42 protein-coding genes and 1 other RNA gene (1 of these 43 running past the window's edge) are annotated in these 46,842 nt (G+C 66.6%); 26 read left to right on the forward strand and 17 right to left on the reverse strand.

What is annotated here, in order from left to right; all coding sequences use genetic code 11:
* The 6 genes from U5809_RS24085 to U5809_RS24110 all read left to right on the forward strand — a co-directional run.
* A protein-coding gene (locus tag U5809_RS24085) for a biopolymer transporter ExbD (RefSeq protein ID WP_322088360.1) crosses the window boundary here: on the forward strand, positions 1–246 show its 3' portion. 213 nt of this gene lie to the left of the window's left edge; the window shows 246 of its 459 coding nt (coding positions 214–459); the start codon falls outside the window, past its left edge; the stop codon is at positions 244–246.
* A gap of 181 nt (positions 247–427) precedes the next feature.
* Positions 428–3,022 (forward strand): leucine--tRNA ligase, encoded by a 2,595-nt coding sequence (leuS, locus tag U5809_RS24090; protein WP_322088361.1) that lies wholly within the window; start codon positions 428–430, stop codon positions 3,020–3,022.
* A 38-nt stretch (positions 3,023–3,060) separates the two neighbouring features.
* Complete coding sequence (gene lptE / locus U5809_RS24095; protein WP_322088362.1) at positions 3,061–3,615, forward strand: LPS assembly lipoprotein LptE; 555 nt, start codon at positions 3,061–3,063, stop codon at positions 3,613–3,615.
* A gap of 18 nt (positions 3,616–3,633) precedes the next feature.
* The gene (holA, locus tag U5809_RS24100) at positions 3,634–4,728 is read left to right on the forward strand and encodes a DNA polymerase III subunit delta (protein ID WP_322088363.1); all 1,095 of its coding nucleotides are present in this window, start codon (positions 3,634–3,636) and stop codon (positions 4,726–4,728) included.
* Between the two features lie 136 nt (positions 4,729–4,864).
* Complete coding sequence (locus tag U5809_RS24105) at positions 4,865–6,136, forward strand: glutamate-5-semialdehyde dehydrogenase (RefSeq protein ID WP_322088364.1); 1,272 nt, start codon at positions 4,865–4,867, stop codon at positions 6,134–6,136.
* Between the two features lie 19 nt (positions 6,137–6,155).
* Positions 6,156–6,578 carry a CopD family protein gene (locus U5809_RS24110; protein ID WP_282506681.1) on the forward strand — a complete coding sequence of 141 codons (423 nt, stop codon included), beginning with the start codon at positions 6,156–6,158 and terminating at the stop codon, positions 6,576–6,578.
* 111 nt (positions 6,579–6,689) lie between these two features.
* On the opposite strand, the gene U5809_RS24115 is transcribed toward U5809_RS24110, so the two are convergent.
* A complete protein-coding gene (locus U5809_RS24115) occupies positions 6,690–7,538 on the reverse strand; it encodes a MurR/RpiR family transcriptional regulator (protein ID WP_059236154.1) in 849 nt (282 codons plus the stop codon).
* Positions 7,539–7,831: 293 nt separating this feature from the next.
* Here U5809_RS24115 and edd point away from each other — a divergent pair, with 293 nt between their 5' ends.
* The 4 genes from edd to U5809_RS24135 all read left to right on the forward strand — a co-directional run bounded on the left by edd (position 7,832) and on the right by U5809_RS24135 (position 12,432).
* Positions 7,832–9,688, forward strand: a complete 1,857-nt coding sequence (gene edd / locus U5809_RS24120; RefSeq protein ID WP_322088365.1) for a phosphogluconate dehydratase — start codon at positions 7,832–7,834, stop codon at positions 9,686–9,688.
* Positions 9,689–9,707: 19 nt separating this feature from the next.
* Complete coding sequence (gene eda / locus U5809_RS24125; protein WP_069232184.1) at positions 9,708–10,334, forward strand: bifunctional 4-hydroxy-2-oxoglutarate aldolase/2-dehydro-3-deoxy-phosphogluconate aldolase; 627 nt, start codon at positions 9,708–9,710, stop codon at positions 10,332–10,334.
* 219 nt (positions 10,335–10,553) lie between these two features.
* Positions 10,554–11,915, forward strand: coding sequence for a GntP family permease (locus U5809_RS24130; RefSeq protein ID WP_322088366.1), 1,362 nt, complete (start codon positions 10,554–10,556; stop codon positions 11,913–11,915).
* Positions 11,916–11,928: 13 nt separating this feature from the next.
* Positions 11,929–12,432 carry a gluconokinase gene (locus U5809_RS24135; RefSeq protein ID WP_282506685.1) on the forward strand — a complete coding sequence of 168 codons (504 nt, stop codon included), beginning with the start codon at positions 11,929–11,931 and terminating at the stop codon, positions 12,430–12,432.
* Positions 12,433–12,505: 73 nt separating this feature from the next.
* Here U5809_RS24135 and U5809_RS24140 read toward each other — a convergent pair whose 3' ends face one another.
* The gene (locus U5809_RS24140; RefSeq protein WP_322088367.1) at positions 12,506–13,153 is read right to left on the reverse strand and encodes a TetR/AcrR family transcriptional regulator; all 648 of its coding nucleotides are present in this window, start codon (positions 13,151–13,153) and stop codon (positions 12,506–12,508) included.
* A gap of 589 nt (positions 13,154–13,742) precedes the next feature.
* On the opposite strand from U5809_RS24140, the gene U5809_RS24145 reads away from it, so the two are divergent.
* On the forward strand, positions 13,743–15,164 hold the full coding sequence (locus U5809_RS24145; RefSeq protein ID WP_322088368.1) for an FAD-dependent oxidoreductase: 1,422 nt from the start codon (positions 13,743–13,745) through the stop codon (positions 15,162–15,164).
* Between the two features lie 85 nt (positions 15,165–15,249).
* On the opposite strand, the gene purB is transcribed toward U5809_RS24145, so the two are convergent.
* Complete coding sequence (purB, locus tag U5809_RS24150) at positions 15,250–16,638, reverse strand: adenylosuccinate lyase (protein WP_322088369.1); 1,389 nt, start codon at positions 16,636–16,638, stop codon at positions 15,250–15,252.
* A gap of 230 nt (positions 16,639–16,868) precedes the next feature.
* Here purB and U5809_RS24155 point away from each other — a divergent pair, with 230 nt between their 5' ends.
* From U5809_RS24155 to U5809_RS24180, 6 genes are all read left to right on the forward strand, one after another.
* The gene (locus U5809_RS24155) at positions 16,869–17,822 is read left to right on the forward strand and encodes a LysR substrate-binding domain-containing protein (RefSeq protein WP_322088370.1); all 954 of its coding nucleotides are present in this window, start codon (positions 16,869–16,871) and stop codon (positions 17,820–17,822) included.
* A 281-nt stretch (positions 17,823–18,103) separates the two neighbouring features.
* Entirely contained in the window at positions 18,104–19,390 is a 1,287-nt protein-coding gene (locus tag U5809_RS24160; RefSeq protein ID WP_176050856.1) for a Glu/Leu/Phe/Val family dehydrogenase, read from the forward strand.
* Between the two features lie 219 nt (positions 19,391–19,609).
* On the forward strand, positions 19,610–20,503 hold the full coding sequence (locus U5809_RS24165; protein ID WP_322088371.1) for a glutamate/aspartate ABC transporter substrate-binding protein: 894 nt from the start codon (positions 19,610–19,612) through the stop codon (positions 20,501–20,503).
* Positions 20,504–20,587: 84 nt separating this feature from the next.
* Positions 20,588–21,328 carry an amino acid ABC transporter permease gene (locus U5809_RS24170; RefSeq protein ID WP_059236131.1) on the forward strand — a complete coding sequence of 247 codons (741 nt, stop codon included), beginning with the start codon at positions 20,588–20,590 and terminating at the stop codon, positions 21,326–21,328.
* Positions 21,328–22,005, forward strand: a complete 678-nt coding sequence (gene gltK / locus U5809_RS24175; RefSeq protein WP_176050854.1) for a glutamate/aspartate ABC transporter permease GltK — start codon at positions 21,328–21,330, stop codon at positions 22,003–22,005. The genes U5809_RS24170 and gltK overlap by 1 nt, the downstream gene beginning before the upstream one ends.
* Positions 22,002–22,727 carry an amino acid ABC transporter ATP-binding protein gene (locus U5809_RS24180; protein ID WP_011350949.1) on the forward strand — a complete coding sequence of 242 codons (726 nt, stop codon included), beginning with the start codon at positions 22,002–22,004 and terminating at the stop codon, positions 22,725–22,727. The genes gltK and U5809_RS24180 overlap by 4 nt, the downstream gene beginning before the upstream one ends.
* An 84-nt stretch (positions 22,728–22,811) precedes the next feature.
* Here the strand turns inward: U5809_RS24180 and U5809_RS24185 are convergent, their stop codons facing one another.
* Together U5809_RS24185 and U5809_RS24190 are read right to left on the reverse strand one after the other, a co-directional pair.
* Entirely contained in the window at positions 22,812–28,070 is a 5,259-nt protein-coding gene (locus U5809_RS24185) for an autotransporter outer membrane beta-barrel domain-containing protein (RefSeq protein ID WP_322088372.1), read from the reverse strand.
* A gap of 611 nt (positions 28,071–28,681) precedes the next feature.
* Positions 28,682–29,593, reverse strand: coding sequence for a class II glutamine amidotransferase (locus U5809_RS24190; RefSeq protein WP_176050491.1), 912 nt, complete (start codon positions 29,591–29,593; stop codon positions 28,682–28,684).
* A gap of 204 nt (positions 29,594–29,797) precedes the next feature.
* Here U5809_RS24190 and pyrC point away from each other — a divergent pair, with 204 nt between their 5' ends.
* The 3 genes from pyrC to rnpB all read left to right on the forward strand — a co-directional run bounded on the left by pyrC (position 29,798) and on the right by rnpB (position 31,648).
* Positions 29,798–30,862 (forward strand): dihydroorotase, encoded by a 1,065-nt coding sequence (pyrC, locus tag U5809_RS24195; RefSeq protein ID WP_322088373.1) that lies wholly within the window; start codon positions 29,798–29,800, stop codon positions 30,860–30,862.
* A complete protein-coding gene (locus U5809_RS24200; protein ID WP_322088374.1) occupies positions 30,859–31,224 on the forward strand; it encodes a DUF3025 domain-containing protein in 366 nt (121 codons plus the stop codon). Before pyrC ends, U5809_RS24200 begins: the two co-directional genes overlap by 4 nt.
* A 12-nt stretch (positions 31,225–31,236) precedes the next feature.
* Positions 31,237–31,648, forward strand: an RNA gene (rnpB, locus tag U5809_RS24205) — RNase P RNA component class A.
* 69 nt (positions 31,649–31,717) lie between these two features.
* Here the strand turns inward: rnpB and U5809_RS24210 are convergent.
* Both U5809_RS24210 and U5809_RS24215 read right to left on the reverse strand, forming a co-directional pair.
* Positions 31,718–32,182 (reverse strand): OsmC family protein, encoded by a 465-nt coding sequence (locus U5809_RS24210; RefSeq protein ID WP_322088375.1) that lies wholly within the window; start codon positions 32,180–32,182, stop codon positions 31,718–31,720.
* A gap of 410 nt (positions 32,183–32,592) precedes the next feature.
* Complete coding sequence (locus tag U5809_RS24215) at positions 32,593–32,898, reverse strand: DUF1090 family protein (RefSeq protein ID WP_322088376.1); 306 nt, start codon at positions 32,896–32,898, stop codon at positions 32,593–32,595.
* Positions 32,899–33,209: 311 nt separating this feature from the next.
* On the opposite strand from U5809_RS24215, the gene rplM reads away from it, so the two are divergent.
* The 3 genes from rplM (at position 33,210) to erpA (ending at position 34,642) form a co-directional block, all read left to right on the forward strand.
* Positions 33,210–33,638 (forward strand): 50S ribosomal protein L13, encoded by a 429-nt coding sequence (gene rplM / locus U5809_RS24220; protein WP_041490553.1) that lies wholly within the window; start codon positions 33,210–33,212, stop codon positions 33,636–33,638.
* A gap of 10 nt (positions 33,639–33,648) precedes the next feature.
* Positions 33,649–34,041 carry a 30S ribosomal protein S9 gene (gene rpsI, locus U5809_RS24225; RefSeq protein ID WP_048251223.1) on the forward strand — a complete coding sequence of 131 codons (393 nt, stop codon included), beginning with the start codon at positions 33,649–33,651 and terminating at the stop codon, positions 34,039–34,041.
* A gap of 229 nt (positions 34,042–34,270) precedes the next feature.
* Positions 34,271–34,642 (forward strand): iron-sulfur cluster insertion protein ErpA, encoded by a 372-nt coding sequence (gene erpA, locus U5809_RS24230; protein ID WP_006759918.1) that lies wholly within the window; start codon positions 34,271–34,273, stop codon positions 34,640–34,642.
* A 109-nt stretch (positions 34,643–34,751) separates the two neighbouring features.
* Here erpA and U5809_RS24235 read toward each other — a convergent pair whose 3' ends face one another.
* Entirely contained in the window at positions 34,752–35,900 is a 1,149-nt protein-coding gene (locus U5809_RS24235; RefSeq protein ID WP_322088377.1) for an anhydro-N-acetylmuramic acid kinase, read from the reverse strand.
* A gap of 142 nt (positions 35,901–36,042) precedes the next feature.
* Here U5809_RS24235 and tyrS point away from each other — a divergent pair, with 142 nt between their 5' ends.
* The 3 genes from tyrS to U5809_RS24250 are packed head-to-tail and all read left to right on the forward strand — an operon-like array spanning position 36,043 to position 38,428.
* The gene (gene tyrS, locus U5809_RS24240) at positions 36,043–37,284 is read left to right on the forward strand and encodes a tyrosine--tRNA ligase (protein WP_176050495.1); all 1,242 of its coding nucleotides are present in this window, start codon (positions 36,043–36,045) and stop codon (positions 37,282–37,284) included.
* A complete protein-coding gene (dtd, locus tag U5809_RS24245; RefSeq protein WP_011350959.1) occupies positions 37,281–37,739 on the forward strand; it encodes a D-aminoacyl-tRNA deacylase in 459 nt (152 codons plus the stop codon). Before tyrS ends, dtd begins: the two co-directional genes overlap by 4 nt.
* A 23-nt stretch (positions 37,740–37,762) precedes the next feature.
* Positions 37,763–38,428, forward strand: a complete 666-nt coding sequence (locus U5809_RS24250; protein ID WP_322088378.1) for a histidine phosphatase family protein — start codon at positions 37,763–37,765, stop codon at positions 38,426–38,428.
* 54 nt (positions 38,429–38,482) lie between these two features.
* Here U5809_RS24250 and U5809_RS24255 read toward each other — a convergent pair whose 3' ends face one another.
* The 9 genes from U5809_RS24255 to U5809_RS24295 form a co-directional block, all read right to left on the reverse strand.
* Positions 38,483–39,595 (reverse strand): ParB/Srx family N-terminal domain-containing protein, encoded by a 1,113-nt coding sequence (locus U5809_RS24255; protein ID WP_322088383.1) that lies wholly within the window; start codon positions 39,593–39,595, stop codon positions 38,483–38,485.
* A gap of 152 nt (positions 39,596–39,747) precedes the next feature.
* Positions 39,748–40,701 carry an oxygenase MpaB family protein gene (locus U5809_RS24260; RefSeq protein ID WP_322088379.1) on the reverse strand — a complete coding sequence of 318 codons (954 nt, stop codon included), beginning with the start codon at positions 40,699–40,701 and terminating at the stop codon, positions 39,748–39,750.
* A 24-nt stretch (positions 40,702–40,725) separates the two neighbouring features.
* On the reverse strand, positions 40,726–41,796 hold the full coding sequence (gene ruvB / locus U5809_RS24265; protein WP_176050498.1) for a Holliday junction branch migration DNA helicase RuvB: 1,071 nt from the start codon (positions 41,794–41,796) through the stop codon (positions 40,726–40,728).
* A 108-nt stretch (positions 41,797–41,904) separates the two neighbouring features.
* Positions 41,905–42,486: a Holliday junction branch migration protein RuvA gene (gene ruvA, locus U5809_RS24270; protein WP_014898064.1), complete on the reverse strand. Its 582-nt coding sequence runs from the start codon at positions 42,484–42,486 to the stop codon at positions 41,905–41,907.
* 162 nt (positions 42,487–42,648) lie between these two features.
* Positions 42,649–43,191 (reverse strand): crossover junction endodeoxyribonuclease RuvC, encoded by a 543-nt coding sequence (gene ruvC, locus U5809_RS24275; RefSeq protein WP_096506379.1) that lies wholly within the window; start codon positions 43,189–43,191, stop codon positions 42,649–42,651.
* 151 nt (positions 43,192–43,342) lie between these two features.
* Positions 43,343–44,908 (reverse strand): bifunctional phosphoribosylaminoimidazolecarboxamide formyltransferase/IMP cyclohydrolase, encoded by a 1,566-nt coding sequence (gene purH, locus U5809_RS24280; protein WP_282506702.1) that lies wholly within the window; start codon positions 44,906–44,908, stop codon positions 43,343–43,345.
* Positions 44,909–44,952: 44 nt separating this feature from the next.
* Positions 44,953–45,186 carry a Fis family transcriptional regulator gene (locus U5809_RS24285; protein WP_006476892.1) on the reverse strand — a complete coding sequence of 78 codons (234 nt, stop codon included), beginning with the start codon at positions 45,184–45,186 and terminating at the stop codon, positions 44,953–44,955.
* Entirely contained in the window at positions 45,183–46,250 is a 1,068-nt protein-coding gene (dusB, locus tag U5809_RS24290) for a tRNA dihydrouridine synthase DusB (RefSeq protein WP_011350967.1), read from the reverse strand. Before dusB ends, U5809_RS24285 begins: the two co-directional genes overlap by 4 nt.
* Before the next feature lie 125 nt (positions 46,251–46,375).
* The coding region (locus tag U5809_RS24295; protein WP_322088380.1) for an FAD-dependent monooxygenase at positions 46,376–46,842 on the reverse strand (467 nt) is incomplete at its 5' end.

The raw sequence follows: 46,842 nt of genomic DNA on the forward strand, positions 1-46,842 counted from the left end.
GGCAAGCTGTACTGGGACGACGCGCCCGTCGCGCTCGATGCGCTGCCCGCGCGCTTCCGGGCCGCCGCCGAGGGCGGCGCGCCGCCTGAACTGCGGCTGCGCGCCTCGCGCGCGACGCGCTACGACGTGATCGCGCAGGTGATGGGCGCCGCGCAGGCCGCGGGCCTCACGCGCATCGGCTTCGTGACCGACATGCCGCCGCAGGCGGGTGCCGTCGCGCCGGCCGCGGCCGTGGCGAAACCCTGACACGCCGTTGTTGCGGGCGCCGGCCCGCGAGACCGGCCGTGCGGGCCGGCGCGGGCGGTATAATCGACGTTTTTCCCGGCGCGGCAACAGCCAGCCTGTTCCTGCGCCGGGCAAGCACGCCTTTCGATCCACTTCTGCGCGCGAGCCGTCGCGCCGCTTAAAGCCTAGTCCGAACCACACCATGCACGAAAGATACGTACCCGCCGACGTCGAAGCCGCCGCCCAGGGCGACTGGCGCGCAGCCGATGCCTACAAGACGCAGGAAGATTCGCAGAAGCCGAAGTTCTACTGCGTGTCGATGCTGCCGTACCCGTCCGGCAAGCTGCACATGGGTCACGTGCGGAACTACACGATCAACGACGTGATGTACCGCTATCTGCGGATGAACGGCTACAACACGCTGATGCCGATGGGCTGGGACGCGTTCGGGATGCCGGCCGAAAACGCCGCGATGGCGAACGGCGTGCCGCCCGCGAAGTGGACCTACGACAACATCGACTACATGAAGGGCCAGATGCAGTCGATGGGCCTCGCGATCGACTGGTCGCGCGAGATCGCGACGTGCAAGCCCGACTACTACAAGTGGAACCAGTGGCTGTTCCTGAAGATGCTCGAGAAAGGCATCGCGTACAAGAAGACGGGTACCGTGAACTGGGATCCGGTCGACCAGACCGTCCTCGCGAACGAGCAGGTGATCGACGGCCGCGGCTGGCGCTCGGGCGCGCTCGTCGAGAAGCGCGAGATCCCGATGTACTACCTGCGCATCACGCAGTACGCGGATGAGCTGCTGAACGACCTCGACGGCCTCGGCTGGCCCGAGCGCGTGAAGATCATGCAGCAGAACTGGATCGGCAAGAGCTTCGGCGTGAACTTCGGCTTCCCGTACGAACTCGACGGCGAGAAGAAGCTGCTGCGCGTGTTCACGACGCGCGCCGACACGATCATGGGCGTCACGTTCTGCGCGATCGCGGCCGAGCACCCGCTCGCCACGCGTCTCGCACAGGACAAGCCCGAGCTGCTCGCGTTCATCGACGAATGCAAGCGCGGCGGCGTCGCCGAAGCCGACGTCGCGACGATGGAGAAGAAGGGCGTCGCGACGGGCTTCTCGGTCAAGCACCCGCTGACCGGCGAGCCGGTCGAGGTGTGGATCGGCAACTACGTGCTGATGAGCTACGGCGAAGGCGCGGTGATGGGCGTGCCGGGCCACGACGAGCGCGATTTCGCGTTCGCGAAGAAGTACGACCTGCCGATCAAGCAGGTGATCTCGGCCGAAGGTCAGGCGTACTCGCTCGACGCATGGCAGGAGTGGTACGGCGACAAGGAAACCGCGGTCTGCGTGAACAGCGGCAAGTACGACGGCCTGCGCTATGCGGAAGCGGTCGACGCGGTTGCGGCCGACCTGAACGCCGGCGGCTTCGGCGACAAGCAGGTCACGTGGCGCCTGCGCGACTGGGGCGTATCGCGCCAGCGCTACTGGGGCACGCCGATCCCGATCATCCACTGCCCGTCGTGCGGCGACGTGCCGGTGCCCGAGCAGGACCTCCCGGTCGTGCTGCCGGAGGATCTCGTGCCGGACGGCTCGGGCAACCCGCTCGCGAAGTCGGAAGCGTTCCTGAACTGTTCGTGCCCGAAGTGCGGCGCGGCCGCGAAGCGTGAAACCGACACGATGGACACGTTCGTCGATTCGTCGTGGTACTTCTCGCGCTACACGGCGCCGGACGCCGAGACCATGGTCGACGCGCGCACCGATTACTGGATGCCGATGGACCAATACATCGGCGGCATCGAGCACGCGATCCTGCACCTGCTGTATTCGCGCTTCTGGACCAAGGTGATGCGCGACCTCGGCCTCGTGAAGTTCGGCGAGCCGGCGAAGAACCTGCTCACGCAGGGCATGGTGCTGAACGAGACGTTCTACCGTGAAGACGCTGCCGGCAAGAAGACGTGGTACAACCCGCTCGACGTGACGGTCACGCATGATGACAAGGGCCGCCCGGTCGGCGCGACGCTGAACACGGACGGCCAGCCGGTCGTGCTCGGCGGCATCGAGAAAATGTCGAAGTCGAAGAACAACGGCGTCGATCCGCAGTTGCTGATCGACCAGTACGGTGCCGATACCGCGCGCCTGTTCACGATGTTCGCGGCGCCGCCCGAGCAGCAGCTCGAGTGGTCGGGTGCGGGCGTCGAGGGCGCGAGCCGCTTCCTGCGTCGCGTGTGGAGCTTCGGCGCGACGAACCGCGAAGCGCTCGCCGCGCGCGCGGGCTTCGACGCGGCCGCGCTCGGCGAAGCCGACAAGGCGCTGCGCCGCGAGATCTACAGCGTGCTGAAGCAGGCCGATTTCGACTACCAGCGCCTGCAGTACAACACGGTCGTGTCGGCCGCGATGAAGATGCTGAACGCGATCGACGGTGCGAAGGGCGCGACGCCGGGCGTGCTGCGCGAGACGTACGGCGTGCTGCTGCGCGTGCTGTACCCGGTCGTGCCGCACGTCACGTTCGAGCTGTGGAAGACGCTCGGTTATACGGACGAATTCGGCACGCTGCTCGATGCGCCGTGGCCGAAGGTCGACGAGGCCGCGCTCGAGCAGGCCGAGATCGAACTCGTGCTGCAGGTGAACGGCAAGGTGCGCGGCGCGCTGAAGGTTGCGAAGGATGCGAGCCGCGAGGCGATCGAAGCCGCGGCGGTGGCCGACGAAGCATTCGCGAAGTTCAGCGACGGCAAGCCGGCGAAGAAGATCGTCGTCGTGCCGGGCCGCCTCGTGAACATCGTCGTCTGACGGCCGCTGGCCGTCGGGCGTACCCAGAAGGAGCGAAGGTGATCCGCAGATCGTTTTTGATGCTCGTCGTCGGCAGCGCGGTCGCGCTGTCGGCATGCGGCTTCCAGTTGCGCGGCCAGCAGAACTACGCGTTCAAGCACCTGCTGGTGGCCGGCGCGCCGGCGCCCGTCGAGGCGCGCCTCGTGCGCCTCGTCGAGGCCGGCAGCGACACGAAGATCGTCAAGTCGGCGGACGACGCCGACGCCGTGCTGCGCATGTGGGAGTCGCGTGGCCAGAACACGCTGACGCTCAACAAGTACGGCTCGGCGCAGGAATATGCGCTGTTCTATACGCTGAACTACACGCTGACGAGCAAGGACGGCACCGTGCTGATCCCGCCGAGCGCGATCGCGCTGAACCGCGCGATGACGTACAGCGACCAGTACACGAACGCGAAGGCGCAGGAAGCCGACATCCTGTACGGCGACATGCAGAACGACGCGGTCGACCAGCTGATGCGGCGTCTCGCGATCGTCCACTCGCTGACGCCGGCGCCGGAGGACGTGGTGCCGGGCGTGGCGCCGCGCGCGCCGCTGCCGCCGCCGCCGCTCTGATCGACGGCGCACGTAGCGATGCAATTGCGACTTGATGCGCTGGAGCCGCACCTCGCGAAGGGGTTGGCCGGGCTCTATACCGTCTACGGCGACGAGCCGCTGCTCGCGCAGGAAGCGTGCGACCGCATTCGTGCGGCCGCGCGCGCGGCCGGCTTCACCGAGCGTTCGGTGCATACGGTCGAGCGCGGCTTCGACTGGAGCGTGCTGCTCGGCGCGACCCAGGCGATGTCGTTGTTCGGCGATCGCCAGCTGATCGAGCTGCGCATTCCGTCGGGCAAGCCCGGCAAGGAAGGCGCCGATGCGCTGAAGACGCTCGCGGCCACGCCCAATCCCGACGCGCTGATGCTCGTCACGTTGCCGCGCCTCGATGCGGCCACGCAGAAATCCGCGTGGTTTACCGCGCTGCAGAACGGCGGTGTCGCGCTGAAGATCGATCCGGTCGACCGCGCGCAACTGCCGAACTGGATCGGCCAGCGTCTCGCGATGCAGGGCCAGCGCGCCGCGCCCGGCGACGACGGGCGGCGCGCGCTGCAGTTCATCGCCGAGCGCGTCGAGGGCAACCTGCTTGCCGCACACCAGGAAATCCAGAAGCTCGGGCTGTTGTATCCGCAAGGCGCGCTGTCGTTCGAGCAGGTGCACGACGCGGTGCTGAACGTCGCGCGCTACGACGTCTTCAAGCTGAACGAGGCGATGCTTGCCGGCGATACCGCGCGGCTCGCACGGATGATCGACGGGCTGAAGGGCGAGGGTGAGGCGATCGTGCTCGTGATGTGGGCCGTCGTCGAGGAACTGCGCACGCTGCTGCGGATCAAGCGCGGGGCGACGGCCGGCAAGCCGCTGGCGACGCTGCTGCGCGAGAACCGCGTGTGGGGGCCGCGCGAGCGGCTGATCGGCCCCGCGCTGAATCGCGTGTCGGAAGGCGTGCTCGAGAAGGCGCTCGCGTTCGCCGCGAAGCTCGACCGGCAGGTCAAGGGGCTCACGGCCGTCGTGCCGGGCCGCCGCACGCAGGACGAACCGCCGCCCGATCCGTGGGACGGGCTGTTTCAGCTCGCGATGACGGTTGCGGGGGCGCGCGGCGAGCGACCGCCGACCGCGGGTCGCGTGCGACGCTAAGTCCCGTCCGGGTCTTCAGCGCGCGCTGCGCAACCCGCTTACAATATTTCGATCGCTGGCGCGGCGCTTCGTCCGCCGCCCACGCTTCCCCCACGAATTCAAGCCGCTCCGCGCGGCGCGCATCTCGAGTCACACGATGGATATCGATCAGTACATGACCGACCTGGGCCGCCGCGCCCGGCACGCTTCCCGCGCGATGGCGCGCGCCAGCACGGCCGCGAAGAACGCGGCGCTCGACGCGGTGGCTCGCGCGATCGAACGCGACGCGCAGGTGCTGAAGGACGCGAATGCGCGCGACGTCGCCCGCGCCCGTGAAAAGGGGCTCGATGCAGCGTTCGTCGATCGCCTGACGCTGTCGGACAAGGCGCTGAAGACGATGGTCGAAGGGCTGCGCCAGGTCGCGTCGCTGGCCGATCCGATCGGCGAGATCGGCAACCTCAAGTACCGCCCGAGCGGCATCCAGGTCGGCCAGATGCGTGTGCCGCTCGGCGTGATCGGCATCATCTACGAGTCGCGCCCGAACGTGACGATCGACGCGGCTGCGCTGTGCCTGAAGTCGGGTAACGCGACGATCCTGCGCGGCGGCTCGGAAGCACTCGAATCGAATGCGGCGCTCGCGAAGCTGATCGGCGAAGGGCTCGAGGCGGCCGGCCTGCCGCAGGATGCGGTGCAGGTCGTCGCGACGGCCGATCGCGCGGCGGTCGGCAAGCTGATCACGATGACCGAATACGTCGACGTGATCGTGCCGCGCGGCGGCAAGAGCCTGATCGAGCGCCTGATCAACGAGGCACGCGTGCCGATGATCAAGCACCTCGACGGCATCTGCCACGTGTACGTCGACGATCGCGCCGATCTCGCCAAGGCGCTGACCGTCTGCGACAACGCGAAGACGCATCGCTACGGCACCTGCAACACGATGGAGACGCTGCTCGTCTCGAGCGGCATCGCGGCCGCGCTGCTGCCGCCGCTCGGCAAGCTGTATCGCGACAAGCAGGTCGAACTGCGCGTCGATGCTGCGGCGCGCGCGGTGCTCGCCGAGGCGGGCGTCGGCCCGCTCGTCGATGCGACCGAGGAAGACTGGCACACCGAATATCTCGCGCCGGTGCTCGCGATCAAGGTCGTCGACGGCCTCGACGCCGCGATCGAGCACATCAACCATTACGGCTCGCATCACACCGATGCGATCGTCACCGAGGATCACGACCGCGCGATGCGTTTCCTGCGCGAAATCGATTCGGCGAGCGTGATGGTCAACGCGTCGACGCGCTTCGCGGACGGCTTCGAATTCGGCCTCGGCGCGGAAATCGGCATCTCGAACGACAAGCTGCACGCACGCGGCCCCGTCGGCCTGGAAGGGCTGACGTCGCTGAAGTACGTCGTGCTCGGACACGGCGAAGGCCGCCAGTAACCCGCGAGGCGCAACACCAATGGCAATGCTCTGGGTCAAGACGTTCCATATCGTTCTGATCGCCGCGTGGTTCGCGGGGCTCTTCTACCTGCCGCGCATCTACGTGAACCTGGCCATGGAGACCGATCCGGCCGCGGTACGCCGCCTGCTGCTGATGGCGCGCAAGCTGTTCCGCTTCATGACGATGATCGCGGTGCCGGCGCTGGCCTGCGGGCTGTGGCTCTGGCTCGTGATCGGCATCGGCCAGGGGCAGGGCTGGATCCATGCGAAGGTGACGGTCGTGCTGCTGCTCATCGTCTATCACGCCTATTGCGGGCACCTGCTGCGGGTGTTCGAGCGTGGCGAGAACAAGCGCACCGACAAGTGGTATCGCGTGTTCAACGAGCTGCCGGTGCTCGGCATGCTCGCGGCGGTTGCGCTGGTCGTGATCAAGCCGTTTTGAGCGGCGCGGCCGGCTAGGTTGCCGGCGTCTCTTGATGCGCAACGGCGCCCCGTGGGGCGCCGTTCGTCGTTTACGTGCCGCGTTTTGCGTCGAACCGCACGCCGCGCGTCGTCAATCCTTCGTGCCGTCGTCGATCCGGCGGCGCGTGATCGCTTCCTTCGCGCGCCCGACCCGTTCCATCAGTGCGGGGCCGCGCGACAGCGCGACGCCGACTGCAAGGATGTCGCCGATCGCGAGATGCGACATCCGCGACGTCATCGGCGAGAACACGTCCGTTTCCTCGGCAACGTTCGACGCGAGGCTCACGGTTGCGAGCTTCGCGAGCGGCGAATGGCTCTGCGTGATCGCAACGACTTTCGCGCCGCACGCGAGCGCGGAGCGCGCGGCGTCGACGATGTCGCGCGTGCGGCCGGTGTTCGAGATCGCGACGACGACGTCGTGGGGCCCAAGCAGCGCCGACGACATCGAGAACGTGTGCGGGTCCGAATACGCGACACTCGGCACGCCGAGCCGGAAGAACTTGTGCTGGATGTCCTGCGCGGCGATGCCCGAGCCGCCGGCGCCGTAGAACTCGATCCGCGACGCGTTCGAGAGCAGCGCGATCGCATCGGCGACGCTGCCCGCGGACAGGCTGTTGCGCACCTCGATCAGTGCGCCGATCGTGCGGTCGAACACCTTGCCGATGATGCCGGGCGCCGGTTCGTCGGGCTCGACGTCGCGGTAGACCGACGACACGCCCGGCGCGACGCTCTGCGCGAGCCGGATCTTGAATTCGCGAAAGCCGCTGCAACCGAGCGCCTGGCAGAAGCGCGCGATCGTCGGCTGGCTGACGCCCGCGCGCGTCGACAGCTCGGTCATCGCGAGGTCGAGCACCTCGCGCGGCGCGGCGAGGATGTAGTCGGCGAGCTTGCGCTCGGAAGGGCGCAAGTCGGCGCGGATCGCTTCAATGCGAGGCAGCATGGGACGGCACGTGAAAATCGGGTTCGGATGAGCGAGTGTATCGCAATCGAATTGTAGAAAATCTACATGAAAATACTAGCGTCATCATCACGCTTTTGATGCAACTACAGCAAGCGTGATTAGGGTTTTTACTAGGTAATGCCTTGCTGGTAGCGGGAATAAGGGTTGCGCGTTGCTCGATCCGCATTGCGTGCTTGTAGTTTTTCTACTAGACTGACTTCGTTCTGTCGACGCACTCGACCGTCCCCACGATTCCAACCGCCGGTGTCGGCCGGCATACAGGAGCGCCCAGCATGACGTCGCTGCACCCCACTCTGGCGAAGGTCACCGAACGCGTGATCGCCCGCAGCCAATCGACCCGTTCCGCCTATCTGCAGCGCATCGACGGCGCGCAGGGCAAGTTCCCGGCGCGCGGCGCGCTGTCGTGCGCGAACCTCGCGCACGGTTTCGCGGGCCTCGAGGGCAACGACAAGTTCTCGATCAAGGCGATCCGCGAGCCGAATATCGGCATCGTGTCCTCGTACAACGAGATGCTGTCCGCGCATGCGCCGTACAAGGATTTCCCCGAGATCATCAAGGCGGCCGCGCGCGAGAACGGCGGGGTCGCGCAGTTCGCGGGCGGCGTGCCGGCGATGTGCGACGGCGTCACGCAGGGCAACCCGGGGATGGAGCTGTCGCTGTTCTCGCGCGAGGCGATCGCGATGGGCACGGCGATCGCGCTCACGCACAACATGTTCGACGCGGCGCTCTGCCTCGGCATTTGCGACAAGATCGTGCCGGGCCTGCTGATCGGCGCGCTGCAGTTCGGCCACCTGCCGACGATCTTCGTGCCGGCCGGCCCGATGACGAGCGGCCTGTCGAACGACGACAAGGCGAAGATCCGCCAGCAGTTCGCGACCGGCCAGGTCGGCCGCGACGCGCTGCTCGAAGCCGAATCGGCCGCGTATCACGGCCACGGCACCTGCACGTTCTACGGCACCGCGAACAGCAACCAGATGCTGATGGAGCTGATGGGGCTGCACCTGCCGGGCTCGGCGTTCGTTCATCCGCACACGCCGTTGCGCACCGCGCTCACGGCCGAGGCCGCGCGCCGCGTGCTCGACCTGACCGTCGAGCGCGGCCACTACACGCCGATCGGCCATGTGATCGACGAGAAGGCGATCGTCAACGGGATCGTCGCGCTGCTCGCGACGGGCGGCTCGACCAACCACACGCTGCACCTCGTCGCGATCGCGCGCGCGGCCGGCATCCTGATCGACTGGAACGACTTCGACGAGCTGTCGGCCGTCGTGCCGCTGCTCGCGAAGATCTACCCGAACGGCAAGGCCGACGTGAACCACTTCCACGCGGCCGGCGGCGTCGCGTTCCTGGTGCGCAACCTGCTCGAAGGCGGGCTGCTGCACGAGGACGTGACGACGGTCGCCGGCAAGGGCCTGTCGCACTACACGAAGGAGCCGAAGCTGATCGACGGCAAGCTGACGTGGGTCGACGGCACGGCCGAGAGCCACGACACGAAGGTGCTGCGCGGCATTCGCGACCCGTTCCAGCCGGACGGCGGCCTGCGCCTGATGCAGGGCCGGCTCGGCCGCGGCGTGATCAAGATTTCGGCGGTCGCGCCCGAGCACCGCAAGGTGACGGCGCCCGCGATCGTGTTCGATTCGCAGGAAGCCGTGCAGGAAGCGTTCGATCGCGGCGAGCTGAAGCGCGATTTCGTCGCGGTCGTGCGCTTCCAGGGCGCGCGCGCGAACGGGATGCCCGAACTGCACCGTTTGACGCCGCTGCTCGGCGTGCTGCAGGATCAGGGCTTCCACGTCGCGCTGGTCACCGACGGCCGCATGTCGGGTGCGTCGGGCAAGGTGCCGGCCGTGATCCACGTATCGCCGGAAGCATTGCTGGCCGGCCCGCTCGGCAAGGTGAAGACGGGCGATATGCTCGTGATCGACGCGGAAGCCGGCGTGCTCGACATCGAGGTCGACGACGCCGAGTGGCACGCGCGCCCGGTCGCGCAGCCGCTGCATCAGGCCGAAAACGAGGTCGGTTTCGGGCGCGAACTGTTCGGCGTGTTCCGCACGGCCGCGGCACCGGCCGAGCAGGGCGCATCGGTTTTTGGCGCGCTGGTCGGCGAAACGGCCGTCCACGCCGCCGCATGAATTTCAAGGAGCCAATTCAATGAAGACGATTGCTGAAATCGTGAAGCTGGGCCCGGTCATTCCGGTGCTCGCATTCGACTCGGTCGAACAGGGCGAAAACGTGTCGCGTGCGTTGCACGCGGGCGGCGTGAAGGTGCTCGAGATCACGCTGCGCACGCCGGCCGGCCTGGAGGCGATCCAGCGCGCGAGCCAGCTCGCGGACGACATCGTCGTCGGCGTCGGCACGATCACGAAGCCCGAGCACTGCGCGCAGGCGAAGCGCGCGGGCGCGAAGTTCGGCGTGTCGCCGGGCCTGACGAAGGAACTGCACCTCGCGTCGCTCGACGCGGGCCTGCCGCTGCTGCCGGGCGTGATGACGCCGAGCGACATCATCCAGGCGCTCGAATTCGGCTACGAGATCGTGAAGTTCTTCCCCGCGCAGCAGGCGGGCGGCGTGCCGATGCTGCAGGCGTTCCACGGCCCGTTCCCGGCGCTGAAGTTCTGCCCGACCGGCGGCATCACGGTCGACACCGCGCCGAATTTCCTGAAACTGCCGAACGTCGTGTGCGTCGGCGGCTCGTGGCTCACGCCGAAGGCAGCGCTCGCCGCGCAGGACTGGGCCGAAGTCACGCGCCTCGCGCAAGCCGCGAGCCAGCTTCCCCGCTAATACTTGTATGAAATGAAGAATCGACCCTCGGGAGCAAGCGCTTAGTGCTTGTTTTACCGAGGGTTTTTGCTGATGGAACCGGTTCTATCCGCAGGCCGTAAAGATAAGTAAAATTCAGCGTCCTGACGGGGTGGGTACCCCCCGTGTTTCGGAGACCTGCATAGCCGGGCATACTCGCAACAACTCGCCCGGTTCGAACAATTCTAGGAGGAGTGCCACATGGGGGCTGTTCAAGGCAGCATGCTGCTCGTATTCACGCTGATCGCGATTGCCGCGCTGATCCTGATGATCGCGCGCTTCAAGATCTACCCGTTCCTGGTGCTGATCATCGTTTCGCTCGGCCTCGGTCTCGTCGTCGGCATGCCGATGGACAAGATCGTCAAGTCGTTCGAGGCGGGCACCGGCGGCACGCTCGGCCACATTGCGATCGTCGTCGGCCTCGGCACGATGCTCGGCAAGATGATGGCCGAATCGGGCGGCGCCGAACGGATCGCGACCACGCTGATCGACTGGTTCGGTGAAAAGAACATCCACTGGGCGATGATGTTCGTCGCGATCATCGTCGGCCTGCCGGTGTTCTTCGAAGTCGGCTTCGTGCTGCTGATCCCGATCGCGTTCAACGTTGCGAAGCGCACCGGCAAGTCGCTGCTCGTCGTCGGCCTGCCGATGGTGGCCGGCCTGTCCGTCGTGCACGGGCTGATCCCGCCGCACCCGGCCGCGCTGCTGGCCGTCCAGCAATACGGCGCCGATATCGGCAAGACGATCGCGTTCGGCCTGCTCGTCGGCGTGCCGACCGCGATCATCGCGGGCCCGCTGTTCGCGCTGACGATCTCGAAGTTCGTGAAGCTGCCGGAAAACAACCCGCTTGCCGCGCAATTCGTCGATTCGCGCACGGATGGCAGCAAGCGCGAACTGCCGAGCTTCGGCATCACGCTGTTTACGATCCTGCTGCCCGTCGCGCTGATGCTCGTCGGCAGCTGGGCCGACCTGCTGTTCACGCCGAAGTCGCTGCCGAACAACCTGCTGCGCTTCGCCGGCAACTCGGATGTCGCGCTGCTGATCGCCGTGCTCGTGAGCTTCTTCACGTTCGGCAAGCTGCAGGGCTTCAACCGCGACCAGATCCAGAGGTTCTGCAGCGAGTGCCTGGCACCGATCGCCGGGATCACGCTGATCGTCGGCGCGGGCGGCGGCTTCGGCGGCGTCCTGCGCGACAGCGGGATCTCGCAGCAGATCGTCGAGACCGCGAAGCACGCGCATCTGTCGCCGCTGCTGCTCGGCTGGTTCGTCGCGGCGCTGATGCGTCTCGCGACGGGTTCGGCGACGGTCGCGATGACGACGGCTTGCGGCATCGTCGCGCCGATCGCGGCGGCGGCCGGCACGACGGTCAGCCCGGAACTGCTGGTGCTCGCCACGGGCTCGGGCTCGCTGATCTTCTCGCACGTGAACGACGGCGGCTTCTGGCTGATCAAGGAATACTTCGGGATGACGGTCGGTCAGACGTTCAAGACCTGGTCGTTGCTCGAAACCATCATCTCGGTGCTTGGCCTGGGCTTCACGCTGCTGCTGAGCATGGTTCTGTAACAAGGGGTAGGTAATGATTCTGATCGCAATGGGCGTGTCGGGCGCGGGCAAGTCGCTGATTGGCGAAATGCTGGCGGAACGCCTGTCGTGCAGCTATACCGACGGCGACGCGTTTCACAGCGCGGCGAACAAGGAGAAGATGCATCACGGCATTCCGCTGACCGACGACGACCGCTGGCCGTGGCTGCGCACGATCCGCGAGGCCATCGAGGAAAAGCAGCGCGCGGGCGAGACGGCCGTGTTCACGTGCTCGTCGCTGAAGCGGTCGTACCGCGACGTGCTGCGCGGGTCCGACACCGACGTGCGGTTCGTGTATCTGAAGGGTTCGTTCGAGGTGTTGCACGAGCGCCTGAAGAGCCGCACCGGCCATTTCTTCGATCCGTCGCTGCTGAAAAGCCAGCTCGACACGCTCGAGGAGCCGGGCCCGGACGAAGCGATCGAGGTCAGCATCGAGCTGACGCCCGAACAGATCGTCGATCAGGTCATGCTGAAGATCGGCATCGCGCAGCAGCACTGAGCGCGGTTCGCGGCAATCGTCATGAACAAGGCGCCCTTCGGGGCGCCTTTTTCGTTGGTGGCCCGCGAGCCGGTCAGGCCGTGGGCGCCTGCTTCGCGATGCCGTCGAGCAGCACGTCGACCATCGTGTCGTGCACGGCCGCCGGATCGAGCTGCGCGTAGAGCGGGGCGGCCGACCTGACGAGCGGATGCTCGGTAGCCGACAGCGCTTCCATTTCCGCGAGCTCGACATCGTTCGCGGGCCGCGTAAGGCCTCCGGCCTCCGCGGCGGCAAGCCCGATCACGCTCGCATACCAGCCGACGCATACCGACGGCAGCGCCGCGCGCGGGATGCCGGCGTCGGCCAGCGCGCGATGCACGGCCTCGATATGCGCGAGATCGGCCGGCCCGGTGCTCATGTGGCGCTGCAGGAGTGCGAACGCGGCCGGGTAGCGCAGCGCGAGCGCGCGGTACTGGCGCGCGAGGTCGCGCAGCCGCTCGCGCCACGGCAGCGACGGGTCGACCGGCACGAGCGAGCGCGACAGCGCGTTCGCGATCGCGCGGCTCAGGCCTTCCTTCGACTTGAAGTGGTACAGCACGCTCATCGGGTCGCAGCCGACCGACTGCGCGAGCTTGCGTACGCTGAACGCGGCTTCGCCGACGTCTTCGAGCAGCGTGAGCGCGGCCGCGACGATGGCCTCCTTGTCGAGGCCGCGCGGGCCCTGGGCGGGTTTGTCTTTCATCGATCCGGGCTGGCGTGCCGGTGCGGTACCGGCTGTAAACTTGACGAAAGCTTATTCTACACTGTAGAATTATTTCTGCGGTGTAGAAATTGGGTGTCCCGGCACCTTTCAATACGTGCTTTCGCACAGTCCGGGATTCAGGCGGCACGAGCGTGCCCGCCGTCAACACGGGCCATCGCGCCCCTTTATCTCGTTGACACCCATGTGGAACCGGCTGCCCCACCCGCGAAGCCAGAAGGCTCTTCGACAGGCGGCCTGGGGCCTGCTCACGCTAATAACGGGCTTGCGCTGGCCACCAGAAGGGCCGAGCGCAAGGACTGCGACGAAGCGAATACTCGACGTATTCGCAAGGAGCATGACGCAGCGATCGGCCCTTCTGGTGGCCAGCCCCACGAATGATTTTTTCAAACAGGGGAACGTGCCTTGCCGGCCGTATTGCGGCGTCGATCGTTGCTTGTCCCCCAAGGGGACTTCCTTCGGGGCGTTTGGCAAGGCCAAACGGCGCTCCTCACTCCTAGCACTCCGGCCGGCAAGGCACGTTCGCAAGCCCGTTATTAGCGTGAGCAGGCCCCACCATGCAAGTGCAATCATGACTTTCAATAACCAACCCCTGATCCAGGGCGAATCGCGTTTCGAACAAACGCAACTGAACATCGAAAAAGACAACTGGAACTGGTGCGACCCGGCTCGCTACGACGATGAGCGCCCGGCCAACTGGTACGAGGCGTCGTTATCGCGCCATGAAAACACCGCGCCACTCGCGCACGATGCCGTGTGCGACGTGCTGGTGATCGGCGCGGGGCTGCTCGGCGCATCGGCCGCGCTGCATCTCGCGGAAGCGGGCGTCGATACCATCCTCGTCGACAAGCATCACGTCGGCTCGGCCGCGTCCGGCCGCAACGGCGGGCAATTGACGCCCGGCCTTGCGCGCTGGGAAGCGGCCGACATGATCGACCACCTGTCGCACGACGACGCGAAACGGCTGTGGCGCTTCGCATCGACCGAGTCGATGGACCTGATCGATGCGATCGGCGCACGTTACGCGCTCGAACTCGACCGCAAGCGCGGCCACATCACGGCGGCCGTTCACCCGGGCCACATGAGCGCGCTGCTCGATGGCGCGGATGCGCGCCGCCATCTCGGCGACGCAGGCGTGACGCTCGTCGGCCGCCACCAGTTGCATGACGACTACGTGCGCTCGGGGCTGTACCACGGCGCGGCGATCGATGCGATCGGCGGGCAGATCCATCCGCTCGCACTGGTGCGCGGCCTCGTGCACGGTTTTCGGTTGAACGGCGGCGCGCTGTTCGAGGGCACCGAGGTGCTCGAGCTCGACGAGACGCCCGCGGGCGTCGTCGCGACGACGCCGGGCGGCACCATCACCGCACGCAAGGGGGGCGTGCTCGCGCTGCACAACACGACGTTCCGGCTGCTCGACGACGGCGCGGCGACCACGGTGCCGTTCTTCACGTACGTGAGCGTGACGGCGCCACTCGACGTCGATGTCGCGACGCTGATGCCGGCCGGCATGCCCGTGTACGACACGCAGTTCCAGATCGACTACTACCGGCCGGTGCGCGGCAACCGCCTGCTGTTCGGCGGGCAGGGCACCGGCACCTGCTGGGCGCAGCCCGACGTCAACGCGTATCTGCTGACGCGGCTGAATACGGTGTTCCCGCAGGTCGACGGCAGCTTCGCGCTCGACTACTGCTGGAGCGGCGTCAGCGATTTCACGCTGAACGGCGCCACCGACAGCCGCAAGACCGACGGCCGCGTGCCGATGTACATGGTGCAGGGCTGGAGCGGCCATGGCGTCGCGCAGACGGTGCGGATCGGCAAGGCGATCTGCGACAATTTCGTCGGCCGCAACGACGATTTCTCGATGCTCACGGGTATCGATCACCGTGCGATTCCGCTCGGCCGGCAGTTGTCGCCGATCGCGATCCCTGCCGCGAAGGCCGCGATGAGCGTGATGAGCGCGCTCAACCCGGGGCGGATGATTTCGTTCTGACCTTCCGGCCGCAGGCGAACCGCCAATGAAAAAGCCCGATGCGATTGCTCGCATCGGGCTTATTTTCGTCCGGCGACGGCGGTGCTTACGCGATCCGCTTCGCGAGTTCGACGGCCTTGCCGATGTACGACGCGGGCGTCATCGCGAGCAGAAGATCCTTCGCGTCCTGCGGGATCGCGAGCGTGCCGACGAATTCCTGCAGCGCTTCGCGCGTGATGCCCTTGCCGCGCGTCAGTTCCTTCAGCTGCTCGTACGGGTTCTCGATGCCGTAGCGGCGCATCACCGTCTGCACCGGCTCGGCCAGCACTTCCCAGCAGTTGTCGAGATCTTCGTTCAGGCGCTGCGGGTTCACTTCGAGCTTGTCGAGGCCGCGGATCAGCGAGTCGTACGCGAGCAGCGAGTAGCCGAGCGCGACGCCCATGTTGCGCAGCACGGTCGAGTCGGTCAGGTCGCGCTGCCAGCGCGACACCGGCAGTTTGTCGGCGAGGTGGCGCAGCGTCGCGTTCGCCAGGCCGAGGTTGCCTTCCGAGTTTTCGAAGTCGATCGGGTTGACCTTGTGCGGCATCGTCGACGAGCCGATTTCGCCGGCCTTCGTCTTCTGCTTGAAGTAGCCGACCGAGATGTAGCCCCACACGTCGCGGTCGAGGTCGAGCAGGATCGTGTTCGCGCGCGCCACGGCGTCGAACAGCTCGGCCATGTAGTCGTGCGGCTCGATCTGGATCGTGTACGGGTTGAACGTGAGCTTCAGGCGGGTTTCGATCACGTCGCGCGAGAACGCTTCCCAGTCGAATTCCGGATACGCGGACAGGTGAGCGTTGAAGTTGCCGACCGCGCCGTTCATCTTGCCGAGGATCTCGACCTTCTCGATGCGGTTGATCGCACGGGCGAGACGCGCGGCGACGTTCGCGAGTTCCTTGCCGAGCGTCGTCGGGCTGGCCGGCTGGCCGTGCGTGCGCGACAGCATCGGCTGCTCGGCGTGCGCGTGCGCGAGTGCGACGAGGCGCTGGTAGACGGTGCGCAGCGCCGGCAGGATCACGTGTTCGCGCGCGCCGGCGAGCATCATCCCGTGCGACGTGTTGTTGATGTCCTCGGACGTGCACGCGAAGTGGATGAATTCGCTGGCCTTCTCGAGTTCGGCCTGGCCCTTCACCGATTCCTTCAGCCAGTATTCGACGGCCTTCACGTCGTGGTTCGTCACGCGCTCGATTTCCTTGATGCGGGCGGCGTCGTGCGCGGTGAAGCGCTCGGCGAGCTGCAGCAGGAACTGCTCGGACGCATCGGAGAAGCGCGGGACTTCCGCGAAGCCGGCGCGCGACAGCGCGATCAGCCAGTGCACCTCGACGGTGACGCGGTGGCGCATGAAGGCGGCTTCGGAGAGCCAGTCGCGCAGCGCTTCGGTCTTGCTGGCGTAGCGGCCGTCGATGGGCGAGAGCGCGGTGAGGGCGAAAAGCGTATCGGGACGAGTGTCGGACATGATCGGGCGGGCCTTGGGGCCGGGTCGAGCGGGGGAGGAGAATCCGGCATTTTACCATTGGCGCGCGACGATCCCGGGTATGGGAGGGCGGCGGCCGCCGCCGCGTGCCGACGTCACGCCGGCGCGGGTTCGCAGCGGGCTTGCAGGGCCGTGCGCGACGCCGCCGGCCGGGCCCGCCCGCCGGTAGAATGCAGGCTTCTTCCCGACTGCCGCCCGCCGCGCCCGCCTGCATGGAACTGAAATGGCTCGAAGACTTCGTCTCGCTCGCGGAAACGCGCAGCTTTAGCCGGTCCGCAGAACTGCGGCACGTGTCGCAGCCGGCGTTCTCGCGGCGGATTCAGGCACTGGAGGCATGGCTCGCGACCGAACTGATCGATCGTTCGGTCTATCCGACGCGGCTCACGCAGGCCGGCCAGATCTTCTACGAGCAGGCGCTGACGATGCTGTCGCAGGCGCACGAGGCGCGCACGCTGCTGCGCGGCCACGTCGGCGCGCCGGTGCCGACGATCGAGTTCGCGGTGCCGCACACGCTGTCGCTCACGTATTTCCCGCGCTGGCTGCAGCGGATCGAGGCGAAGATGGGCCAGGTCCACACGCGGCTGCGCGCGCTGAACGTGCACGACGCGGTGCTGTCGCTCGTCGAGGGCGGCTGCGATCTCGTGATGGGCTACCACCACCCGAGTCATCCGGTCGCGCTCGACCCGGCGCGCTACGACATGCTGATCCTCGGCAGCGAGCCGATCAGCCCGTTCTCGGCGCCCGGCCGCGCGGGCCGGCCACGCTATACGCTGCCGGGTGCGGCCGACGCGCGCGTGCCGTACCTGTCGTATACGCCGAACGCGTATCTCGGCCGGATGACCGAAGTCATCGTCGCGAACGCGCCGACGCGGCTGTTCCTCGATCGCGTCTATGAAACCGACATGGCCGAAGGGCTGAAGGCGATGGCGCTCGCGGGCCATGGCGTCGCGTTCCTGCCGCACAGCGCGGTCGAGGATGCGGTCGCGGGCGGTCGCCTGATCCGGCTCGACCGGTCGGTGCGCGGCGGTGCGCATCCGTTCACGCTGACGATGGAGATCCGGCTGTACTGCGACAAGCTCGCGCTGCAGGGCGACGATCCGCGCCAGAAGCTCGTGCGCGCGCTGTGGGACGTCGTGCGCGACGAGCTGCGCGATCCGACAAATTAACCGCCGGCGGTTAATTTTCCGCAGCCGGTCGGGCACGGCCGGCTGACGGCGCGCTTGCGCTGCCTGTCGGACGGCTGTCCGGCGGCCGGCCCACACGCATTCCATTCGATTTTTCAGCGACGCGATGCACGGCCGATCGCGGGCGTTCTTGCGCAAATCGACCGCAGATTTGCGAAAAATCGCGATCATGCAAGAAACGCATAATCGAATAAGCAAACGGCATTGGATAAAAAAAACGGGTTTTTCGACAATGTGCGCACCTGTTGACCGTTGGAGCATCCATGTCTTCGCAATTGCAGTCCATCCCGTCCTACCTGCACGCCGACGATCTCGGCCCGTGGGGCAACTACCTTCAGCAAGTCGATCGCGTCGCGCCGTACCTCGGCTCGCTGTCGCGCTGGCTCGAGACGCTGAAGCGTCCGAAGCGCATCCTGATCGTCGACTGCCCGATCGAGCTCGACAACGGCACCGTCGCGCACTTCGAAGGCTATCGCGTGCAGCACAACGTGTCGCGCGGCCCGGGCAAGGGCGGCGTGCGCTACCACCAGGACGTGACGCTGTCGGAAGTGATGGCGCTGTCCGCATGGATGTCGGTCAAGAACGCGGCCGTGAACGTGCCGTACGGCGGCGCGAAGGGCGGTATCCGCGTCGACCCGCGCAAGCTGTCGCGTGGTGAGCTCGAGCGCGTGACGCGCCGCTACACCAGCGAAATCGGCATCATCATCGGCCCGAACACCGACATTCCGGCGCCGGACGTCAACACCAACGAACAGGTGATGGCGTGGATGATGGACACCTACTCGATGAACCAGGGCCAGACGTCGACCGGCGTCGTGACCGGCAAGCCGATCGCGCTCGGCGGTTCGCTCGGCCGCAAGGAAGCAACGGGCCGCGGCGTGTTCGTCGTCGGTTCGGAAGCGGCGAAGAAGAAGGGCCTCGAAATCGCAGGCGCGCGCATCGCGGTGCAAGGCTTCGGCAACGTCGGCGGCATCGCGGCGAAGCTGTTCCAGGAAGCGGGCGCGAAGGTGATCGCGGTGCAGGATCACACGGGCACGATCTACCAGCCGGCCGGCCTCGATTCGAACAAGCTGCTCGACCACGTCGCACGCACGGGCGGCGTCGCGGGCTTCGAAGGCTCGGAGCCGATGCCGAACGACGAGTTCTGGACGGTCGAGACGGACATCCTGATCCCGGCGGCACTGGAAAACCAGATCACCGAGAAGAATGCAGCGAAGATCCGCACGAAGATCATCGTCGAAGGCGCGAACGGCCCGACGACGACGGCAGCGGACGACATCCTGAGCGCAAACGGCGTGCTCGTGATCCCCGACGTGATCGCGAACGCAGGTGGCGTGACCGTGTCGTACTTCGAGTGGGTGCAGGATTTCTCGAGCTTCTTCTGGACGGAAGACGAGATCAACCACCGTCTCGAGCGCGTAATGCGCGAAGCGTTCGCCGGCGTGTGGGCGGTCGCGGAAGAGCACAAGGTGACGGTGCGTACGGCGGCGTTCATCGTCGCGTGCAAGCGCATCCTGATGGCGCGCGAAATGCGTGGCCTCTACCCCTGATCGTTGACTATGATCAATTCATGACGCAATCCACCCGATTGCGGAAATGAACCCTCGCGGGCGGTGCCGGATCCGGCATCGCCCGCGCGCGCATTCGGGGCGCCCGAAGCCGGGAGGAAGGCTTCGTACAGGGCGATTCGTAGTGCGGTAAATAACCAGTACTTTCAAAAATATTACTTTGATACACTGGCGCGGGTTTTAGCCAAGGAGATGACCAAAATGAAATACCACAAGGCAGTCCTGATGGTCGCGGCGCTCTGCGCGTTCGCAAGCGGCGCGCATGCTCAGGAGACGGGCACGCTGAAGAAGATCAAGGACACGGGCGTGATCGCGCTGGGCCATCGCGAATCGTCGATTCCGTTCTCCTACTACGACCAGAACCAGCAGGTGGTTGGCTATTCGCGTGAATTCCAGCTGAAGGTGGTCGACGCGGTGAAGAAGAAGCTGAACCTGCCGAACCTGCAGGTGAAGAACATCCCGATCACGTCGCAGAACCGCATTCCGCTGGTGCAGAACGGCACGGTCGACATCGAGTGCGGCTCGACGACCAACAACGTCGAGCGCCAGCAGCAGGCGGCGTTCTCCGACACGATCTTCGTGATCGGCACGCGCCTGATGACGAAGAAGGATTCGGGCGTCAAGGATTTCGCCGACCTGAAGGGCAAGACGGTCGTGACGACCGCCGGCACGACGTCGGAGCGCCTGCTGCGCAAGATGAACAACGAGAAGCAGCTGGGCATGAACATCATCAGCGCGAAGGATCACGGCGATTCCTTCAACACGCTGGAATCGGGCCGCGCGGTCGCGTTCATGATGGATGACGCGCTGCTCGCGGGCGAGCGCGCGAAGGCGAAGCAGCCGGGCGAGTGGGTGATCGTCGGCACGCCGCAATCGGAAGAAGCGTACGGCTGCATGATGCGCAAGGGCGACGCCGACTTCAAGAAGGTCGTCGACGACGCGATCTCGCAAGTCGAGAAGTCGGGCGAAGCCGCGAAGATCTACGCGAAGTGGTTCGAGAACCCGATTCCGCCGAAGGGGCTGAACCTGAACTTCCCGCTGTCCGATTCGATGAAGAAGCTGTACGCGAACCCGAACGACAAGGCGCTCGACTGACCACACGGTCGTTGATGCAGAAATGACGCTAATGAGACGGAAGAGGCCACGCTTCTTCCGTCTCTTTTTGCTGGAGTCTTGCCCATGTCTTACCACTGGAACTGGGGCATCTTCCTGAGCCCCGTGTCGACCGGCGAGCCGACGACTTATTTCGGATGGCTGATGTCCGGCTTCTGGGTGACGATCGAAGTGTCGCTCGTCGCCTGGGTCATCGCGCTGATCGTCGGATCGCTGTTCGGCGTGCTGCGCACGGTGCCGAACAAATGGCTGTCCGCGCTCGGCACCCTGTACGTGTCGATCTTCCGGAACATCCCGCTGATCGTGCAGTTCTTCGTCTGGTATCTCGTGATACCCGAGCTGCTGCCCGCATCGATCGGCACCTGGATCAAGCAGCTGCCGCCCACCACGCAGTTCTTTACCGCGTCGATCATCTGTCTCGGCCTGTTCACGGGCGCGCGCGTGTGCGAACAGGTGCGCTCGGGGATCAACGCGCTGCCGAAGGGCCAGCGCGCGGCCGGCCTCGCGATGGGCTTCACGCAATGGCAGACGTATCGCTACGTGCTGCTGCCCGTTGCGTACCGGATCATCGTGCCGCCGCTCACGTCGGAATTCCTGAACATCTTCAAGAACTCCGCCGTCGCGTCGACGATCGGCCTGCTCGACCTGTCCGCGCAGGCGCGCCAGCTCGTCGACTACACCGCGCAGACGTATGAATCGTTCATCGCGGTCACGCTTGCGTACGTGATCATCAACCTCGTCGTGATGTCGTTCATGCGCTGGATCGAAGGCCGCACGCGGCTGCCCGGCTATATCGGAGGCAAGTGATGCATCAGTTCGACTGGAGTAGTATTCCCGGCGCGCTGCCGACGCTGTGGACGGGGGCGGTCGTCACGTTCCAGATCACGCTGATCGCGATCGTGGTCGGGATCGTCTGGGGCACGCTGCTGGCGCTGATGCGGCTGTCGGGCGTCAAGCCGCTCGCGTGGTTCGCGCAGGGCTACGTGACGGTGTTCCGCTCGATTCCGCTCGTGATGGTGCTGCTGTGGTTCTTCCTGATCGTGCCGCAGCTGCTGCAGGGCGTGCTCGGGCTGTCGCCGACGATCGACATCCGCCTCGCGTCGGCGATGGTCGCGTTCTCGTTGTTCGAAGCCGCGTATTATTCCGAGATCATCCGTGCCGGCATCCAGGCGGTGCCGCGCGGGCAGGTGAACGCCGCGTTCGCGCTCGGCATGAACTACGCGCAGGCGATGCGCCTCGTGATCCTGCCGCAGGCGTTCCGCGCGATGGTGCCGCTGCTGCTCACGCAGGCGATCGTCCTGTTCCAGGATACGTCGCTCGTGTACGTGATCAGTCTCGCGGACTTCTTCCGCACGGCGGCCAACATCGGCGATCGCGACGGCACGACCGTCGAGATGGTCCTGTTCGCCGGCGCATGTTATTTCGTGATTTGCACGTTGGCGTCTGCACTCGTCAAGGGTCTCCAGAAAAAGGTCACAAGATGATTTCCATCAAGAACGTTTCGAAGTGGTACGGCCAGTTTCAGGTCCTCACCGACTGCACGACCGAGGTCAAGAAAGGCGAAGTGGTCGTCGTGTGCGGCCCGTCGGGCTCGGGCAAGTCGACGCTGATCAAGACCGTGAACGGCCTCGAGCCGTTTCAGCAGGGCGAGATCCTCGTGAACGGCCAGTCGGTCGGCGACAAGAAGACGAACCTGTCGAAGCTGCGCTCGAAGGTCGGGATGGTGTTCCAGCATTTCGAGCTGTTCCCGCACCTGTCGATCACCGAGAACCTGACGCTCGCGCAAGTCAAGGTGCTCGGCCGCGGCAAGGACGAGGCGAACGAGAAGGGCATGAAGCTGCTCGATCGAGTCGGCCTGAAGGCGCATGCGCACAAGTTCCCGGGCCAGTTGTCGGGCGGCCAGCAGCAGCGTGTCGCAATCGCGCGTGCGCTGTCGATGGATCCGATCGCGATGCTGTTCGACGAGCCGACGTCCGCGCTCGATCCCGAGATGATCAACGAAGTGCTCGACGTGATGGTCGAACTCGCGCAGGAAGGGATGACGATGATGGTCGTCACGCACGAGATGGGCTTCGCGAAGAAGGTCGCGCATCGCGTGATCTTCATGGACAAGGGCGCAATCGTCGAGGACGACCGCAAGGACGATTTCTTCTCGAATCCGAAATCGGAACGCGCGAAGGACTTCCTCGCGAAGATCCTGCACTGAGCGTTCGCGCGCTTCACGCGCGTCGATGCAAAAACCGCCCGGCATTCAGCCGGGCGGTTTTTTTTCGTCCGCGGGTGGCGTGCGTTACCAGCTGTACCGGTAGCCCACTTGCCCGACGATGCCGCGTCGGTAATCGCCGCCGATGTTGCGCGCGATCTTCGCGTTCGCGTACAGCTCGCCCGACTTGCCGAAGCTCGCGGTCACACCGACGCCGAGCTCGTACCAGGTGCGGCCGAGATGCGTCGCGAACGGCGTGCCGCCGACGACGGTCTGGCCCGGCGACAGGAAGTCGTGCAGCACGTCGGCCGTGAAGTACGGCGTCGCGGCGCCGCCGCCCGCATCCGACTGGAGGTTCGGCCGGAAGATGCGCACGCCGACGCGGCCGCGCAGCGCGTTCGTCGTCGTGCCCGATACGGCCGACACGTTGTCGTTGAACCCGTTCAGCTTCAGGTACTGATACATCAGCTGCGCTTGCGGCTCGATCGCGATCGGCGTGCTGCCGATCGCGAACGGCTTGCCGACTTCCTGCGACAGCGCGATACCGAAGCCGTTCTGCGACGCCTCGTTGCCGTAGCTGTCGCGATAGCGGTTGCCGTAGTGCGTGACCTGCCCGACGCTGTCGAAGTAGGTGCCGTCCGACAGGTAGCGCGTCCAGTAGCCGCCGACGCTCTGCGCGTGCATCTCGACCGAGCCGGTCGACGTCGACAGGTTCTGCGTGTCGGCGCGCGCCATGTCGCTGAAGCTCGCGTTCGACACGCCGATGCTGGCCGTCACGCCCGCATGCGTGCTGCCCGCGCCGTTCGGCGCCTGGTCGAGCGTCCAGTCCTTGCCGAACTGCGCGAAGAACGTGCGCTCGTCGGCCGCGAAGCGGCCCGCGTTCGCATCGAGGCTCTGGCCGCCGATGCGCCCCCATACGCCGTCGCGGTTGCCGGCCTGCTGCTTCTCGACGTTGTAGATGTCGCCGACGCGTTCGTGCAGCTTGCCGAGCGTCGAGAAGCCGTAGTCGGCGTTCAGCAGCGGCGTGAGCGCGTAGCCGGCGACGCCCGGGCGATACGCGAGCGTGCCGCCGCCATTCCCGTTGCCGCCGTCGCCGCCGCCCGACGGGTGAATCGGGTCGCCGGGGTCGGTCTGGTCGAGCTGCGAGCGCAGGTACCAGCCGTTCGCGTCGCTCTGCCCGCCGCGATAGAGCCGGTATTCGTACGCACCGGCCTGCACGGGCCCGGCGAGATGGAACGCCGACGCGGTGGTCGTGCCGCCGTTGGCCGTGACGACCACGGGAATCCCGTCGCCGGTCGTCTGCGCACCGGTGCCGGCCGTGTTGGCGATCTTCAGGCCGGTCGTGCCGCTCGCGGCGCCGCCGTTCACGATCAGCCGGTCGGTCGGCGACGCATCGGCGCCGAGATATGTGTTGAGCGCGATCGTGCCGCCGTTCCCGACATAGCTGCCGGTCGTCAGCGTCTTGTAGCTGCCCGTGAGCGTCGGCGAACCGACGGGTGCGGTGAATGCGACGAGGCCCGCGTTGTTCAGGCTGCTCAGGACCGAGCTGCCCGTCATGCGCCACGTGCTCGTGCCGTCGACGGTCAGTGCGACCGGATCGATCTTGCCGGTCAGCGTCGTGCCGTTCGCGAGGAACACGTTGCCGGTGCTCGATGCGTCGGAGACGATGTCGCCCGTGAGGTTCACAGCCGATGCGTTGAACGTCACGTTGCTGCCGTTCGCAAGGTTCAGCAGCGTGCCGTTGCCGGCCGTCACGACCGTACCGTTGCGCACCGCGATGTCGGCCGTGCCGCCGCGCGCGGAGAAGGCCGGCCCGGCGACGGACGTCACGCTGCCGCCGTCGACCAGGACCGAACTCGTCGCGCCGTTCGCTAGCGTGTCCGACGTCAGCACGCCGGCCGTCGCGCCCTTGAGCGTCGTGCCGGTCAACGCGAGCACGCCGCCGCTGTTCGCGGTTGCGCCGTTGCCGGCCGCGCTGGCGATCGACGAACCCGTATCGGCAATGCGCCCGCCGTTCTGCGCGACGACGCCGTCGGCCGCGCTGCCCGACGTGGCGAGCGTCGCGCCCGACAGCAGCGCCGTTGCGCCGCCGTCCATCACGACCGCATGCGCGCCGGCGCCGGTTGTCGCGACCGTCGTGCCGGTGGCGGAAAGCGTCGAATCCGCGCCCGATACGTACAGGCCGCGCGCGTTGGCGCCGGCGGTGTGGACGGACGTTGCCGCGTCGGTTGCGATGCGTGCGCCCGCGCCGGTCGACGTGAGGCCCTCGGCGCCGGTGCCGGTCGTGGTGATCTGCGTGCCGGCCAGCGCGATCGTGGTGTTCGCGCCGAGGTTGCGGATCCCGCTGCCCGATCCGCCGACCGAGATCGAGGTCGTGCCGGCCGCGATGCCGCCGCCCGTGACGGTCGAGTCGATCAGCACGCCGTCGGCGCTGCCGTTCGCGATCACGGTGCCGGCGCCCGACAGCGCGACCGATGCGCCGGCGCCCGTCAGGCGAACGCCCGCGATTCCGTTGTCGGCTTCGATCGAGCCAGCGTTGGCGAGCGTTGCCGACGCACCCTGCACGAGCGCGCCGATGCCGTCGGACACGCGGATCGTCGACGCGTTGTTCACCGTGCCTTGCGTGCCGACGACGACGCCCGTCGAGCCGGCGCCGGTCAGCAGCACGGTGTCGCGGTTCTCGAGCGTGCCGAGGTTCTGCGCGACGAAGCCAGTCACGCCGGCGGTCGACGACGTCACGGCGGCCTGGTTGGTCAGCGTCGTCGCGACCGGTGCGCCGGCGTTCGCGCCGGCGAGGTCGTGCGCCTGTCCGTCGACGACGCCCGCGATCGCGCCGGCCGCGTTCAGGTTGATCGTCGCGCCCGCGTCGATCGTGCCGGTCGCACCACCCTCGACCGCGATCGCGATGCCGTTCGCGCCGTTGACGTTGTAGATCGCGTTGCCGGTCGACAGCGTCGTGCCGGCGTCGGTCGCGAGCACGCCACGCGCACGCTGGCCGTTGACGTCGGTCGTCAGCGTGCCGGCCGTCGACGCGCCCGTGTAGGCCGCGCCGCCCGCGACGCGGAACAGCGTCGAATCGTCGGTGTCCACGCTGAGGTGCTGCGCGGCGACGTTGATCTTCGAGCCTGCGCCGTAGGCGTAGAAGCCGATCTGGTTCGTGCCGGACATGAAGGCCGGCACCGCGTTCGCGCCGACGTTGATCGTCGCGCCCGAGCGTGCGTGCACGCCGATCGCGCCGGTGCCCGTCAGGTTGAGCGCGCCATCGAGCGTGGCCGTGGCGCGTGGCCCTTCGGCCCACACGCCGTAGTTGCGCGTGCCCGAGGCCGGATCGAGGCTGCCGGCCACGTTGATCGTGCCGGTCGACAGGGCAGTCGTTGCCACCGCCCCGGTGCCGACGACCATGATGCCGATGCCGTTCACGCCGTTCAGCGTGATGGTGCCGGCGTTGCTTACGGTCGCGGCCGTGTCGGCCGCGAGCATGCCGACGTTGGCGAGCGGCGTGCCGGGTGCCGCGCCGTTGACGACGATCGTCCCTTCGTTGCTCAGATAGCCGTACGACGAACCGATGCTTGCCATCGCGGCGCCGTTCTGCGTCTGCGAACCGATCACGATCGTGCCGAGGTTGCGCCCGGTGCCGGAACTGCCGAGCAGGATGCCATACGCGTGCGCGGAGAGCGCGACGTCGCTTGCCGTGCCGCCGGGTGCGTACTGTGCCGAGCGGCCGAGGTAGATCGTGCCGCCGGCCTGGTTCGTGAAGTGGCCGTCGTTGGTGACGAGGCCGCCGATCACCTGGCTGTCGAGCGTCGTCGCATTGACGCCGACGTTGATCGTCCCGGCGTTCGACCCGGTCGCGCCGCCTGTCACGCCTACCGCGTAGTTCTGCAGGTTCGGCTGGTTGCCGTCGAGCGTCCACGCGCCGACGTTCATCACGCCGTTGTTGACGAACGAGGTGCCCGTCCCGCTTGCATACACACCGTTGCCTTCCGTGTAAGCGTTGAAGCCGAAGTTGACGGGCGGCGCGCTGCCGCTCGCGTCGAAGTTGTCGCCGGACGCGTAGCCGGACGAGATCGTGCCGTTGTTGACGCCGCTTGCGCCGCTCAGCAGGCGCACCAGCGTGAAGTCGCCCGACAGGCGCCCGTCGTTGACGAAATGCGCGCCGTTCTCCGCGAGGACGGCCGAGCTCGAGACGATCGTGTTGGTGCCGCGGAAGTCGATCTGGCCGTCCGTGCCGATATGCAGCGTCGCGTTCGCGCCCGTGCCGTGCATCGCCGACAGGTAATCGATCGGCAGCGTGTTCTTGTCGCCGGCGGACACGTTGTTCTGGTACTGGAAGGTTTCCTGCGAGAACGTGACCGCCTGGCTGAACGCGCTGTCGTAGGCAGCCTGCGAGCCGAGCGCGCCGCTTTGCACCGAGCGCACGAGAAAGTCGTTGTACGCGGCGAGCGACGCGGCGTCGGTGACCTTCCAGGTGCTGCCGTCGAACGCGGTGAAGGTGCCCGTGTAGGCCGGCACGTCGAGCTGGAGGTTGCCGACGGCACCGCCGCTCGCCAGATAGTCGCCGGTCGTGAACCAGATCTGGTTGCGCGAATTCCAGTTGACGGTGCTTTTTGCAGTGCCCGTGCCGTCCGCGAGGGCGAGGTCGGTCTGCTTCGCGGCCATCGAGATCGCGTTGCCGGCCGCATCGGGCGCATTCGCCGCGTTGCCGATCGACACGTCGAGCGTGCCGCCGGTGCGGCCGATGGTGCCGATGCGCGTGTCGACGTACTGGTTGCCGTTCACGTCGTTGTAGACGGGCACGTTGGTCGCGCCGGCCGTCGACGCGGTGAATGCGGACGAGTCGTAGGTCGCGACCGACGTGCGGGTGCCGGTGATCGAGTCGGGCGTGCTGACGCTGTAGGTCTTGCCGCCGAGCGACAGCAGCGGCTGGCTCGGGTTGCCCGACACGATGGTGGTGCTGCCGATCGGCGTGAGCGTGTAGCCGGGGTTGCCGCCGGTGCCGGCCCATGCGCCGGTCACGCCGACCGTGTCGCCGCCCGAGACGGTCGCGGAACCGACCAGGTTGTCGTTGGCTGTCGGGTTGAAGGTGCCGACCGCGCAGGTGCCGCCGTTCGCGATTGTCGCGCCGTTGCCGCAGGTCGACGCATGCGCGGCGCTGGCCGACAGCATGGCCAGCGCCGCGCCGAGTGCGGCGACCCGCGGCGGCGGCCGGCGCATGGCTTCATGCGCGGCGCCGCGGCCCGTGCCCGATTCGCTGCCTGAGCGCTTGCCGCGCGCCCGTGCCGTTTCCGCTACCGCGACCCAGCAGCCGGCGGCTTCGCTCCATATCGATTGAAATGAGTGATTCACGACAAGCCCCTCTTTCTTGTTTTGAAGTGGCATTCGCCGCAGCTCGGCGAATTCGCAATCCGCGGTGGCGAAATAATCCGAAGGGGGCGTGCGGCGGCTATGGCTGCGTGTCGCGCCAATCGTGTTTCGTTACACCAGCGATGGGCGGAGTCTACTGATTCGAATCGCGGTCGATGATCGAGAAATTGGGAAATGTAAGGATGCCAACCGTAATGGGTGGTATTTTTGATTTATGTGGCTAATCGAACCGAAAGCCGTGCCGGCAAGCGGTTGGAGGATTCGATTAAAATCCGGAATGATTCTAGGGGTAGGTGGGGTAACGAACGGTTTGGCAGAAACCGATGCGCTAGGATACGCGCCCGGGATTATATTTATTTATTGAGCTGGCGTTATTGTTTTTGATTTAATTGCTGTTTATTTTCGCTTGTAAATTAATAAAATCAAGCGAATTTCTCATGGCATCGATTCGTTGCGCCGGAGGGCAGTCCGAATGAAATGGCCTTGGCCGGCGCAGTGCGATTTTCGTCGGTGAAGGGCGTCGCCGCCTCCGGTGCGGGGTTTGCTCAAGCAAGCAGGCAGGAAGCGCCGGCGCGGCGCGTGCCGCACCGGATTCAGAAATCGATCGCGTCGTCGGAATCGCCGTCGGTGGCGGTGGCGAGTGCCTCACGGGCGTCACGCGGGGCGGACGCCGATGCGTCGAGCGCCGGATTGCGCAGCTTCTCGAGCACGCGTTCCGGCACCGGGATCTGCATCCGTGCGGCGACGTCGCCGCACTGGAACATGATCAGCTCGCCCGGCTCGAACGCGGTCCAGACTTCGTCGTCGGTGAGCGGCTGCGTCGCGATTACCGCGACGCGATCTTCAGGCGTCGTGTATTTCGCGAAGTCGATCGACAGGTCTTCGTCGACGAGATGCGCGGTCGAGAACGGCCAGCGCCGCACGAGATAGTGCAGCCGCGTCGAGCAATGCGCGAAGAGCGCCTGGCCGTTCGACATCAGGAAGTTGAACACGCCGTGATCGGTGATCCCGCGCGTGAGCTCGCCGACCCGCTCGAACAGCTCGGGCAGCGGCGGCTGCGCGCCGGGAAAGGCCTCGCGCAGCCCCTGCATCAGCACGCAGAACGCCTGCTCGCTGTCGGTCGTGCCGACCGGGTGGTAGACGCTGCCGTCCATGTTCGGCGCGTAGTCCTGCAGGTCGCCGTTATGCGCGAAGATCCAGTGCCGGCCCCACAGTTCGCGCATGAACGGATGGCTGTTCTCGAGCAGGATGTGCCCTTGCGTCGCCTTGCGGATGTGCGCGATCGTGTTCTTGGACTTGATCGGGTAGCGCTTCACCATTTCTGCGATCGGCGACGTGGCCGATGCCTGGTGATCGATGAACAGGCGGCAGGCCTTGTCCTCGAAGAACGCGATGCCCCAGCCGTCGGCATGGTGATCGGTCAACCCGCCCCGGGCCGCGAAACCTGTGAAGGAGAATGTGACGTCCGTCGGCGCGGCGCAGTTCATTCCTAAGAGTTGGCACATTTTACTTGGGGCGGCAGGCTGAAGCGGGGGTAACGAACCGGGCGAACCCCGGTACAATGCGGCTTCTAGCATATCACCGAGCCCTGAGCGGTAAAAAGCGGATTCCGCTGGTCAAAGGTCCCGTGTTGCGGTTTGCCGTCAGTCGGCCCGCGCACGCGTGTTCCGGCCCCGCCGACGGCAAGCACGTTCCTCACGACGCCTCCTATGACTGCCTCGAACGCTTCCTCCCCGGCGACGCTCTCGCTCGCCCGTCCCGACGACTGGCACCTGCACCTGCGAGACGGCGACATGCTGGCCGCCGTGCTGCCGCACACCGCGCGCCAGTTCGGCCGCGCGATCGTCATGCCGAACCTGAAGCCGCCGGTGACGACCACCGCGCAGGCGCAGGCCTATCGCGAACGCATCCTCGCCGCGCTGCCGGCCGGGATGACGTTCGAACCGCTGATGACGCTGTACCTGACCGACAACACGCCGCCCGACGAGATCCGCCGCGCGCGCGAAAGCGGCTTCGTGCACGGCGTGAAGCTGTATCCGGCAGGCGCTACGACGAATTCCGACCACGGCGTCACCGATCTCGCGAAATGCGCGAAGACGCTCGAGGTGATGCAGGAAACCGGCATGCCGCTGCTCGTGCACGGCGAGGTGACCGATGCGTCGATCGACCTGTTCGACCGCGAGAAAGTGTTCATCGACCGCGTGATGACGCCGTTGCGCCGTGATTTCCCGGGCTTGAAGGTCGTGTTCGAGCACATCACGACGAAGGACGCGGCCGACTACGTGCGCGACGCCGACGCGGCGCCCGGCCTGCTCGGCGCGACGATCACCGCGCATCACCTGCTGTACAACCGCAACGCGCTGTTCGTCGGCGGGATTCGCCCCCATTACTACTGCCTGCCCGTGCTGAAGCGCGAGACGCATCGCGTGGCGCTGGTCGAGGCTGCGACGTCGGGCAACCCGCGCTTCTTCCTCGGCACCGACAGCGCGCCGCATGCGCGCGACGCGAAGGAAACCGCGTGCGGCTGCGCAGGCTGCTACACGGCGCTGCACGCGCTCGAACTGTACGCGGAAGCGTTCGACACGGCCGGCGCGCTCGACAAGCTGGAAGGGTTCGCGAGCTTCTTCGGCGCCGATTTCTACGGGCTGCCGCGCAGCGCCGAGACGGTCACGCTGCGCCGCGAGGCGTGGGAACTGCCGCGCGAGATCTTCGCGGGCGACACGCCGGTCGTGCCGCTGCGCGGCGGCGAGACGATCGGCTGGAAACTGGCGTGACCGATGCGCCGCCGCGCGAGTCCGGCCAGACGGCCGGCCGCGCGGCGGCGGAATTCGCGCGGATCGACTGGTCCGCGCCGTGGCTCGCGTCCTGTGCGGACCAGGGTCGGGCCGTCCAGGCGGCCGCATCGGCTGGCGACGCCGCGTTGCTCGATGCGCTGAACGGCGCGTTGTTCGACGGTGCAAGTGGCGCCGCCGAACGCGCGATGCGCGCGCTGACGAGCCGCGATTTCGCGCTGCTCCCGGTGCTCGGCGCTCCCGGCTGGTGCGCCGCGAATGCCGATGCCGCGTTCCATGACGATTCGGCGGTATTCCGCATCGGCCGCCGCTCGCGCGCTGCCGACGGCGGCGCGCAGTGCTAGAATGCGCGTCGCAAAGCAGGCTAGGCAGTCGCGGCCTCGCCGCCTTCGGGCGCGCGGGGGCGAGGAAAGTCCGGACTCCACAGGGCAGGGTGATGGCTAACGGCCATCCGTGGCGACACGCGGAACAGGGCAACAGAAAGCAAACCGCCGATGGCCCGGCGCAAGCCGGGATCAGGTAAGGGTGAAACGGTGCGGTAAGAGCGCACCGCGGCGACGGCGACGTTCGCCGGCACGGTAACCTCCACCCGGAGCAATTCCAAGTAGGCAGGCGCGCATTTTCGGATGCAGGACGGGGCCCCCGTCTCGTCTGCGGGTAGGAAGCTTGAGCGCGTCAGCAATGGCGCGCCTAGAGGAATGGCTGCCACGCGTTGCGCGCTTCGGCGCGCAACGTGCACAGAATCCGGCTTATCGGCCTGCTTTGCCGTTCGAATGCGAAAGGGCCGGCGTCTCCTTGCGGAGCGCCGGCCCTTTTTTCATGCGTGCCGCCGTGCGTTCAGGCCGCGACGATGTCGAACGAATGCGTGAGTTCGGCCGTCTTCGCGATCATGATCGACGCGGAGCAGTACTTGTCGTGCGACAGGGTGATCGCGCGCTCGACCGTGCCCGGATTCAGGTTGCGGCCCGTGACGGTGAAGTGGAAGTGCACCTTCGTAAACACCTTCGGATCTTCGCTCGCGCGTTCGGCCTTCAGCGTGACCGAGCAGCCGGTGACTTCCTGGCGGCTCTTCTTCAGGATCAGCACGACGTCATAGGCCGTGCAGCCACCGGTGCCGAGCAGCACCATTTCCATCGGACGCGGCGCGAGGTTGTGGCCGCCGCCCTCGGGCGCGCCATCCATCGCGACGAGATGCCCGCTGCCGGTCTCGGCGGAAAACGCCATGCCGTCCTGGCCCATCCAGCTTACTTTGCATTCCATGCTTGCACTCCAGCGTTGCCTGATTCGGATTCGATCCGGCATTGTAGCCCGCTGCGCAACGGTCGGCTGATGCGCTGCACGACGTGCAATGCCGGCGCCGCGCGGGCGGGGCGCCTGACGGCAATTTCCCTGCTTTTTTTAGGGGTTTTGCTCTAGGCGAGGGGTATTTTTGCACATGCTCGTCAGCGCCATGTGATTGATTTTAAAGGGGAAGTTTGTTTTCTGAGCGCGTCGCTTGAAATTTCGCATTATGGTTTTGGATTTCGCAATGCAAATTTTCTTGTGCAGTCGAGGACGCGTTCGTATAATGAGCCTCATTGGTTGTCGCGCTGCGACAACCTCCGAATGTCTCCTCCACCCTCCTCCTGAGGTGGATTAAGCCCGAACCAGCCGTTCGGGCTTTTTTTCGTCTCATGCAAACATCGGCGCGCGGCTTGCGCGCGCCGGCAGTGTTACGCGGGCTGCCGCGCGGCCGGCTGCGATGTCGCGTCGGGGGCCGTGCCGCGCGTGCGCGAGTCAGGCGCCGGCGCATGGGCGGCCGACGCGTGGCCGTGGCCGCGAGCGCAGAAGTGACGGACGCGTTCGCGCACCGCGCGCAGGCGGGCGACACGATCCTCGGCATGGGCGCTCCGGGCTTCGCTGATACGCGCATCGAGCGCGTCGAGCTTGGCTTGGCAACTGGCGTGGTCGGCGACGGCGGGCGCCGCGGCGGCCAGCAACGCGGCCGCGAAGAAGGGCGTAAGGCGTTGTTTCATCATGCTTGTTTGTTGTTTTCCGTGTTCGGCCGGTCTGGCGCGGCAAGGTCAGGTGCCGCGCGTCGATGGGTGCCGCCCCGGGCGCTCGGTTCGCCTGGCTGGTTGGGGCACGACCGGATTTTGGCCCATTTCGGGCGCCGCGGACACGGGACGTGGATTCCCTTTGACCGCGTCGCCGTATTTCCTTTATAATTCAGGGCTTTTCCGCATTCATGCCCACGGAAAAAGAACAGGGAGAGCCTGCACCGCGCCTCGAAGCGCACACAGACAAGCAGGACGAACACATCGGGCAAAGCATTTTTTTTGGATCGATCATGAAGACGTTTTCCGCAAAAGCCCATGAGGTGACGCGCGAATGGTACGTGATTGACGCGACGGATAAGGTTCTCGGCCGTGTTGCCAGCGAAGTGGCACGCCGTCTGCGCGGCAAGCACAAGCCTGAGTTCACTCCGCACGTCGATACTGGTGATTTCATCATCATCGTCAACGCGAGCAAGTTGAAGGTCACGGGCAACAAGACGCTGGACAAGAAGTACTACCGTCACTCGGGCTACCCGGGCGGTATCTATGAAACGACGTTCGGCAAGATGCAAGAACGCTTCCCGGGCCGCGCGCTCGAGAAAGCGGTCAAGGGCATGCTGCCGAAGGGCCCGCTCGGCTACGCGATGATCAAGAAGCTGAAGGTCTACGCAGAAGCGACGCATCCGCATTCGGCTCAACAGCCGAAGGCGCTCGAGATCTAAGGGGACCCACATGATCGGTAACTGGAACTACGGTACGGGCCGCCGCAAGAGCGCAGTCGCACGTGTCTTCATCAAGGCTGGCAAGGGCGACATCGTCGTCAACGGCAAGCCCATCGCTGACTACTTCTCGCGCGAAACGTCGCTGATGATCGTGCGTCAACCGCTGGAACTCACGAACCACGGCCAGACGTTCGACATCAAGGTGAACGTGAATGGCGGCGGCGAAACGGGTCAGGCAGGCGCAGTGCGCCACGGCATCACCCGTGCACTGATCGACTACGACGCGACGCTGAAGCCGTCGCTGTCGAGCGCAGGCTTCGTGACGCGCGATGCGCGTGAAGTCGAGCGTAAGAAGGTCGGTCTGCGCAAGGCACGCCGCGCCAAGCAGTTCTCGAAGCGTTAATTCCGCTTCATGGCCTCGCCGCCTTCCGGTGGCGTCCGCCGGAAAAACCGCCAGTTTTCGCGCTGGCGGTTTTTTTATGCCCGCTTGTTTGCCCGCGCCCAGGCCGCCGCCGCGGCAGCCCGCGTGGGCAGGTTTGATGAAATCGACAAGAACCTATTGATTTCATGGACTTCAGCACGATCTTCTGATCGGCCCTACAATAGCGGCTAAAGCTTTTTGGAGAGTTCGAATGAACGCTGTTACCGAATCCGCAGCAACGACGACCGATATGCCGCTGCCGTTCGTCTTCACCGACGCCGCGGCCGACAAGGTCAAGCAATTGATCGACGAAGAGGGCAATCCCGACCTGAAGCTGCGCGTGTTCGTGCAGGGTGGCGGCTGCTCCGGCTTCCAGTATGGCTTCACGTTCGACGAGGAAGTCAACGAGGACGATACCGTGATGAACAAGAACGGCGTCCAGCTCCTGATCGACTCGATGAGCTACCAGTACCTGGTCGGCGCCGAGATCGACTACAAGGACGACCTCAACGGCGCCCAGTTCGTGATCAAGAATCCGAACGCGACCACCACCTGCGGGTGCGGTTCGTCGTTCTCGGTCTGAGCGCGCGCCAGATCCGCGCCGGTTCGCCGGCATGAAAAACGGGGCTTCATGCCCCGTTTTTTTTACGCCTGTCACGCCATGCGGCGCCCGCCGCATGGCGCGCGTCGCGTCAGCGCGGATAGAGCGCGCCGAGCACGCGGTTGCCGGCGGCGCCGGTGACCGTCGCGAGATTGCCGGGCTGGCGCGCGGTGAAGCGATAGGCGAGCCACGCGAACGCGAGCGCCTCGACCTGCTGCGGCGGCACGCCGAGCGCGGCCGTCGTATCGACGGTGGCCGGCACGCCGGCCTCGTGCAGCGCGTGCCGGAGCGCGTCGAGCAGCACCGGGTTGCGTGCGCCGCCGCCGCAGACGAACACGGCCTTGCAGCCCGATGCGTGTTTGGCGATCTCGCGTGCGACCGACACGGCGGTGAGCGCGGTGAGGGTCGCCTGCACGTCCTCCGGCGCGACCTGTGCGAACGCGGCGAGCTTCGCGTCGAGCCATGCGGGATTGAACAGGTCGCGGCCGGTGCTTTTCGGCGGCGGCGCGGTGAAATACGGCTCGTCGAGCAGCGCGTCGAGCAACGGCGCGTGCACGGTGCCGCGCGCGGCGAACTTGCCGCCGTCGTCGTACGGCTTGCCGAGATGACGGGTCGCCCATTCGTCGAGTAAAGCGTTCGCGGGACCGCAGTCGAAGCCGCGCACGTCGCCGCCTTCGCCCGGCAGGATCGTGATGTTGCTGATTCCGCCGAGATTGCAGACGACGCGCGTTTCGCCCGGCGCACCGAACACCGTCGCATGGAACGCCGGCGCGAGCGGCGCGCCGTGGCCGCCGGCGGCCACATCGCGGCTGCGGAAATCGGCGATCACGTCGACCTGGGCCAGCTCGGCGAGCAGCGCCGGATTGTTGAGCTGCCGCGTATAGCCGCGCTCGGGGCGATGACGCACCGTCTGGCCGTGCACGCCGATCGCGCGGATCTCGTCGCGCGACAGCCCGGCCGTGCGCTGCAATTCGTGGCAGCACACCGCGTAGCGCGTGACGAGTGCGTTCGCCGCGAGCGATTCGCGGTCGATCTCGTCGTCGCCGGGCTGTTGCAGCGCGAACAGCGCGTCGCGCAGCGATTGCGCGAAGCCGACGAACGCTTCCGCGAGCACGACCGGCGCCTTGCCGGCCTCGAAACGCACGGCGACGCCGTCGACGCCGTCCATGCTGGTTCCCGACATCAGCCCGAAGTAGATGCCGTCGGCCGGATGGGCGTGTTGCGGCTGTCGTTGCGGCACGTTGGGTTCTCCTGGATCGTGCGGCGCGGGCCGGTGCCGCGCGCCTTGCGCCCGATTATCCGCGCAACCTGACGCGCCGTTAAGCGATGCGCGCGCAAGTTATGGGAAAATCCCTGTTTTTGCGACATTCTTCCTGGCACCGATGAGCACCGAATCCAGTTCCAAGCCTGTTTTCCCGATCACCGACGAAGTCCGGCATGCGCTCGCCGTCACGAAGCGCGGCGTCGACGAGCTGCTGATCGAGGAAGAGTTCGCGCAAAAGCTCGCGCGCAGCGCGGCCACGAACACGCCGCTTCGCATCAAGCTCGGCCTCGATCCGACCGCGCCCGACATCCACATCGGCCACACGGTCGTGCTGAACAAGATGCGTCAGCTGCAGGATCTCGGCCACACGGTGATCTTCCTGATCGGCGATTTCACGTCGCTGATCGGCGATCCGTCGGGCCGTAACGCGACGCGCCCGCCGCTCACGCGCGAGCAGATCGAATCGAATGCGAAGACCTACTTCGAGCAGGCCGCACTCGTGCTCGATCGCGACAAGACCGAGATCCGCTACAACAGCGAATGGTCGATGCCGCTCGGCGCGGACGGGATGATCAAGCTGGCGTCGCGCTACACGGTCGCGCGGATCCTCGAGCGTGAAGACTTCACGAAGCGCTTCCAGGGCGGCGTGCCGATCTCGATCCACGAATTCCTGTACCCGCTGATGCAGGGTTACGACTCGGTCGCGCTGAACGCCGATCTCGAGCTCGGCGGCACCGACCAGAAGTTCAACCTGCTGGTCGGCCGCGAACTGCAGAAGCAGTACGGCCAGGAACAGCAGTGCATTTTGACGATGCCGCTGCTCGAAGGCCTCGACGGCGTCGAGAAGATGTCGAAGTCGAAGGGCAACTACGTCGGCATCAGCGAGAAGCCGACCGACATGTTCGGCAAGCTGATGAGCATCTCGGACACGCTGATGTGGCGTTACTTCGAGCTGCTGTCGTTCCGCAGCCTCGACGAGATCGCGGGCTTCAAGCGCGAGGCCGAAGGCGGCCGCAACCCGCGCGACTTCAAGGTGCTGCTCGCGCAGGAAATCGTTGCGCGATTCCATTCGCAGCCCGACGCCGAGCGTGCGCTGGAGGACTTCAACCACCGCGCGAAGGGCGGCGTGCCGGACGACATTCCGGCGGTCACGCTGGCCGGTGCGCCGCTGGCGATCGGCCAGCTGTTGAAGCAGGCCGGCCTCGTGCCGTCGACGAGCGAAGCGCTGCGCAACATCGAGCAGGGCGGCGTGAAGATCGACGGCGCGACGGTGTCGGACAAGGGCCTGAAGATCGAAGCCGGCGAGTTCGTCGTGCAGGTCGGCAAGCGCCGCTTCGCGCGCGTCACGCTGACCGCATGATCGCGCTGATCCAGCGCGTGAAGCGCGCCGACGTGCGCGTCGGCGACCGTACGACCGGCGAGATCGGCGCGGGCCTGCTCGCGCTGGTCTGCGCGGAACGCGGCGACACCGACGCGGCAGCCGACAAGCTGCTCGCGAAGATGCTCGGCTACCGCGTGTTCAGTGACGCCGCCGGCAAGATGAACCTGCCGGTGTCGAACATCGACGGCGAGGGCCGCGCAGGCGGCCTGCTGCTCGTGTCGCAGTTCACGCTCGCGGCCGATACCAACAGCGGGCTGCGTCCGAGCTTCACGCCGGCCGCGCCGCCCGACGAAGGTGCGCGGCTGTTCGATTATTTCGTTGCGGCTGCGCGGGCGCGCCATCCGGTCGTCGAGACGGGCGAGTTCGGCGCCGACATGCAGGTGTCGCTCGTCAACGACGGCCCCGTGACGTTCTGGCTGCAAGTGCGGCCCTGATTCTTTCCCGGAGACGCGCCGCGATGGCCACCACGCAGATTCTTTTCATTCGCCATGGCGAGACGGCCTGGAACCGCATCAAACGCATCCAGGGCCATATCGACATTCCGCTCGCCGATACCGGGCTCGCACAGGCGAAGCGGCTGGCAGCCCGGCTCGAACGGGAGGCGCGCGACGGCGCTCGAATCGACGCGGTCTATTCGAGCGACCTGATGCGTGCGCAACAGACCGCACAACCCTTTGCCGATGCGCTTGGTCTGTCGCTGCAGCTGCGTGAAGGGTTGCGTGAACGCTCGTACGGCGCGTTCCAGGGGCACGACAGCACCGAGATCGAGACGCTGTTCCCGGACGCGTACGCGGCCTGGCAGACGCGCGACCCGGGTTTTGCACCGGAAGGCGGCGAGTCGCAGCGCGAGTTCTATCACCGCGTGCTGCATGCGCTCGAACCGATCGTCGCCGCGCATCCGGGCGGCCGGATCGCCTGTGTCGCGCACGGCGGCGTGCTCGACTGCGTGTACCGCTTCGCGAACGGAATCGAGCTGTCGGCGCCGCGCAATTACCAGCTGCTCAATACGAGCATCAACGTCGTCGATTACGTGGATGGCCGCGCGCATGTCGTGCAGTGGGCCGACGTGTCGCATCTGGAAGCGGCGAGCGACGACGACGACGGGTACCGCAAGGTGCTCTGAGTCCGCGGGCCCCGCACGGCATTGCCGGCCGGGGCTTCCGTTACCGCGAGCCGCTTACTGCGGCAGCGCGTGGCGAGTCTTGTAGTCGAGCGAGTACGCGATCTTGCCCGGTTTGTCGGCCGTGATCGGCTGGCGCAGCTTGTCGAATTCCCCCTTGTTGTATTTCTTCCCGCCGTTGATCGCATCGGCGCGCCCGAGGTCGGCACCCGTCTTGCCGTCGATCACCGGGTCCGTTGCCGCGACCATTCGCGTCGACGCATTCCAGACCGCATTCAGATAGCCCGTGTCGGCCTTCGCCGGATCGGGATCGGTCGTGCCGCCGCGCGTGAGGTCGTAGCTCGCCAGCGCGAACGTGCCGGGCTGCGCGCGCAGCCAGTCGGCCCAGTAGAACTCGAGGTAGTCGGTCGCTTGCGCGGGCTTGCTGTAGCCGATGTCGCGCGTGAAGTAGACGAGCGACCGGTAGCGGTCGTTCGTCATCCCGAGTTTCAGGCCGAGCCCGGTCGGCAGTTGCGCGGTCGTGATTGCCTTGCCGTCGCCGTTCTTCAGGCGCAGGTAGCCTCGGCTTTGCATCTGCTGCCAGAACGCGTCGCCCGAGTAGTCGCTGAGGTTGTCCTTGACGACGACGTGCACGTGCAGCGCCGCGCCGCCGTCGGGCGTCTCGTAGTAGGTCGACAGGCCGTGATGGCCGTCGGTCAGGTACAACGCATCGCCGTTCGGGCCGATCACGACGGAGTTCAGCACCGAGCGGTCGCGGGCGTTCGCGTCGGTCGTCGTGCACGTGTAGCTCGCGGGCTCGCGCAGCGACGACTTGGCCGTGTAGCCGCTCGATGCAACGCCGCCGAGTCCTTCGTCCGCGCAGAAGTCGTCGAATTTCTTGTCGGGCTGCAGTTCGTAGCGGCCGAGCTTGTAATAGATCTGGTCGTAGCCAATCGCACCCTGCGTCGGATGGAGATCGCCGAGCGTCACGTCGATCAGGTCGCCCGCGCGCGCGGCCTTCCACTTGCCCGCTTGCGGCGTGACGGTGGCCGGTGGGGGCGTGGTGCCGCCGGACGGCGTTTGCGAGTCGGTACGCGCCACGGCGACGACATCGTCGCCTCCGCAAGCGGTGAGGGCGAAGACGGTGGACAGGCTGGCGGCAAGGGCGAAACGGATCGGCAGGCGGAGCATCGCGGGCATCGGGTGTCGGTCGGGTGATCGGGACACCGCGCGGGTCACGAACAGGCGGGACGAGCAGGACATGCGACCGTGCGCGGGTGCAAGCCTGTCAGCTTGTCACAGGAATTTGACAGCAAATTGAAATGATCGGAAGAGCCGGATCGTCAGGCGGACGGGGTGCCGTCGGACGGGGTCGCGGTCGCGCGACGGCGTGCGCGTTTCGACGCGCCGTTGACGAGCGCCCAGCGCAGCACGGGGGCGACGGCCCGTACGCCGGGCCGGACCACCGCGCGGCGCAGCGGCGCGAACGTCGATACGCCGAGCATGCGCTGCGCCCAGGGCGGCAGCAGGTCGATTCCCGCATGCATCATCAGCGACGCGGCCGGCCGCAGCGCGGGTGTCGCGACCGGCGCATTCAGCAGGATGTCCATCACGTCGAAGGTGTGCGGCCCGGCCTCGAGTTCAGGCTGCATGCGCGCGAGATAGGCGGCAACCTCGGCGCGCGAACGCGGAACCCCTTGGGCGCCGAGCAACTCGGCGATCAATGCCGTTTCGGCGTAGTAGCGGTCCTGCAACTCGCCCGACAGCGATGGATTCACGTAGCGCAGATGCGCGGCGAGGAAGCTCGACGCTTCCGCGACATGCACCCAGGTCAGCAACGCCGGATCGTCGGCGCGATACGGCCGGCCGTCCGGCGCGGTGCCCGAGATGCGCGCGTGGATCGATTTCACGCGCTCGATCAGCGCGAGGGCGTCCGCGCGGCTGCCGAACGTCGTGCCCGTGATGAACGTGGCGGTACGGCGCAAGCGGCCGAGGATGTCGGTGCGGAACGACGAGTGATCCCAGACGCCCGCGAGCGCGAGCGGGTGGAGCGCCTGCAGCAGCAGCGCGGCGATGCCGCCCGTCATCATCGACGTGAAGTCGGCATGCACGCGCCAGCAGACGGCATCGGGGCCGAACAGCCCAGGGTCGCCCGGCGGTGAAGAGAGATCGAGCGACGGGCCGCCGCCGCCCGCCGTCAGGTGCGTGATGCCGGCCACCAGCCGCTTGCGGATCGGCTCGGCCCAGCGCGGGCCCGGTGCGGGCGCGGCGGGGTGGCGGCTGGGCGGCGTGGTCATGGCGGGAGCGGCTCGGGCGACGGGTTACTTCCCGTCGGGCGTATTCCATTCGCCGCGTTCGGCGCGGCCGGTGTCGGGCGCCGAAAGCCCGAAGTGGCGATACGTGAGCAGCGTCGCGACGCGCCCGCGCGGTGTGCGTTGCAGGAAGCCCTGCTGGATCAGGTACGGCTCGAGCACGTCCTCGATGGTGTCGCGCTCCTCGCCGATCGCCGCCGCGAGGTTGTCGATGCCGACCGGGCCGCCGTCGAACTTGTACAGGATCGCTTCGAGCAGCTTGCGGTCCATCAGGTCGAAGCCGACCGGATCGACGTCGAGCATCGCGAGCGCGGCATCGGCCACCGCTGCCGTGATCTGGCCGTCGGCCTTCACTTCCGCGAAGTCGCGCACGCGGCGCAGCAGCCGGTTCGCGATCCGCGGCGTGCCGCGCGAACGCTTTGCGATTTCCAGCGCGCCGTGCGGATCGATCTGCGCGTTCAGCAGCGACGCCGAGCGCCGCACGATGCGCGACAGCTGATCGGCGTCGTAGAACTCGAGCCGCGCGACGATCCCGAAACGGTCGCGCAACGGGTTGGTCAACATCCCCGCGCGGGTGGTCGCGCCGACCAGCGTGAACGGCTGCAGATCGAGCTTCACGCTGCGTGCGGCCGGACCTTCGCCGATCATGATGTCGATCTGGTAATCCTCGAGCGCCGGATACAGGATTTCCTCGACGACCGGCGACAGCCGGTGGATCTCGTCGATGAACAGCACATCGTTGGCTTCGAGGTTCGTCAGCAGCGCGGCGAGATCGCCCGCGCGCTCGAGCACGGGGCCCGACGTCTGGCGGAGGTTCACGCCCATTTCGCGCGCGATGATGTGCGCGAGCGTCGTCTTGCCGAGACCCGGCGGCCCGAACAGCAGCACGTGATCGAGCGGCTCGGAGCGGCGCTTCGCCGCTTCGATGAAGATCTCGAGCTGGCCGCGCACCTTTTCCTGGCCGACGTAGTCGTCGAGCTGGCGCGGCCGCAGCGCACGTTCGAACACCTCCTCGTGCGACGAGGTGGGCGTGGCGGCGATGATCCGCTGCTCGGTGGCGAGTTTGTCGGTTTCAATCATGCGGCCATTGTACCGCGCGACGCGTTCCCGCCCACCTGGCCGAACGGCCGACTGGCGCGCGGTGCGGCGCCGCGCGACACTGGTTTCAACGGCCGGATTGAACGTGCGTTACACCTTCGACAACGCCTTCAGCGCGAGCTTGATGCCTTCGGACACGCCGGTGCCGGCCGGCACGTTCTTGATCGCGGCCAGGCCTTCCTTCTCGGAATAACCGAGCGCGAGCAGCGCGTTGAGGATGTCGGTCGCGTGGTCGGACGGCGACGCGGCGCCGGCGAGCGCACCGAGGTCGGCGCCGAGCTTGCCCTTCAGCTCGAGCAGCAGGCGTTCGGCCGTCTTCTTGCCGATGCCGGGCAGGCGCGTGAGGCGCGCGGCGTCCTGCATCGTCACGGCCTGCGCGAGCTCCTGCACGCTCATGCCGGACAGCACGGCGAGCGCCATGCGTGCACCGATGCCGGTGATCTTCAGCAGCTCGCGGAAGGTCGTGCGCTCCTGCGGCGTCAGGAAGCCGTACAGCAGGTGCGCGTCCTCGCGGACGATCTGCTGCGTGAGCAGCACGACGCGTTCGCCCGTTTGCGGCAGGTTGTAGAAGGTGCTCATCGGCACGTCGATTTCGTAGCCGACGCCGTTGCAGTCGACGAGCAGATGAGGCGGGTTCTTTTCGAGCAGGATGCCGGCGATGCGACCGATCATGGAGGGCGGGACGAGAGGAATAAAGCGCGAGTGTAGCGCACGCGCGGCGCAATGCCGATGGGCCTGGCCGTCAGGCCGAAGCGATGCGTGTCGTGGGGGCGCCGCGCGCGGTCGAAACGGTCACGGCATCTGCCACGGGGAGTCGGACCGCGTGCGCCGGCGTCAGCCGACCAGCCGCCCGCGCCGCACGCGCAGCCCTTTCTTCGCGAGCGCCGGTGCGAGGCCGCTGATCGTGCCGAGCGTATTGCCGCTGTGTGCGTGGCAAATCGCCATCCCGAGCGCGTCGGCCGCGTCGCTGCCGGGCTGGCCGGACAGGTTGAGCAGCCGGGTGACCATTTCCTGCATCTGCGACTTGGTCGCGCGGCCGTAGCCCACGACGGCCTGCTTCAGTTGCAGTGCGGTGTATTCGGCCACTGGCAGGCCGCCGGCGACGAGCCCGCAGATCGCGGCGCCGCGCGCCTGGCCGAGCAGCAGCGTCGACTGCGGGTTCACGTTGACGAACACCTGTTCGATCGCGGCCTGATCAGGCGCATGTTCGCGCACGAGCGTCGATACGCCCTGAAAGATCGTGCCGAGCCGCGTGGCCAGGTCGGCCGTCGGCGTGCGGATCACGCCGCTCGCGACATACGCGAGCCGATGGCCGCTGACGTCGATGACGCCGAAGCCGGTGACGCGCAGGCCAGGGTCGATGCCGAGAATTCGCATGAGTGGGGAGAGAAACCTGATGCAGCGATACTACAACGAATGGTGCAGCGCACCGGTCGCACGCTTGCGTGCGCGGGCGTCGCGCAATAAAAAACCCGGCGGGTGCGACGCCGCCGGGCTCTCATGTTGCAGCCACGCGGGCCGCATGCGATCAGTGACGGAAGTGACGCACGCCGGTCAGGACCATCGCGATGCCGTGCTCGTCGGCTGCCGCGATCACTTCGTCGTCGCGCATCGAGCCGCCCGGCTGGATCACGCAGGTCGCGCCGGCTGCCACGACGACGTCGAGGCCGTCGCGGAACGGGAAGAACGCATCCGACGCGACAGCCGAGCCGGCCAGCGTCAGGCCAGCGTTCTGCGCCTTGATGCTCGCGATGCGGGCGGAATCGACGCGGCTCATCTGGCCGGCGCCGACGCCGAGCGTCATGCCGTTGCCGCAGAACACGATCGCGTTCGACTTCACGTACTTCGCGACACGCCATGCGAACAGCAGGTCGTCCATTTCCTTCGCGGTCGGCTGGCGCTTCGTGACGACGCGCAGCTCGCTCGGCAGCACGTTGCGCGAGTCGAGCGACTGCACGAGCAAGCCGCCGCCCACGCGCTTCAGGTCGAACGCGTTGTGACCGTCGCCGAGCGCGATTTCGAGCAGGCGCACGTTCTGCTTCGCGGCGAACACCTGCTTTGCGGCGTCCGAGAACGACGGTGCGATCAGCACTTCGACGAACTGCTTCGCGACAGCCTGCGCGGCCGCTTCGTCGACTTCGCGGTTGAACGCGATGATGCCGCCGAATGCGGAAGTCGGATCCGTCTGGAACGCCTTCGCGTACGCGTCGGCCGAGTCGTTGCCGACCGCGACGCCGCACGGGTTCGCGTGCTTGATGATCACGCAGGCCGGCGCGTCGAACGTCTTCACGCATTCCCACGCGGCGTCCGAATCCGCGATGTTGTTGTACGACAGTTCCTTGCCCTGCAACTGGCGGTAGTTCGCCAGTGCGCCGGCCGGCGTCGCGAGATCGCGGTAGAACGCCGCGCTCTGGTGCGGGTTCTCGCCGTAGCGCAGGTCCTGCACCTTGTCGAACGCCATGTTCAGCGTGGCCGGGTACGCGCTGCGCGACGCGTGCTGCAGCTCGTCGGTCAGGCTCGTCAGGTAGTTCGTGATCGCGCCGTCGTATTGCGCGGTGTGCGCGAACACCTTCGTCGCAAGGCGGAAGTTGGTCGGGTAGCCCACCGCATTGCCGTTCGCCTTCATTTCATCGAGCACGACCGCGTAGTCGGCCGGATCGACGACGACCGTCACGTCGCGGTGGTTCTTCGCGGCCGAGCGCAGCATCGTCGGGCCGCCGATGTCGATGTTCTCGATCGCGTCGGCGAGCGTGCAGTCGTCCTTCGCGATCGTCGCGACGAACGGGTACAGGTTCACGACGAGCAGGTCGATCGTCGGGATGCCGTGCTGTTCCAGCGCCTGCATGTGCTCGGGCAGGTCGCGGCGGGCGAGGATGCCGCCGTGCACCTTCGGGTGGAGCGTCTTCACGCGCCCATCGAGCATTTCCGGGAAGCCCGTGTAGTCGGCCACTTCGGTAACGGGCAGGCCGGCGTCGGCGAGGAGTTTCGCGGTGCCGCCCGTCGACAGCAGCTTGACGCCGAGGTCGGACAGCGACTTCGCGAAGTCGACGATGCCGGTCTTGTCGGAAACGGAAATGAGCGCTTGCTTGATCATGATGGAACCACCAATAGCCAGGGAAACGGGGACGGGGCGGCCGACTACAGCAGGCCGTGCTGCTGCAGCTTCTTGCGCAGCGTATTGCGATTGATGCCGAGGTACTCCGCGGCGAGCGACTGGTTGCCGCCTGCCTGTACGAGCACGACCTCGAGCATCGGCTTTTCGACGCAGGACATCACCATTTCATAGACGTCGTGCGGATTGGAGCCGTCTAGATCCCGGAAATACACGTCCAGGCTCTCGCGGACACATTGTTCGATGTTGTGCTTGCTCATGCTGCTAACTGGTTATGGTCGTCCGACTCGCCCTGGCCGTTTTCCTCTTCGTCATCGACGTAGACGAGGTGGTCCGACAGCGCCTTTTGCGCCTCGAAGAATGCATTGACGGCGGCGAGTTGCTCGCGGGAGGAATCGAGCGTGTTCATCCTGTGCCGGAACCCGTTGGCACCGGAAAGGCCGCGAGTGTACCAGCCGATGTGCTTGCGCGCAGTACGGACTCCCGTGAATTCACCATAGAAAGCGTAGTGGTCTTCCAGGTGTTCGTTCATCACGTGCTGGATCTCGTCGATCAGCGGCGGGGGCAGCAGTTCACCGGTTTGCAGGAAATGATCGATTTCGCGGAACAGCCACGGCCGGCCTTGCGCGGCACGACCGATCATCAGCGCGTCGGCGCCGGTTGCATCGAGCACGGCCTTCGCTTTCGCGGGCGACGTGATGTCGCCGTTTGCAACGACCGGAATCCGCACGGCCGCCTTCACGGCCGCGATGGTGTCGTATTCGGCGTCGCCGCGGTACAGGTCGGCGCGCGTACGGCCATGCACGGTGAGCATCGAGATGCCGGCCGCTTCGGCGAGGCGCGCGACCGTGATCGCGTTCTTGTGCTCGCGGTCCCAGCCGGTGCGGATCTTCAGCGTGACGGGCACCGCATCGGGCCCCGTGCCGACCGCCGCGACGACGGCCTCGACGATCCGCTGCACGAGCGGCTCGTTCTGCAGCAGCGCGGAACCGGCCGCGACGTTGCAGACCTTTTTTGCCGGGCAGCCCATGTTGATGTCGATGATCTGCGCGCCGTTGTCGACGTTGTAGCGGGCCGCTTCGGCCATCATCGCCGGATCGGCGCCGGCGATCTGGACCGCGATCGGCTCGACCTCGCCTTCGTGGTTCGCACGGCGCATCGTCTTCGCGCTTTTCCACAGCTGCGCGTTGGACGCGACCATCTCGGACACGGCGTAACCGGCCCCCAGCCGCTTGCACAGCTGACGGAACGGACGATCCGTCACGCCGGCCATCGGGGCGACGAACAGGTTGTTACGCAATACGTGAGGGCCGATAACGGGCATCGCAATGGCACCGCCCGCGACTGGCGCGGGCAGGGGAAGGGAAGACGGAAAACGAGCATTTTACCGTATTCCCATGCCCCGCCGATTTGACCCGGTTTGAGTGGCGCGACTGTGCGCGCCGCGCGTCAGTTGCGCTGGCCGAACATCATCTGGCGCGCGATCACCTTCTTGAGCGGCGGCACGAATTCGAGCGCGGTCAGCGCGGCGCCGCGCAGCAGCGGAAGCGGGCCCGAGTCGATCGTAAACAACCGCGCCAACGTGTCGGTCGCGCCGATCGTGAAGCGCCGGTCGAGCGCGCGACGCGCGTTGAAGGTCGCGAGCGCGGTCGCTTCGAAGCCTTGCGCGGACAGCGTGTCGACGAGCGTATGCGCATCGCGCAGCCCGAGGTTGAGCCCCTGGCCCGCGACGGGGTGCAGGGTTTGCGCGGCATTGCCGACGATCGCGACGCGGCCGTTGACGAGCGTTTGCGCGGCGTTCAGGCCGAGCGGGAACGACGCGCGGCCGGCGATGGCGACGAAGTCGCCCATGCGTGCGCCGAACGCGCTGCCGAGCTCGCGCAGGAACGCGTCGTCGGGCAGCGCGGCGCGTCGTG

It is taken from the genome of Burkholderia sp. BCC1999, assembly GCF_905339975.1.
Classification (GTDB): Bacteria; Pseudomonadota; Gammaproteobacteria; order Burkholderiales; family Burkholderiaceae; genus Burkholderia.

Excerpts from the sequence above, each read along its gene's own strand:
- leuS (WP_322088361.1), top strand. The coding sequence starts at position 428 with ATGCACGAAAGATACGTACCCGCCGACGTCGAAGCCGCCGCCCAGGGC.
- holA (WP_322088363.1), top strand. The coding sequence starts at position 3,634 with ATGCAATTGCGACTTGATGCGCTGGAGCCGCACCTCGCGAAGGGGTTG.
- U5809_RS24105 (WP_322088364.1), top strand. The coding sequence starts at position 4,865 with ATGGATATCGATCAGTACATGACCGACCTGGGCCGCCGCGCCCGGCAC.
- U5809_RS24110 (WP_282506681.1), top strand. The coding sequence starts at position 6,156 with ATGGCAATGCTCTGGGTCAAGACGTTCCATATCGTTCTGATCGCCGCG.
- U5809_RS24115 (WP_059236154.1), bottom strand. The coding sequence starts at position 7,538 with ATGCTGCCTCGCATTGAAGCGATCCGCGCCGACTTGCGCCCTTCCGAG.
- edd (WP_322088365.1), top strand. The coding sequence starts at position 7,832 with ATGACGTCGCTGCACCCCACTCTGGCGAAGGTCACCGAACGCGTGATC.
- eda (WP_069232184.1), top strand. The coding sequence starts at position 9,708 with ATGAAGACGATTGCTGAAATCGTGAAGCTGGGCCCGGTCATTCCGGTG.
- U5809_RS24130 (WP_322088366.1), top strand. The coding sequence starts at position 10,554 with ATGGGGGCTGTTCAAGGCAGCATGCTGCTCGTATTCACGCTGATCGCG.
- U5809_RS24135 (WP_282506685.1), top strand. The coding sequence starts at position 11,929 with ATGATTCTGATCGCAATGGGCGTGTCGGGCGCGGGCAAGTCGCTGATT.
- U5809_RS24140 (WP_322088367.1), bottom strand. The coding sequence starts at position 13,153 with ATGAAAGACAAACCCGCCCAGGGCCCGCGCGGCCTCGACAAGGAGGCC.
- U5809_RS24145 (WP_322088368.1), top strand. The coding sequence starts at position 13,743 with ATGACTTTCAATAACCAACCCCTGATCCAGGGCGAATCGCGTTTCGAA.
- purB (WP_322088369.1), bottom strand. The coding sequence starts at position 16,638 with ATGTCCGACACTCGTCCCGATACGCTTTTCGCCCTCACCGCGCTCTCG.
- U5809_RS24155 (WP_322088370.1), top strand. The coding sequence starts at position 16,869 with ATGGAACTGAAATGGCTCGAAGACTTCGTCTCGCTCGCGGAAACGCGC.
- U5809_RS24160 (WP_176050856.1), top strand. The coding sequence starts at position 18,104 with ATGTCTTCGCAATTGCAGTCCATCCCGTCCTACCTGCACGCCGACGAT.
- U5809_RS24165 (WP_322088371.1), top strand. The coding sequence starts at position 19,610 with ATGAAATACCACAAGGCAGTCCTGATGGTCGCGGCGCTCTGCGCGTTC.
- U5809_RS24170 (WP_059236131.1), top strand. The coding sequence starts at position 20,588 with ATGTCTTACCACTGGAACTGGGGCATCTTCCTGAGCCCCGTGTCGACC.
- gltK (WP_176050854.1), top strand. The coding sequence starts at position 21,328 with ATGCATCAGTTCGACTGGAGTAGTATTCCCGGCGCGCTGCCGACGCTG.
- U5809_RS24180 (WP_011350949.1), top strand. The coding sequence starts at position 22,002 with ATGATTTCCATCAAGAACGTTTCGAAGTGGTACGGCCAGTTTCAGGTC.
- U5809_RS24190 (WP_176050491.1), bottom strand. The coding sequence starts at position 29,593 with ATGTGCCAACTCTTAGGAATGAACTGCGCCGCGCCGACGGACGTCACA.
- pyrC (WP_322088373.1), top strand. The coding sequence starts at position 29,798 with ATGACTGCCTCGAACGCTTCCTCCCCGGCGACGCTCTCGCTCGCCCGT.
- U5809_RS24210 (WP_322088375.1), bottom strand. The coding sequence starts at position 32,182 with ATGCCGGATCGAATCCGAATCAGGCAACGCTGGAGTGCAAGCATGGAA.
- U5809_RS24215 (WP_322088376.1), bottom strand. The coding sequence starts at position 32,898 with ATGATGAAACAACGCCTTACGCCCTTCTTCGCGGCCGCGTTGCTGGCC.
- rplM (WP_041490553.1), top strand. The coding sequence starts at position 33,210 with ATGAAGACGTTTTCCGCAAAAGCCCATGAGGTGACGCGCGAATGGTAC.
- rpsI (WP_048251223.1), top strand. The coding sequence starts at position 33,649 with ATGATCGGTAACTGGAACTACGGTACGGGCCGCCGCAAGAGCGCAGTC.
- erpA (WP_006759918.1), top strand. The coding sequence starts at position 34,271 with ATGAACGCTGTTACCGAATCCGCAGCAACGACGACCGATATGCCGCTG.
- tyrS (WP_176050495.1), top strand. The coding sequence starts at position 36,043 with ATGAGCACCGAATCCAGTTCCAAGCCTGTTTTCCCGATCACCGACGAA.
- dtd (WP_011350959.1), top strand. The coding sequence starts at position 37,281 with ATGATCGCGCTGATCCAGCGCGTGAAGCGCGCCGACGTGCGCGTCGGC.
- U5809_RS24250 (WP_322088378.1), top strand. The coding sequence starts at position 37,763 with ATGGCCACCACGCAGATTCTTTTCATTCGCCATGGCGAGACGGCCTGG.
- U5809_RS24255 (WP_322088383.1), bottom strand. The coding sequence starts at position 39,595 with ATGCTCCGCCTGCCGATCCGTTTCGCCCTTGCCGCCAGCCTGTCCACC.
- U5809_RS24260 (WP_322088379.1), bottom strand. The coding sequence starts at position 40,701 with ATGACCACGCCGCCCAGCCGCCACCCCGCCGCGCCCGCACCGGGCCCG.
- ruvB (WP_176050498.1), bottom strand. The coding sequence starts at position 41,796 with ATGATTGAAACCGACAAACTCGCCACCGAGCAGCGGATCATCGCCGCC.
- ruvA (WP_014898064.1), bottom strand. The coding sequence starts at position 42,486 with ATGATCGGTCGCATCGCCGGCATCCTGCTCGAAAAGAACCCGCCTCAT.
- ruvC (WP_096506379.1), bottom strand. The coding sequence starts at position 43,191 with ATGCGAATTCTCGGCATCGACCCTGGCCTGCGCGTCACCGGCTTCGGC.
- purH (WP_282506702.1), bottom strand. The coding sequence starts at position 44,908 with ATGATCAAGCAAGCGCTCATTTCCGTTTCCGACAAGACCGGCATCGTC.
- U5809_RS24285 (WP_006476892.1), bottom strand. The coding sequence starts at position 45,186 with ATGAGCAAGCACAACATCGAACAATGTGTCCGCGAGAGCCTGGACGTG.
- dusB (WP_011350967.1), bottom strand. The coding sequence starts at position 46,250 with ATGCCCGTTATCGGCCCTCACGTATTGCGTAACAACCTGTTCGTCGCC.